Origin of the sequence: Arthrobacter sp. 'calajunan', assembly GCF_046940185.1 — a bacterium.
Taxonomy (GTDB): Bacteria; Actinomycetota; Actinomycetes; order Actinomycetales; family Micrococcaceae; genus Glutamicibacter; species Glutamicibacter soli.
This window is the reverse complement of sequence record NZ_JBKZDY010000001.1, coordinates 457,848-512,725: the sequence shown is the minus strand read 5'-3', so window position 1 is coordinate 512,725 and position 54,878 is coordinate 457,848. Positions and strand designations below refer to the sequence as shown.

Sequence of the window (54,878 nt, the reverse complement as noted above, 5' to 3'; positions counted from 1 at the left end):
CTTCACCTACGAAGCGGCTCGACTGGCCGGACTAGGTGGCTGGACGCATCGAGGCCTTGGCGTGCGGCACGTAGGCCGGCGCATGGGCCACGGCGTATGCACCGACCTCGGCCAGGGCCAGGACCGTGAATGCATTGGCCGCATGCAGCAATCCGACCCATGGAGCGTCGAAGGCCAAGATGCCAATGGCGATCTGGACGGCCACCGCCGCGGCGAGCCACAAAGCCCACTTCAGCCCGGCATGGGCGAACAGGGCAACCACGATCAGCGCCAAAACGATGATCGGGAGAATCCCCTGCCCCAGCATGCCGTGGAAGATGGACGTAACCGGCGCTTCGCCAAGGACGGCGCCGTCCGTAGCCGCCTGGATCATCAGGAACGTTGACATGCCGATAAAGGCCGCTTGGACCACTAACTCAGTTGAAATGAAGTGCGCAAGAACCTTGTATGCGGCAACTTTTCAATAGCTCCAAGGAGGGCGGACGGAGATGATGAGTACCTGAAAGGGCTACGTGCTCGCGGAATTGCCCGTGGAGCGCACCTGAGCGCCGCACGGTGGGCGATCACCAATGAAGATTCGCGATTATAGGCTTGCCCTGAGGCTGGATCCATGATTTTCCGGCAACGACTGCCTAAATTTCCAGGCAATGCCATACATCGATTCCGGAGCCCGGCGCAAGTGGCGGATTCCATGCCAGCCGCCCGGGTCGGTCAACGTGAAGGACACGGATCCGAAGCCCCGGGCGTTCGCAATGGCACTGCTACCGGTCGCCGAAAGTCCGGCTCTTTCGACCCCAGCGACCCGATGCCGGGCTACGCGGCGCTGAGCACCGCGACCAGGAAGTCGCCATTCGGCGCATGCAGCTGCCAGGTGGAATATTCCTGATCCACCGACAGCCCGGCCCGCGCAGCGTCGGCACGGAAATCATCGAACTCGTAGCCGCGTCCGGCGCCGAAGCCTACGACCAGGCGGCCTCCCTCGGCCAGTCGCCCGCGCAGCCGGGTCAGCGCCTGGAGGCGCTCGCCGGCGGCCAGGAAGGTCAGCACGTTGCCGGCGCAGACGATCAGGTCGAACTCGGTCAGCTCCCCCGGGCCCTCGGGGAGCGTGAAGTCGGCCAGGTTGCCCTGCTGCCAGCGCACGAACGGATAGTCTTCGCGGGCCACCTGGATCAGCTGCGCATCCAGGTCCACACCCAGCACCCGGTGGCCGTGTTCGGCCAGCCAGCCGCCGATGCGCCCGGTGCCGCAGCCGGCATCCAGGATGCGCGCACCGCGGTCGGCCATGGCGTCGATCATGCGCGCCTCGCCGTGGATGTCGCGGCCCTGTGCGATGAAGCCGCGCCAGCGTTCAGCGTAGTTCGCCGCGTGGTCGGGGTTGTTGCGGACGGCCGCAAGCCAGAGGTTTTCTTCAGGACCAGTCATGTCCCCCAGTTTCCCACAACCTGCGGTCCGCCCAGGCCAGCGGCTAGATGCGCACCAGCATCTTGCCGGTGTTCTCACCCTGCATCATGGCGATGAACGCGTGGACGGTGTTCTCGATCCCGTCCACGATCGTCTCGTCGTAGGCGATCTGTCCGTCGGCGAACCACTGGCCCATGCGCTCGGCGAATTCGCCGGAATGCTGCAGGTAGTTGGCCAGGGTAAAGCCCTGCAGCTTCAGCCCGCGGGTGATCAGGTTCGCCATGTTGCGCGGGCCGGGGGCCGCCTCGGTGGTGTTGTAGCTGGAGATCGCTCCGCACAGCGCGGCGCGACCGCCGTCGTTGAAGTTCTCCAGTGCGGCTTCTAGGTGCTCGCCGCCGACGTTGTCGAAGAACACGTCGATACCCTCGGGCGCCAGGGATGCCAGCTGCCCGGCGACGTCCCCGTCCTTGTAGTTGAAGGCCGCGTCGTAGCCGTACTTTTCGGTCAGCAGCGCGACCTTCTCGGCGCTGCCGGCGGAGCCGATGACGCGCTTGGCGCCCAGCAGCCGGGCGATCTGCCCGGCGGCGGTGCCCACCGCGCCGGCGGCTCCGGAGATGAAGACGGTGTCGCCCTCCTTCATCCCGGCGATCACCGTGAGGCCGACCCAGGCGGTCAGGCCGGTCATGCCCATCATGTGCAGCCGCAGCGAGCTGGGCACGCCGGGGATTTCCGGGACCGCGGTGAATCGCTCGGCGGTATCCTGGACGGTGTCGGACCAGCCGTGCTGGTGGGTGACCAAGGTGCCGACGGGCAGCGTGTCGGACATCGATTCGGTGACCCGGCCGACGGCGCCGCCGGTGATCTGCTCGCCGATCTGGTACGGGGCGACATAGGAGCGTGTATCATTCATGCGCCCGCGCATGTAGGGGTCCACGGAGATGAACTCGTTGCGCACGCGCACCTGCCCCGGCGCCAGCTCGGGCAGTTCGGAGGTGCGGAACTGGAAGTTCTGCTCGGTAGGCCAGCCGGTCGGGCGGGAGGCGAGCAGGATCTGGGTGCTGGTGGTGTTGGACATGGGTGGATGTTCCCTTTCTGTTGTCAGGTGATCCGGAGATTGCCCGGATCGGCAAGTTGATCGGTGCGCTAGAGGACCACTCCGAGGGCCAAGGCGATGAGTCCCAGCAGCGGCAAGGTGCCCTGCTTCAGGGCTGCGGCTGACTTCTCCGGGCTGGAGATGGCCAGCACGAGGGCCGCGAGCAGCATGGAGCCAAGGCCCGTGAACACCAGGGCCGAGCCCACGGCCAGCTGCCCGGCGAGCTGGAAGGCCAGCCCGGTGACTACGGCGAGAGCCAGGAACAGGTTGTAGAAACCCTGATTGAAGGCCAAGGCCTTGGTGGCGCGGGCTTCTTCGGCGCTGGTGCCGAAGACCTTGCGGGCGGCGGGCCGCTCCCACCACAGCGACTCCATCAGGAAGATGTAGACGTGGAGCAGCGCGGCCACCAGCGCAAGGACCTGCGAAACGATGATCATGGGTGCGCCTTCCCTCGGCGGCGGATGCCGCGGACCTTTATCTGTAACGACCATTTCAACATATACTGAAATGGTCGTTACGAAAAGGGAAAGGACTGTGATGGCTCGAACACTGGCCTTCGACCGCGCCGAGGCGGTGCGCCGGGCGCGCTCCGTATTTTGGTCCCGCGGCTACGAATCGGCATCCGTCCCGGAGCTGGAAGCGGCCACCGGGCTGAGCCGTTCGAGCATCTACAACTCCTTCGGTTCCAAACGCGGCCTGTTCGACGCGGCGGTCGACAGCTATCTGGAGGAGGTGGTTCGGCCGCGGCTTGAACCATTTACAAGAGAGGAGATTGCCGCAGATTCCCTGCAAAACTATCTAACTTCGCTTGCCTCAAAACTGGAAAATACCAATTCGGAGCGATTGGCGATCGGTTGCATGCTGGTCAATAGCGCAAATTCAACTATCGCCAATGACAAGGCCGTTGCAGGTAAAGTCTCTAGCTATCGTCAAGAGCTGCATGACGCGTTTGGCCGGGGGCTTAGGGCGGCCCGCCCAGACTTAAACTTCGAGCGTCATTCTTTATTGACGGATACCATTACGGGCTTGGTCATTGGCGCCTTTTCACTGGTCCGAGTGAGTCCAGTTGAAGCGTCCCGACTTGTGAAATGCGCGGTTGAATTGTCCCTAGCGTGAGCAAGACTTTTATTTGATTTCCGTTTCGACAGGTTCCAACAAGAACAAGCACGTCCTCGGTTCATATCTGACAACCTTTGCAGTTACACGCACGTTGTCACCGATTCCGATAGTGTTTGGAATATCAGAATTCGAATAATTCAGGTCAGAAGTAGTATTCACATCACGAAACTGGAACGATGGGCCTGGCTGCGAATTGGGGTCGAAGTCGTCGAAGCCGATCAGAATGTCGTATCTCGTGGTGTAATTACCGTGGTTATTGAGCGCTCCGACGTTTCCGTCGAAACGTATGGTTCGACCTTCGAAGTCATCTGCGAAATCTGCAATTTCGGAACTGCAAGAATCTCCATCTGACATTACGGCAGCGAGTTTCGTATTGTTCTCAACTGTTAAAATCTGGGAGTCAATGGATTCGGCTACTTCACTAGCGGATGGCTCCACGGGCACCGAAATACCATCAACGCTCGAATCAGAAGTCGGTTCTACCGTCGGAGTAGTAGTTACATCAGCTTCAGCCGGATCTGACACATCGCCACTTTCAAAGATAGCAGCGACAGCCAAAGCCACAATGGCTACTGCTCCCGCTGCCCCAATCAAGATTTTTGTATTCTTTGGCATCTGCTTTTTTACGCGGCGAAAACCAATCGACGTACGTAGAATTCCCGAAGGCTCCTGCGACACCAGTTCCCACCCAGATTCTTCCATGCCTGATATTGTCTTGGCTTCACGCCCCTTGAGTACCTTTACTGTTTCGTACTCATACTGCACGTCCATAGACATTTATGACACCAAATTTCCCGAGGAGATTAACCGCAAACGAGATAAATGTACATTCTTTCGATTTGTTGTACCAAGTTCACGAAATCCAATGATGTCCATTGCCTAGATTCAGAAACCTGACAGAATTTCTTCGTCCAGCGCTTCGCCACAAGGTACAAAATGACTGTTCCGGTGACCATATGAGCCAAATTGACGCAGTCTGATTCAAGCAGCGACAAGAACTATTCGAAAATTACATGGAACAAAGACCGAGGCAGATAGCTCACATCTGGTCAGCGGTCACCCGTGCTCGAGGAATACTGGCACGCGCTGACCCTTCCAACTGGCTTGGCCCCGTCCAGGTGTCCGGGGCCCAGACCAGCGGCCACCTCGGCGCTCCCACCGGTGGAGATCGTGTAGCTGCGGCCATTCACGATGTCCTTCGAGGAATAAACCAGATTTTCGGTCGGCTTGCTGGCGACGAAGGTGGCGAGGAGCTTTCCGGCGGAGTCAGCGATCTGGATTACCGTGCCTGCGGGAACTGAGGAACCCAGCGGGACCTGCAGCCCGCCCTGGGTGGATGAGCTGCTGGGCCCCTGGGCCATGGAGCCGCTGCCGGCCGCCGCCAGCACGCCGCCGGTGATCGTCATCTCCCCGTTCGCGTCGATGGCCCCGTTGCCGGCGCTGGTCGGTCCATTGACCACAATCTGCCCGCCGGATATGGCGATGCCGCCGTTGGAGTCCAGACCGTCGCCCTGAGCATTAACCGTTACGGTGCCGCCGGAGATCTCCAGGTGGAAGTCTCCCGCCTGCTGCGCGCCTCCCCCGGCGCCCGAGGCATTCAGCCCGTCGTCGTCGGCCGTGGCGATGACCGTGCCGCCGGAGATATCGATGATGGCCGCTTCCAGCGCTTCGGTCGAGTCGCTGACCACGGCGGTTCCGCCGCTGATCCTCAATGCCGTCTGTGCCTTCAGGCCGTCGTCCCCCACGGAGACGGTGAGCTGCCCGGCGTACTGGTGCAGCCAGCCGAGGTCCTCGCTTGCGTCGTTGGTGGACTTGATGCCATCCCCGGCGGCGGTCACGGTGTAGTTGCCGCCGAGCACCAGCACGTAGTCCCTGCCTTTCACCCCGTCATCAGCGGCGGCCACCGTGACCTGCCCGGAATCCAGGACCAGCCCGTCAGCGCTCGCGATGCCGTCTTGGTGGTTGCCCTCCACGGACAACTCGCCGCGCCCGGCGATGGTCAGGTCCGCCATCGAGTAGATCGCGGCGTTCGGCGCGTCCGCGGGGGTGTCCGCATAACTCGGGGCGTCGCTGGCGGAGTTTCCGGTCCCCTCCTCCAGGTACAGCAGCACCTCGTTCGCCTGCGCGGCCAGGATGGCGGGGCCGGTGGACGAGGTGATGTGCGCGCCGTCCAGGATGATCCGCACCAAGGCATCCTTGGGGGCATCCACCACCAGCTGGCCGTCGCCGAGCGTCCCGGAGACGCGGTAGGTGCCCGCGGCATTGATGCTCACGGTGCCGCCGGACACGGAGACCTCCTTCGCGTTCTCCCCCGCGGCCGTCGATCCAGAGTCTGCCAGCACAAGCGTGGTTTCCGCGGAGGCGTCCCAGTGCAGGTCATCGGCGTCGAAATGGGTGTCCTCGATGACGTCCTTGGCCGAGGCGGTGCTGGTGTCGGGCGAGGCGCTGGGCACTGCGGCGCTTTGGAAGGTGCTGTTGCCGGTCACCTCGGACACGGTTTTCATCGACCCTGCGGAGCATCCGGCCAGGGCCAAGGCCAGACACAGGGCCGCAGCCGATGCCAGGGCCTTGGTTCGGAACGGGAACTTCATGGGGTCAACCTCGGGGAAATTGAAGGGGCAGTACCCATTGTTTTCCGCCAGTCTGTGACAGCTCTGTTCAGCGCAAAAGCCGCACGTATGAATCCAGCCGGCGGCGCTCGCCGGGAATACGCAAAAGCCGGCCGGGCCGGGGAAAATTCCCCTGCCCGGCCGGCTTTAGGCGCCAGAAGACCTAGTGGGTGTCTTCTGCTTCGATCTCCGAGCGGTCCCCGCTCCACAGGGTGTGGAAGGTGCCGTCCTTGTCGGTGCGGCGGTAGGTGTGCGCACCGAAGAAGTCGCGCAGTCCCTGGGTCAGGGCCGCCGGCAGGCGGTCGCGGCGCAGGCCGTCGTAGTAGGCCAGCGAAGAGGAGAACACCGGTGCCGGGATGCCCAGCTGCACCGCCACTGCCACCACGCGGCGCCAGGCCGGAACCGCCTTGGCGATGGCCTCGGAGAAAGCCGGGGTGAACAGCAGGTTGGCGGGCTTCGCGTCACCCTTGTAAGCGGCCATGATGTCCTTGAGCAGGGCGGCGCGGATGATGCAGCCCTCGCGCCACAGGCCGGCGATCTCGTCCAGCTTCAGTTCCCAGTTGTACTCGTCGGCAGCCGAGGTGAGCATGTCGATGCCCTGGGCGTAGGAAACCAGCTTCGAGGCGAACAGCGCCTGGCGCACGTCCTCCACGAAGTTCTCCGGCAGCGCGACCTCGGTAGTCTCGCCGGCCAGCACGCTCTGGCCCACGGCGCGGATCTCGCGCTGCGAGGACAGGGAGCGGGCGAACACGGATTCGGCGATCGCGGAGACCGGGGAGCCCAGGTCCAGGCCGGACTGCACGGTCCAGCGGCCGGTGCCCTTCTGGCCTGCGGAGTCCTGGATGACATCGATCAGCGGCTTGCCGGTGGCGGCGTCGGTGTGGCCCAAGACCTCGGCGGTGATTTCAATCAGGAAGCTGGACAGGTCGCCCTGGTTCCAGTCGGCGAAGATCTTTGCCTGCTCGGCCGGCTCGATGCCGGCGGCGCTGCGCAGCAGGTCGTAGGCTTCGCCGATGACCTGCATGTCGGCGTACTCGATGCCGTTGTGGACCATCTTCACGAAGTGGCCGGCGCCGTCGGTGGAGATCCAGGCGCAGCACGGGGCGCCGTCATCGGCCTTGGCGGAGATCTTCTCCAGCATCGGGCCCAGGGCCTTGTAGGACTGGGCCGAGCCGCCGGGCATGATCGATGGGCCGAGCAGCGCGCCCTCTTCGCCGCCGGAGACGCCGACGCCGACGAAGTGCAGGCCCTTTGCGGCCAGCGAAGCCTCGCGGCGGCGGGTGTCGGTGTAGTGCGAGTTGCCGCCGTCGATGATGATGTCACCCGTATCCAGCAGCGGAACCAGCTGGTCGATCACGGAATCGACCGGGCCGCCGGCCTTGACCATGATCATCACCCGTCGCGGGGACTCGAGGTTCGCGACAAGCTCTTCCAGGGATTCGGTGCGGATGAAGTCGCCTTCATCGCCGTGGGCCTCAAGCAGCGCGTCGGTCTTGGCGACCGAGCGGTTGTGCAGGGCGACGGTGTATCCGTTGCGGGCGAAGTTGCGAGCGAGGTTCGCACCCATCACGGCCAGACCTGTGACACCAATCTGTGCAGGCATAAAAATAAGTCTCCATCAATTACCGGGAGGTGGGCCGGGAGCAGAGACCGGAACAGTCACGGTCTCAGATCACGACCACGTGACCCTCCCATCTTACAAGGGTTCGACAGGCGTTTCCCAGAGCACGCACGCACTTAAAACATATTTGTTTACGCGTGCCGGGGCCCGCGATAGCCAATGCCGCCTGCTCATTGGCTAAACTGGCGTCATGGCAACTAGTCTGCACGCTCATGTGGTTGAGCACCTCGGCTCCCGCATCGTCAGCGGACAAATTCCCCGCGGCTCCATCATCCTGGCCGCCGATCTTGAGCAGAAACTCCAGGTCTCCCGTTCGGTGATCCGCGAGGCGGTGCGCGTCCTGGCCCAGTGCGGCCTGGTCAACAGCACCAAACGCGTCGGAATCCGGGTGCTCAGCGCCGAGCACTGGAACCCGTACGACGACCACGTGATCCGCTGGCGGCTGGCCAGCGACCAGAAGGGCGCGCAGCTGCGCTCGCTGACCGAACTGCGCATCTCCGTCGAACCGATGGCCGCCGAGCTGGCCGCCGAGGTCGCCCCGGAGGACATGCGCAAGGAACTGATGCTCATCTCGGCGCAGATGAACCACTATGGACGCCAGGGCGATTTGCGCCGCTTCCTCGAACTCGACATCCGCTTCCATGCGCTGGTGCTCGCCGCCAGCGGCAACGAGATGTTCGCGAACCTGTCCACCCCGATCGGCGCGATCCTGCGCGGGCGCACCGAGCTGGGCCTGATGCCCGAACGCCCCCACGAGGAGGCGCTGCTGTGGCACCAGTCGGTGGCGGACGCGATCTCCAACTCCGACCCGGCCGCGGCCCGGCGCAATATGGAAAGCATCATGCGCCGCACGCACAACGAGATCTCCAGCCTGTGGGAGAACGAGCCGCGCTTGTTCGTGGACCCGGCCAAGACCAGCTGATCCCCCGGCGCAAAATCAAAGGATCCCGCTGCGTGCACCTTGCATGGTGCGCACAGCGGGATCGTGTGGTTATGCGGTCCGGGCCCGGCTAGGCGAGCACGGTGGCGATGCCGTAGAGCACCATCACGAAGACGAAGCCGACAACCGAGACCAGCGCCTGGCCCACGGTCCACACGCGCAAGGTGGTCGGCACGTCCATCTGCATGAAGCGCGAGACCAGCCAGAAGCCCGAGTCGTTGACGTGGCCGGCGAACACCGAGCCCGCGGCCAAAGCGAGCACCATGGTGGCGACCTGGAAGGCGCTCAGCGAGGCATCGGCCAGCACCGCCGGCTGCACGATGGCTGCCGCAGTGGTCAGCGCCACGGTGGCCGAACCCTGCGCCAGGCGCACGATCGCGGCGATGAGGAAGCCGGCAATGATCAGCGGCAGGCCTACGGATTCCAGCGAGTCGGCGATGGCTGTGCCGATGCCGCTGGCGCGCAGCACGCCGCCGAACATGCCGCCGGCGCCGGTGATCAGGATGATCGAGCACACCGGGCCCAGCGCCGAGTCGACCACGGTTTCGATCAGGGTCTTGGCCTTGCCGGTGCGGAAGCCCAGCAGGTAGATCGCCAGCATCACGGTGACCAGCAGCGCCACCGGGGTCTCGCCGAACAGGCGCAGCCACTGCACCCAGTCGGCCTTGGGGTCGACCACGCCGGCGGTGCCGAGCATGTTCAGGCCGGTGTTCATGAAGATCAGCAGCAGCGGGAGCAGCAGCAGGCTGAACACGGTGCCCACCGAGGGGGAAGACTTGAACGGATCGGCTTCGCCCGGCTTGGCGCCGCCCAGTGCGGCATCCAGGATGTTCGGCACGGAGATGTCGAACTTCTTGCCCACGAACTTGCCGAACAGGTGGCCGGCGAAGAACCAGGTGGGGACGGCGACCAGCAAGCCAAGCAGCAGCACCAGGCCGACGTTGGCTTCCAGCAGGCCGGAGGCGGCCACCGGACCCGGGTGCGGCGGCACGAACACGTGCATCACGGAGAAGGCGGTCGCGGCCGGGATCGCGTAGGTGAGCAGCGAGCCGCCCAGCCGGCGTGCGACGGTGAAGATGATCGGCAGCATGACCACCAGGCCGGCGTCGAAGAAGATCGGGAAGCCGAAGAGCAGCGAGGCCACCGACAGCGCCAGCGGAGCGCGCTTTTCGCCGAACTTGCCGATGAGCCAGTTGGTCAGCACGTCGGCGCCTCCGCTGGTTTCCAGCATGCGGCCGAGCATCGCGCCCAGGCCGACCAACAGGGCGACGCTGGCCAGCGTGCTGCCGAAGCCGCCGGTCATCGTGGAGATGATGGAGCCGGCCGGGATGCCTGCGGCGATCGCCGTCAGCAGGCTGGTGATCACCAGCGCCAGGAAGGCGTGGACGCGGAAGCGGATGATCAGCACCAGCAGCACGGCGATGGCCGCGGCCGCCAGGGCCAGGAGCGCGGGGGTGCCCAGCGTCCAGTTGAGTTCGAGCTCAGTTGTCATTGTCGTCCTTGATCAAGTCGAGCGTGAGGGATGGGTGTCCAGGCCACGCGGCCTAAGCGGTCGGTGCGGGAAGGGCCGCGAGCAGTGCGTCGACGATCTGCGCGGGGGTTTGCGTGATGTCGGCGGTGAGCACCCGCTCGTCGCTGCCGGGTTCTTCCAGCGTGGCCAGCTGGCTTGCCAGCAGCGAGGCGGGCATGAATTCGTGGTCGCGGGCCGACATGCGTTCCCCGATGAGGGATTTGCCGCCGGACAGATGCACGAACAGGGTGGAGGGCTCATGGGCCCGAATCAGGTCCCGGTAGGAACGCTTGAGCGCGGAGCAGGCCAGCACGATCGGGCTTCCGGCGTGGTTGGTCTCGGCCAGCTTCAGGCCGATGATTTCAAGCCATGGTGCGCGGTCCGCGTCGTCCAAGGCATGGCCGGCGGCCATCTTGTCCCTGTTGGACTGAGGGTGCAGCGAATCCCCGTCGATGAAGGCCCGCTCCAGCCGGCGGGCCAGCAAGTCGCCGATGGTCGACTTGCCGCTGCCGGAAACACCCATCACCACGATGGGAGGGATCATTTCAGTCATGTGTCACTCCATTGTGCATGAACCCTGTAATCAGACTTTAGTGATCCAGTGATTCATAAAATCATATTTATACAGACTAAAAGTCAGCCCCTGTGATGTCAAGCAAGTTCTCCTGGCTGGCCTCCCGCCCTTGGATCCGCGCAGGTCAGCTGTCTGCGGCGTAAATTCCAAGGGCTGCCTCAAGCTGTTGGAGTCCAATTCCTTGGGGAATTCTGAGAAATTCGCACCGCCTGCAGACCAGCTCATTTATCGAGGGGTATTCTCACGATCAAGCCGGTCAACCCGGACTGCTAGGACCAAAGAGCATTGGAGTAAACAATGGGATTCTTAGGCTTCATTCTTCTAGGACTGATTGCCGGTGCCATCGCAAAGGCCATCATGCCCGGAAAGCAGGGAGGCGGCTGGATCGCGACCCTGCTGTTGGGAGTCGTCGGCGCCGTACTCGGCGGATGGCTCGGCAGCGTAATTTTCAACAAAGGCCTCGAAGAATTCTGGGACCTGTCAACGTGGCTGCTGGCGATCGCCGGCGCCTTGGTGGTCCTGTTCATCTGGGGACTGGTCACCAAGCGCACGGCGCACTGACTGAACGAATGACCCGCAGGGACGGCAGTATTCGCCGACCTGCGGGTCATTGCGTGCCCGGCTACGAAACCGGGACGAGCTCAGTTATATGCGCCAGCGCAAACGGCTTTCGCTCTTCGAGGACTTGCAGGTGTAGGTTTTGCCAGCCTTCGACTTGCCCTTCTTGCCCTTGTCAGCGCTCTTGCAGAACGCTCCGGGCGAAACCAAGCCCTTCACCGTGCCCGGCGCCTTGGGCTTGGAGGTTGTGCTCGGCTTCGAGGAACCGGCAGGCTTGATCGGGGTGACCTTGGCGGCCTTCTGGTTCTTGCAGGAGTTCAAGACCTTGCTCATGGCCTTCTTTTCGGACGAGGTCACCGAGAGCGCGTATTTCTTCTTCACGCTGATCTGGGTAGCCACGTACTGGCAGCGGAATGACTTGTTTTTCGGCAGCCATTCGGCGGCATTCTTGTCCCCCTTCTGGCGGTTGGCCGAGGCATCGGCCGCGATCAGGTTCAGCGGATCGTTGGCCAAGGCCTGGCGCTGGGCCTGCGAAAGCTTCTGGCCGCCCGAAATCCACGCATTCTTCAATGCCACCACGTGATCGATGTCGACGGAGCCCGACTTGACCTTCCAGTTGATCTTCTTGCCGGTGTAGAGGTCGTTCAAGGTTCCCGAAGCCACCGTGCACTTCTTCTTGTCCTTGAACTTCACCTTGGACATGTCCCGCGACAGGGCCGCCTGGCGCTCATCGCATTTGTCCTTGTCGAAGTCCTTCCAGCCGTTGCCGAATTCGGCATTGCGGTTGTACCCCGTCGCCGGCGCCTTGCCCTTCACCGGCAGCGTATTCAGGACTGTCAGCGCCTTGGGGCCGTTGAGCTTGGCGCCGGGCTTGACCGCCTTCGATTTCGTTGAAACCAGTTCCGCTTCAAGCGGTTGCACCGCGGATATTGCGGATTCCCCGACGGCCTGCGCCGAGGTGCGCGTGTCCGCCCCGGGAGCAGAACATCCGACGAGCACCAATGCGCTCACTGATACTGTGGCCAAAAGGCGGCGCAGCATATTTCCCCATTCTGAAAATTTGAGTGATGGTGCCCCGAGCGGGCACAGCCATAACTCATTCGCCCTTGCAGATGGACGAAGAATTCCCCAGCCACGAGAGAGTTTAGCCAATGACGCCGACATCCGGGGAACGTTGATGAAATCTGCAAGTTCTTAGTCTTCATACTTCATTCACCGCGTCCCGCCGCAGCGGAATTCCGTTGGGCACAGCACGTTGCCAGAGAGGTGCCGTAGACTGCAAGCAGTTGGGCGCTACGCCCGAAGGACCAAAGGATTCGCATGACTTCGCCTACGCTGTCAGCTGCCAAGCAGCCGAAACGCCCACTTCGACAACTGGCAGTCCAGGGCACCGAGAGGACTCGCTGGCGGGGATTAATCCACGCGTGGTCGACGCCGGGCATCATCATCATGGGTCTGCTGCTCATCGTGCTGGCGGACGGACACCTGGCTGAATGGACTACCGCCGTCTTCGCCCTGAGCTCGATCACCCTATTCGGCACCTCCGCGCTATATCATCGCGGCAATTGGACGGATAAGATCATGGGCTTGTTCCGCCGAGCGGACCACGCGAACATCTTCTTGTTGATTGCCGGTACCTATACTCCCGTCGCCTCGTTGACGCTTCCGCCCAAGCAGGCGATCATCGTGCTTTCGATCATCTGGACCGGGGCCCTGTCTGGAATTGCCGTCAAGTCGTTCTGGCCGTGGGCTCCACGCTGGGTCGGCGTCAGCCTCTACATCCTGCTGGGATGGGGCGCCGTCATGTATCTCCCGGCGTTCTGGGCGGCAAATCCTGCGGTCATGATCCTGATCGTTGCAGGCGGGCTCGCCTACACCGTTGGCGCTGTCTTCTACGCCACCAAACGCCCCAACCCCCTGCCGAAAATCTTTGGCTTCCACGAGCTGTTCCATGCCTGCACCATTCTCGCTTTCCTCTGCCACTGGACAGCAGTGCTCTTGGTAGCCCTGTAGGATCCGCTCCGCGAAGTCCACGGTCACCAGACAACGCACGGCGCCGACCAGCTCCCCGAGGGGGCGGGTCGGCGCCGTGCGTTGGACTTTGGCCATGCCGCTGCAGCCGAAAACGCCCCGAACACTTCATCAGTGTCCGGGGCGTTCGAGGTTTAGTCGCCAGTCGCAGGCTTACTTCGTGAAGTCGTCCTTGATGTTCTTGGCTGCGTCCTTGACGTGTTCTCCAGCTTGCTTGGTCTTGGCAGCTGCCTGGTCGGCGAGGCCTTCGGCCTGCAGGTCTTCATTGTTGGTAGCGTCGCCGACCTTCTCCTTGACCTTGCCGCTGGCTTCCTGTGCCTTGTTCTTGATCTTGTCCCCGAAACTCATGTGCGTTTTCCTCACTGTCGCTGGAACTTCGTACTATCTCACGCTAGCAATTTAGCTTCCGGATCAGGTGGGTAGCTGCTGAATAGAAACCCGAAAAACCAGCACATGCTTGCGACGCATGGAACAGGCGGATATCCTCAAGGCCGCTGTCGCGGGCAACCAGGTTATCTAAACAAGCTTCACTTTCACGGGCCGATGGATGGCAATCTTCTGCCCGCCGAATCATGAGGTTGGAATCCGAGTCAACAACATCATTATTGGCCAATGTTCTACGTAGACTTCAGCAGCTCTTTCCATCGGGACGCGGAAAACCCCACCAATTTCTTGGTGGGGTTCTCTTGCGAGTGAAGGTATTCGTGGCTATCCCCATATCCACGCAAACCGTATGCCGCTCCGGACTACGCCCCCCGGTTTGTCCGGATCCTGCGACTATCACTGTTGCTAGACTACAGCCGCCTGCCGACAATCGGAGTAAAGCGCTCCAATTGTTTCAATATGGCCAAGTAATACTTCGTCACGGAGCAGAAATTCGCTTCTTGCCTCAGGAAAGTCAATAAAACCGACTTTCTCACGCACAGCAATTTGCACCGACGCGTGGGAGTCTAGGTGCTTGAAAATGCTCATTCAGGTCTAGCCGCCATGCTTCCACGCTTTTGACCAGACGGGCCGACCGGCATGGCAGTCTTGGCCTGGATTCCTGCGAGGAAAGTAGAACCTCAGACGACATCTAATTCACTCTGGGGCCGCCACCGACCTAAGGCTTCTGGAAAGAGGAAACCCGCGCAAGTGATCGTGAAGATCGCTTGAGCGGGTTTCATATTTGGTGGGCCCTACCGGGATCGAACCGATGACATTCACGGTGTAAACGTGATGCTCTACCAGCTGAGCTAAAGGCCCTTGGCATTGCCAGCCGAGGATATTTCCCCGCGCCAACAGGGAATAACTTTACGGGGAACCCTGCATCCACGCAAGTCAGGACTCCGTGACATACATCTCTAGGACGGTGGCTCGGTTTGCGCGTCCCGCTTGGGGATCACTATTTCACGCACGACGATCAGGATCGAGGCGGTGATGGGGATGGCAAGCAAGGCTCCGAACAGGCCCATCAGCGCGGCGCCGGTCATGGCGGCGATAATGACCAAGACGCCGGGGACATTTACCGCCTTGCCCATGATTCGAGGCGTAACTTGATATGCCTCCAATTGGACATAGATGAAATAGGCAATCAGGAATACCAGCGCCGCCGATGGGCTGATGAGCAATGCGCCCAAAGTGCCAATGATAAGAAACAGAACCGAACCGATCATCGGAATCAGGGTAATCAAGAACGCCATCAAGGCGAATAAGACTGCTACTTGTGAGCCGAGCAGCAGGAAAATCACCAGAACCACTGCGGCGTTGATGGCCGACAGCGTGACGGCCCCAGCAACCGCCTTGCCGACGGCGAAAACGATCGAATTCAGCGTCGTCGAAAACTTCTCGCGCCGATAGGCCGGCACCAGACGCGCGACGGCCAGCTTCATCGGATCCAACGTGGAGACGAAATACAGGGTCAAGACGATCACCAGGAAAGCTGACGAGATCCCATTGACGATGCCCATGCCGACATGCAGCACGCCCCCGGACAGTGCCAGCAGGTTTTCTGCGGTGAAGTACGTTTCGAAGGCCGCCAGTAGCTGCTCACTCGCGTTGAACCCCATGGACTCGGAAAGCTCCGTGTACCACTGGCTGGCTTGGATCGCGTCGATTTCCTGCGGGATGCTTGCGAGGAACTCAGTGAATTGGCGGACGATCGCGGGAACAACGAGCGCCGCAATACCGATCATGAGGAGGACAAATGCCACGATAACGGTCAACACGCTCCAGCCATGGGGCATGCCGCGTCCCTTGAGCGCGTTGACGGCCGGCGTCATACCCAAGGCGAGGAAGAGCGCAAGTGTGATGGACATGAGCACCGACGACATCGAGACTACGACCATGGCCAAGCCGACCGCGAGCAATGCTCCCGCGGCCATGATGAATCCAGTGGCGAACGGTTGTCCTGGTACCACGGCCAGGCTCTTGGGAAAACTGCTCAGGGTGAAGGTGCGCCGCCCGCGGTGATCCGGCACTTTCGAATCCATGCTCATGGCAGTACCCTACCGTCCAGACTGCCGGCTGGATACAGTCGACGGCCTAATATGTCCTAGTCGATGCCCAAGTCGAGGGCTACCATGTGCTGGTTGTTTCCAGGCAAGGCGTCCTTCACTCCCAGCCCATCCTCCAGGGCAATCGACCGGAAAACCATTGGCAGGCCTTGAGCTACCAGCGGCGAAACACGGTCCATCAGCTGGGCGTGGACGTGCGGCTGGCCAACGAGGGAAGTCTGGACGCGGCCGAAACGCTGGAACGAATCCTCGGAGAATAATTCCCTAAAGTCACGGAGCGCGGAAACGTAAAAACCCAGGTTCTCGATAGTAAATCGAGAACCTGGGTTCCAATTGGTGGGCCCTACCGGGATCGAACCGATGACATTCACGGTGTAAACGTGACGCTCTACCAGCTGAGCTAAAGGCCCTAACCACATCAGCTTTTGCAAGCCGACGAGGAATTACTTTACAGAGCTTTCCAGCTCTGCGCAAATCGGGGCGCTTCCCGAACGCGCCGCAATGCTTCTACGCTTTGTCGATGGCGCTCCGATAGTCCTCCAGGCTGCGCGGCTGGGTCATTTCACTGGTGAAAGTTCGACGCACTATCCCGTCTTCAAGATAAATCGACAGCCGTGTCGCTACGCCCTGCCGCTCGTCGAACGCGCCGGCTAGCCGCGCCACTCGACCATGAGGCCAGAAATCGGCCAGCAGGTCGAACTGGATCCCAAACGCCTCGGCATAATTTCGCAACGCGAACTTGTGATCCACCGAAATCGCGACAACCCGCACCGAACGGTTGGCGAAGTACTCGAGATGCTCCTGGAGCTGCGCCAATTCCGAGCCGCAGACGCGGGAAAATGCCCACGGATAGAAGACAACCAGCACCCGGCCGTCGGACAGCCCGGTGCTGGTGATCATTTCGCCGTACTGATTTTCCAGCGAGAAGTCGAACAGGCGTGAACCCGTTTCGATCATTTAGTTCTTCTTGCGCGGTGCCAAACGAATGGCCGACCAGTCGGCCGAGACACCCTCAGTAGTAGTCACGTGCAGCCCGGCGCTCGGAGCTTCCTGCTGGATCAGCGATGGGGACACATGTCCCTCGCGACCCTGCTTCGGGGTCAGCAGCCATACGATGCCACCCTCCCCGAGGTTGCTCAGCGAGTCCATCAGCGCGTCGACAAGGTCTCCGTCGCCATCGCGCCACCAGTAAATCACTGCATCAACGACGTCGTGATCCTCTTCGGTGAGCAGCTCTGAACCAATAGTGTCCTCGATCGCGTCGCGAAGATCGTAGTCCACGTCATCGTCGTAACCCAGTTCCTGGATAAGGTCTTCATTCTTGAAGCCCAGTTTTTTAACGGACTCCAGGTTTGCCGATACGGCGTCGCTCACTTCATTCCTCCTGATGGTGCAAAGCGTTACTACCAACGAAACACCGTTTCGTCGCTCCATTCAAGCGCTACGGCAATAACACGCCGAACGAATATCGCCCGCCAGAAAGTGATGCAGGCCAATTTGACAGGGTCAATCTAGCGTTGACTCCTGCACACTGTTGCACAAGTCACCTAAAATAGCCTATTTAATGCTATTTTGCCCAAAAATCTCGTCGATTTTTCGGCTTTCGATTCATTAGAGTAGGCAGTGAACCGAGCAGGACACACCACTCCAGTGTTACTGCACCCGATGTCCCATCCCGCTGCACGGCAGAAAAATGTCTGCACCGCAGCGGAGCCGCAATTTCAATCAAGGAGCTTCAGTGGCTGTAGAGGAACACATCTCCCAGATCCGTAGTGGTTTGACTTACCAGCTATCCGATCGGGATCCCGAGGAAACCCAGGAATGGTTGGACTCGTTCGACGCACTCGTCGAAACCCAGGGCACCGAGCGCGCCCAGTTCATCATCCGCTCGCTCCTGCAGCGTGCCGGCGCCAAGTCCGTTGGCGTGCCGATGGTGACCACCACCGACTACGTGAACACCATCCCCGTCGACCAGGAGCCCGAGTTCCCCGGCGACGAGCAGATCGAACGCCGCTTCCGCGCGTTCATGCGCTGGAACGCTGCCATCATGGTGCACCGCGCCCAGGAGCCTTCCATCGGCGTCGGCGGCCACATCTCCACCTACGCAGGCGCCGCGACCCTGTACGAAGTGGGCTTCAACCACTTCTTCCGTGGCAAGAACCACCCGGGTGGCGGCGACCAGGTCTTCTTCCAGGGCCACGCCTCGCCGGGCATGTACGCCCGCGCATTCCTCGAAGGCCGCCTGTCCGAAGAGGACATGAACGGCTTCCGCCAGGAGAAGTCGAAGGAAGGCAACGCGCTTCCTTCCTACCCGCACCCGCGTTCGCTGCCGGACTTCTGGGAATTCCCGACCGTGTCGATGGGCATCGGCCCGGCCAACGCGATCTACCAGGCCCAGCTGAACCGCTACCTGCACAACCGCGGCATCAAGGACACCTCCGAGCAGCACGTCTGGGCCTTCCTGGGCGACGGCGAAATGGACGAGCCGGAGTCGCGCGGCTTCCTGCAGCTGGCGGCCAACGAGAAGCTGGACAACCTCACCTTCGTGGTGAACTGCAACCTGCAGCGCCTTGACGGCCCGGTGCGCGGCAACGGCAAGATCATCCAGGAACTGGAAGCCTTCTTCCGCGGCGCCGGCTGGAACGTCATCAAGGTCGTCTGGGGCCGCGAGTGGGATGCCCTGCTCGAAGCCGACAAGACCAACGCCCTGGTCGACGTCATGAACCAGACCCCGGACGGCGACTACCAGACCTACAAGGCGGAGTCCGGCGCGTTCGTGCGCGAGCACTTCTTCGGACAGCGCCCGGAGACCAAGGAACTGGTCGCGGACTACACCGACGATGAGATCTGGAACCTCAAGCGCGGCGGCCACGACTACCACAAGGTGTACGCGGCCTACAAGGCAGCCACCGAGTTCAAGGGCAAGCCGACCGTGATCCTGACCAAGACGGTCAAGGGCTACGGCCTGGGCTCGCACTTCGAGGCCCGCAACGCCACGCACCAGATGAAGAAGCTGACCCTCGAGGACCTCAAGGGCTTCCGCGACCACCTGCGCATCCCGATCACCGACGAGCAGCTCGAGGCCGATCCGTACCTGCCTCCGTACTACCGCCCGTCCGAGGATTCGGCCGAGTACAAGTACATGATGGAGCACCGTGCCAAGCTCGGCGGCTCCGTGCCGTCGCGCCGCCAGGAATCCGACGTCAAGCTGACCCTGCCGGGCGAGAAGGCCTACGCCATCGCCAAGCGCGGTTCGGGCAAGCAGCAGGCGGCCACCACCATGGCCTTCGTGCGCCTGCTCAAGGACCTCATGCGCGACAAGGAATTCGGCCACCGCATCGTGCCGATCGTGCCCGACGAGTCCCGCACCTTCGGCATGGACGCGTTCTTCCCGACTGCCAAGATCTACAACCCGGGCGGCCAGAACTACCTGTCCGTGGACCGCGACCTGGTGCTGGCCTACAAGGAATCCCCGCAGGGCCAGCTGATCCACCCGGGCATCAACGAGGCCGGCGCCGTCGGCGCGTTCACCGCGGCGGGCACCAGCTACTCGACCCACAACGAGCCGCTGATCCCGATCTACGTGTTCTACTCGATGTTCGGCTTCCAGCGCACCGGCGACCAGTTCTGGGCCGCCGGCGACCAGATGGCCCGCGGCTTCATCATCGGCGCCACCGCCGGCCGCACCACCCTGACCGGTGAGGGCCTGCAGCACGCCGACGGCCACTCGCCGGTGCTGACCAGCACCAACCCGGCGGTTATCACCTACGATCCGGCCTACGGCTACGAGATCGGCCACATCATGCGTTCCGGCCTGGAGCGCATGTACGGCGGAACCCACGAGGATCCGAACGTGATGTACTACCTGACCGTGTACAACGAGCCGATCCATCAGCCGGCCGAGCCGGAGAACGTGGACGTCGAGGGCATCGAGAAGGGCATCTACCTGCTCAAGGAAGCCACCACCGACGGCCCGCGCGCGCAGCTGCTGGCTTCGGGCGTGGCAGTGCCGTGGGCCCTGGAAGCCCAGAAGATCCTGGCCGACGAATGGGGCGTGTCCGCAGACGTCTGGTCCGTGACCTCGTGGAACGAGCTGACCCGCGACGGCCTGCACGCCGACGAGCAGGTCCTGGTTGATCCGTCCAAGGCCCGCCGCGTGCCGTACGTGACCCAGAAGCTGTCCTCGGCCACCGGTCCGTTCATCGCGACCACGGACTACATGCGTGCGGTGCCGGAGCAGATCCGTCCGTACGTCCCGGGCGAGTACCACACCCTGGGCGCCGACGGCTTCGGCTTCTCGGACACCCGCTCGGCGGCGCGCCGCTTCTTCAAGATCGACGCGCACTCGCTGGTGGTGCAGACCCTGCACTCGCTGGTTGAGCGCGGCGAGATCGCGGCCGACTCGGCCATCAAGGCGCACGCCAAGTACGATCTGAACAACCCGAACGCCGGCAAGTCCGGCAACGCCGGCGGCGACGCCTAAGCGCGGGATCGTCCACCTCGAACGCGAATGAGCTGCCCTGCCCGAACAAGTTTCGGGCAGGGCAGCTTGCCGTTAACCGCTGGCTCGGACACCGCTGGATCTGAGGCGAAGGCGCAACGCTAAACTTGAAGGCATGGCCCCAGAAACCGAATCGATCGCCGCCGCGCGGGCCCGGGCAGCCCGCCCTGCGCCGAGCGCCGAAACCGTCAAGCGGCTCAAGAACCACATCGGCGTGCTGTCCACGACCGCGCTGAAATACCTGGACCAGCAGCTGCCCTGGTACCGCTCGCTGGAGCCGAACGAGCGCGCGGCCCTGGGCCTGATCGCGCAGAAGGGCATCTCCACCTTCGTCACCTGGTACGAGGACCCCTCCTCCACCCCGTCCTGGGTGGTCACCGACGTGTTCGGCGCCGCCCCGACCGAGCTGACCCGTTCGATCTCGCTGCAGAAAGCGCTGGGCCTGCTGCGCACCATCGTGGAGGTCGTCGAATCCCAAGTCCCGGACATCGCCCCGGAGAAGGAACAGGCGGCCCTGCGCGAAGCGGTGCTGCGCTATTCCCGCGAGGTCGCCTTCGCCGCCGCCGACGTCTACGCCCGCGCGGCCGAAACCCGCGGCGCCTGGGACTCCCGGCTGGAGGCCCACGTGGTGGATGCGGTGCTCCACGGCGAGGGCCACGATTCGCTCTCCTCCCGGCTGGCCGCCATCGGCTGGAAGTCGCAGAGCAACATCCGGATCCTGGTCGGCGCCACCCCGGGCTCGAACTCGGTCAGCTTCGTCTCCGCCATCCGGCGCCTGGCCACCCGATACGCTCGCGACTCGCTGGTCAGCGTGCTGGGCGACCGCTCGGTGCTGATGCTCTCGGACACCAAGTTCGAGGAGGCAGACCTGGGCCGGCTCGCCCGCTTCTTCGGGCCCGGCCCGCTGGTCTACTCCCCCTTGGCCGCCACGGTCACCGACATGCCGCAGGCCGCGCAGGCAGCCATCGCGGGCTACGCCGCCGCCTGCGCCTGGCCCCAGGCGCCGAACCCGGTGGGGGCCGATGACCTGTGGCCTGAACGCGCCTTCAACGGCGACGAGCTGGCGCGCACCGCGCTGCTCGAACGCGTCTACCGGCCGCTGCAGCAGGCCTCCAACGGGTTGCTGGAAACGCTGTCCAGCTACCTGGCCCTGGGCCATTCGCTCGAAGGCACCGCGCGCGGGCTGTTCGTGCACGCCAACACCGTGCGCTACCGGCTCAAGCGCGTCTCCGAGGTGACCGGCTGGGATCCGCTGTCCCCGCGCGACGCCTTCGTGCTGCAAAGCGCGCTGGTGGTGGGGCGCCTGGCTGACTCGGGCCAGTAGCACTTTTGGCGGTTCCGCACAGTTGCCGGAGCGTCATGCAGCGGCGTTACATGGGTTTTTGCCTCCTCCATGCGCTAGGCTTTTGTAGGAAACCTACAATCCGTGACCGCGAGCTTGGTGCGTGACCACGCGCCACGAGGCCGCAATCTTTGGAAAGCTGTAAGAGTGTTAGCAATCGTATGCCCGGGACAGGGCTCCCAGACCCCAGGTTTTCTTTCCGAGTGGCTCGACGTCGACGGCGTGCGTGAGCATCTTGCCTCGCTGAGCGAAATCACCGGCCGCGACCTGATCGAGCACGGCACCGTCTCCGACGAGGAGACCATCAAGGACACCGCAGTGGCGCAGCCGCTGATCGTGGCCGCCGGATTGATCACCGCCCGCGCGCTCTTCGGCGAGCAGCTTCCGGCCAACTCCGTGCTGGCCGGACACTCCGTCGGCGAAATCACCGCCTCGGCCCTGGCCGGCGCGCTGAGCGAGAACGACGCAATGAACTTCGTGCGCGTGCGCGCCAACGCCATGGCCGAAGCCGCCGCGGCAACCCCGACCGGCATGGCCGCGGTGCTCGGAGGCGACCCGCAGGAGGTCCTTGACCGCCTGGCCGAACTGGATTTGACCCCGGCCAACGCCAACGGCGGCGGGCAGACCGTAGCCGCAGGCACCATGGAGCAGCTGGCGGCGCTGGGCGAGAACCCTCCGGCCAAGGCCCGCGTGATCCCGCTCAAGGTCGCCGGCGCATTCCACACCGCGCACATGGCCCCGGCCGTCGGCGTGCTGCAGGAACTGGCAGACACCCTGGCCCCCGCCGAGCCGGCCACCACCCTACTGTCCAACTACGACGGCCAGGCTGTCGCCTCGGGTGCGGCCAACCTCGAATCCCTGGTGGCCCAGGTATCCCGCCCAGTCCGCTGGGACCTGTGCATGCAGACCCTCGCAGCCCAGGGCGTCACCGGCATCCTGGAGCTGGCTCCGGCCGGCACCCTGGTAGGCCTGGCCCGCCGCGGACTGAAGGGCGTGAAGGGCATGGCCCTGAAGTCCCCCGCGGACCTGGACGCCGCCCGCGAGTTCATCGCCGAGCACACCGCCAACTAGGCGCCGCACCGCGCCAGCTGAAATTTTTCGCCCGCTTGACGCGTCATCGCCCAACCGGCGAGGGCCATCTGGCCTAAGCTTTAAGCGGTGAAACCCTGTCCGTGCCCCGCACGGGACGCGGAAAGGGTTTCGAACAGTCGGATCACGGCCCGTTACCGCGGGCATGAATCCAGAGCAACGACCGGATCCCTCCGGCATCATGAGAAAAGGAGCCATCCATGGCTAGCAACGAAGAAATCCTGGCAGGCCTCGCCGAAATCGTTAACTCGGAGACCGGCCTGGACGAAGCAGACGTGCAGCTGGACAAGTCCTTCACCGAGGACCTGGACATCGACTCGATCTCGATGATGACCATCGTCGTTGAGGCCGAGGAAAAGTTCGAGGTCAAGATTCCGGACGAGGAAGTCAAGAACCTGAAGACCGTGGGCGACGCCGTGAACTTCATCGCCGGCGCCCAGGCCTAGCAGCATTCCGCCAGCGAACTTTTCGCTGGCACACCGTTGTGCGGGCAAGCCGTGCACACCGGCCGGTACGTCAAGCCGGCCCCCACAAATTTTAAACAGCAAAGTTGTACCCCAGTAGAGAGTTTGATGATGGCGCGCAAAGTAGTGATCACCGGTCTCGGAGCCACCACCCCCATCGGTGGGGACGTCCCTACCCTGTGGGAGAACGCCCTGAAGGGTGTTTCCGGCGCCGCAACCATGGAAGACAGCTGGGTCGAGGAATACGACCTGCCGGTGACCTTCGCCGCCCGCGCCTCCGTGCAGCCTTCCGAGGTGCTGACCCGTCCGGAGACCAAGCGCATGGACCCGTCCACGCAGTTCGCCGTCGTGGCGGCCCGCGAGGCCTGGGCCGACTCGGGCCTGTCCAAGGACGACGTCGACCGCAACAAGCTTGCCGTGGCTTTCGCCACCGGCATCGGCGGCGTCTGGACGCTGCTGAACGCCTGGGACACCCTGAAGGAAAAGGGCCCGCGCCGCGTGCTGCCGATGACCGTGCCGATGCTGATGCCCAACGGCCCGGCAGCCGCGGTGTCGCTGGACCTGGGAGCCGCTGGCGGCGCCCACACCCCCGTCTCCGCCTGCGCATCGGGCACCGAGGCCATGCACGTGGGCATGGAGCTGATCCGCGCCGGCAAGGCCGACGTGGTCATGGTCGGCGGCGCGGAAGCCGCCATCCACCCGATGCCGATTGCAGCGTTCTCCTCCATGCACGCCCTCTCGCGCCGCAACGACGATCCGGCCAAGGCTTCGCGCCCGTACGACGTGGACCGCGACGGCTTCGTGATGGGCGAAGGCGCCGGCGCACTGGTGCTGGAGTCCGAGGAGCACGCGCTGGCCCGCGGCGCCCGCATCTACGCCGAGCTGGCAGGCTCGTCGGTCACCGCCGATGCCTACCACATCACCGCGCCGGACCCGGAGGGCCTGGGCGCCACCCGCGCGCTGAAGGCCGCCATGTACGACGGCCGCATCCAGCCGGAGGACGTGGTGCACGTGAACGCGCACGCCACCTCCACCCCGGTAGGCGACAAGCCCGAGTACACCGCGCTGAAGGCCGCCCTGGGCGACCAGCTGGACAATGTCCTGGTCTCCGCCACCAAGTCGCAGATGGGCCACCTGCTTGGCGCATCCGGCGCCGTGGAGTCCGTGCTGACCACCCTGGCGATCTACCACCGCAAGGCCCCGGTCACCATCAACCTGGACAACCAGGATCCGGAGATCCCGCTGAACGTCGTCACCGGCGCTCCGGCCGACCTGCCGGCCGAGGGCTCGATCGTCGCGCTGAACAACTCCTTCGGCTTCGGCGGCCACAACGCCGTCGTCGCGATCCGCAGCATCTAGCAGCAGCTGTGCCCCCGCGGGCCGGAACCGAGCATTCGGTTCCGGCCCGCGGCGCGTTAACTGCACTTCCCTATTGTCGCCGGGCGCCGGGCGTTGCTACGCTCGATCTCGACAGGCCACCGATCATTTTCCACCTTTTAGGAGCCGCATCATGCGCACCTTGATCGCCACCGCATTCATCTCGCTGGACGGGGTCATGGAGGCGCCCGGCGGCGAACCCGGCTACCGCAACTCCGGCTGGACCATGAGCTCGGTGGACTTCGACCCGGCCGCCTACGAGATGAAGGGCACCGAACAGGGCGAGGCCACGGCTCTGCTGCTGGGGCGCCGCAGCTACCAGGCCTTCTCCCCCGTCTGGCCGGCGATGACCGAGGAATTCCCCGGCTACAACGCGATGCCCAAGTACGTGGTCTCCACGACGCTCAAGGACAAGGACCTGGTGGACAACTGGGGCGAGTCCACGATCCTGCGTTCGGCCTCCGACGTGGCCCGGCTGCGCGCCAGCGACGGCGGACCGATCAGCATCCACGGCTCCGCGACGCTGGTCCACTCGCTGCAGGAGCACCACCTGATCGACCGCTACCACCTGCTGGTTTTCCCGGTGCTGCTCGGCGCCGGCAAGCGCCTGTTCAGCGGCGCCGACCTGGACGCGCAGAAGCTCAAGCTCGTCGACTCCGCCGTCTATTCCAACGGCATCCAGAAGAACGTGTTCGACGTGCTGCGCTGATCTGCGCTCCTGCGCTACAGATAGGGCCGGGTGATCAGCTCGAGGTAGTGGCCCGACGGGTCCAGCAGGTAGACGCCCCGGCCGCCGTGCTCGCGGTTGATCTGCCCGGCCAGCTGGCGCTGCGGATCGGCCCAGTGCTCGATCCCGCGCGCGCCGATCAGCGCGTAGGCCCGATCGAAGTGCGCATCATCGAGCAGATATGCGTAGTGCTGCGGCGGGAACTGCATTGGCGGCGTGGCGAATTGCAGCAGCACGCCGCCGCCGATGCCGATGTTTTGGAACGGCCCCCAAGAGGGCTGCCGCTCGGCCTCCAGCAGCTCGATGTAGAACTCGGCCATCTGGGCCGCGTCGGTCGAGGCGATGATGGTGTGGTTGAAGTGCGCGGTCATGTTTCCCTCTCGTTGTACGGTTTCCGGTGTGCTTGGAAGGTGCATACGCAGGGAGGAGCGCGGATCAGGGAACGACCAGATGGCCGTTCCGGGAGCGGCCTGTGGTGGCCTGACTGGTCTTCATCACGATCGATCCTAGCACCAGCGGGTCGTCAGAAGGCAGATGCACAAAATGCGATCCCTCGCAGGGGGATCGCATTTTGTTTTTGGTAACAACCCCGCACCACCGGGGCTGGATCCGGGCCGGCTCGCGCAGACTCGGAGACTAGTTAACCAGTGGCTAAACCACCTGGTTGAGCCATCGAACAGAGGAGTTCTCCCCTGCATGTCGGAAGGGTTCGAGCTCCTCATCCCAAGCCTCGCCCAGGGCAATGGACATTTCCTGGTAGAAGATCGAGGGATTGCCGTCGCCCTTTTCATAGGCCCAGCGGATGCGCTCTTCGCTGATCATGACGTTGCCGGCCGTGTCGATGGTGGCGTGGAAGATCCCCAGATCCGGGGTCACCGACCAGCGGCTGCCGTCGACGCCCGGGCTCGGGTCCTCGGTGATTTCGAATCGCAGATGCTGCCACCCGTGGATTGCGCTGGTCAGCAACGCGCCAGTGCCTTGGGATCCTACCCACTCAATTTCGGCACGACGAAAGCCGGGTGCAGCGTGCTGTTCGGTCCATTCCATCTTGACCGGTTTTCCGAGCACGGACCCGATTGCCCATTCCAGATGTGGGCATAGCGCAGCAGTGGCGGAATGAATATAAATTACGCCCCTGGTCATCGGTGCAGACATGCCATCCTCCGTACGGTGTTGATCGTCTTCCCCTACGTCAACATCGTGGTGGTGCAGCTACCGCCGATAGTTCCATTTTGCCCGATGAACAGCACTTTTCGCTACTCGGGAGGGTAATTAGGAGGGAATTGGTAGATTCCCTCAGGCGCGCGGGTGCGCCTGCCGGTAGCTTTGGCGCAGCCGGTCCACCGAAACATGGGTGTAGAGCTGGGTCGTGGCCAGCGACGCGTGGCCGAGGAACTCCTGGACTGCGCGCAGATCCGCTCCACCATCGAGCAAATGGGTGGCCACCGTATGGCGCAGGGCATGCGGCCCGCTGGCGGCGGTATCCCCCAGCGATTTCAGCGCCTGCGAAATTACGTCGCGGGCCTGGCGCACATTCAACCTGCCGCCGCGCACGCCGACCAGCAGGGCGCCCTGGGCCTTTTCCTCGTCGACCAGAACGGCCCGATGGGTCAGCAGCCAGGAGGTCAGCACCCGCTGGGCGGGATTGCCGAACGGCACCATCCGTTCCTTGTTGCCCTTGCCGACAACCTTCAGCGTGCGGCGGCTGAAATCCAGATCCTTCACGTCCAAGGAGACCAGTTCGCTGATGCGCAGCCCCGAGGCGTAGAGCAGCTCGGCGATCACGCGGTCGCGGGCGTGGACCGCCAGCTGCTGCGGGCTCTGCGGCGCCTCATCGTCCGCCGCGCCGTCCTGTCCGGTGTGCTCGCCGGTATCCGCGAGCAGCCGGTCGATCTGCCCGGGTTGCAGCACATGCGGCAGGCGGCGCTCCTTCTTCGGCGCGGCCAGGCGCAGGGCCGGATCCTCGGCCACCAGCTGGTGCTTCAGCGCCCAGGCGAAGAAGTTCTTCACCGAGGAGATGCGCCGCGCGATAGTGGTGCGCGAGATCTGCGCTTCGTGCATGCTGGCCAGCCACTCGCGCAGCATCTCCACGTCGACATGGTGCGGTGCGCTGACCTGCCGGGTGGAGTACAGGAACGTGCCCATGGTGCGCAGGTCGACCTCGTAGGCGCGCAGCGTGTTCTCGCTGCGCCCGCGCTGCAAGCGCAGGTAATCCAGATAGTCGGCGACCGGTTCGGCGAACGAGGCCGGCAGCTGCGGGGTCTTGGTGGCGTTGGTGTCCTGCTTCATCCCTTCGAGGATACCGCGACGCACCTGCGGGTTAGGTGCGCGCCAGCTTCCACCCCGCGTCGTTGCGAACCGCCAAGCCGCGGCCCTGCAAGGTGGACAGCCCGCGCAGCGTCTGCAGGATCGTGACGCCGCTGCGCGCTGAGATCTCATCCGGGCTCATCGGCCTGGTGAAGGACAAGACGTCGTAGAGCATGCCGACCTCCGCGGGCAGCCCGTCCACCGGACGCTGACGCGGGTCGTCCGGTTCACTGGCGGCAACGCCGGCGGGTGCGTCTGGCCCGAGGCCCAGCAGCTCGGCCGCCTCGGCGGGGCTGGAGATCAGTTCGGCGGCTCCGGAGCGGATCAGCCGGTGGGTGCCCGCCGAGTTCGGCGAGAACACGCTGCCGGGCACCGCCGCGACATCCCTGCCCAGCTCCACGGCATGGCTTGCCGTGTTCAGCGCCCCGGAGCGGTGCCGCGCCTCGGTGATGATGGTCAACCTGCTGAAGGCGGCAATCAACCGGTTGCGGTTCAGGAACCTGAAACGCGTCGGTGTGGTGCCCGGCGGCACCTCTGAGTACAGCGCGCCGCGGGTGATGACCTGCTCGAGCAGGTTGTGGTTTCCGGCCGGGTAGAGCCGGTCTGCTCCGCCAGCGAGGAACGTGGCGGTCGGCGGGTTCGGGAACTCCCAGCCGTCGTGGGACAGCGCGGCGCGGTGGGCGGACGCGTCGATCCCGTAGGCGCCGCCGGAAACGATCGTGAAGCCCTGCAGCCCCAGCGCCCGGGCCAGCTCGAAGGTGACCTGGTTGCCGTAGTCGCTGGCGTCGCGCGAGCCGACGATGGACACCGTGCGCTCGCGGTCCCCGCCGAGGTTCCCCGGGTCGGCCGCCCGCCACCACAGGCACAGCGGCCGGCTCAGGCCCAGGTCGTCCAGCTGGGCTGGCCAGCCGGGGTCCTGGCTGGTGAGCAGTCCCCCGCCGAGGCGCTGCATGGCCTGCAGGGCGGCATGCTCGTTGGCGTAGGGCAGCCGCTTGCGCCAGCGGGTGAGCGCGACGCGCAGGTCCTGGGCGGAATTCGGGGCCGGCTGCCGGCCGGTGGCCTCGGCCAGCTTCAGCCCCAGGTCCAGCGGCACGTGGTCCTCACGGCGGATCAGGGCCAGCAGCTCGGCCGGGGTCATCAGCTCCAGCAGGGCCGCGGCGGTGACGTCGTTCGGTTCGACCAGCTGGTTCAGCGCGGCCAGGCACAGTGTGTGCGGAAGGTGGCCGACGGCGTCCTGCCGCGGGGCGGGGGTCTGCGGTGCGGTGCTCATGGTGGTGCTCCTTGTCCCGGGGCTAGGTGCAGTACAGCTAGGGGGTGTGCAGGTTCTGGCGCAGGTGGGCGGCGATCTGGACGTCGTCCGGCGCCGGGTGCTGGTGGCCCTGGGTGTCGGCGACGGTCCAGGCCAGACGCAGCAGGCGGTCGGTGGCGCGGGCCGAGAGGCCGCCGCATTCGGCGGCGGCTTCCACGGCGCGGCGCGTGGCCATCGGGTAGTCCAGCTCATGGCGCAGGATCCGGGTGGGGATCTGCGCATTGCAGCCGACGCCGTAGCCCTGCAAGCGGGCGGCGGCTCGGGCGCGGGCCTCCAGCACTCGGTCGCGCACCACGGCGCTTGACTCGTTGGCCTGCTGCCCGACCAGCTGTCCGCCGGGCACCGGGTTCAGCCGCACCTGCAGGTCGGTGCGGTCCAGGATCGGTCCCGAAAGCCGGCCGAAATAGCGGCGGCGGGCCATCGGTGTGCAGGTGCAGCCGGTGCCCGCGGCGTAGTTCCTCCCGCAGGGGCAGGGATTTGAAGCCATGACCAGCTGGAAGCGGGCCGGCAGCCGGGCGTGGCCGCGTGTGCGGTCCAGGGTGATGCAGCCCTCCTCGATGGGCTGGCGCAGCGCGTCGAGCACGCCGGTGTTGAAATGCGCCACCTCGTCCAGGAACAGCACCCCGTGGTGCGCGCGGGTGATCGCGCCGGGCACCATGCGCCGGGTGCCGCCGCCGATCAGCGCGGTGAGCGAGGCGGTGTGGTGCGGGGCGATGAATGCCGGGGTGCGGCGCAGCGCGGCGATGGGAGATTCGGAGCCGTGGGTGATCGAGTGCACCGCGGTGGCTTCCAGCGCCTGCAGATCATCCAGCGGCGGCAGGATTCCGGGCAGGGCGCTGGCCAGCAGGGTCTTGCCCGCGCCGGCCGGCCCGACCATGATCAGGTGGTGCCCGCCGGCCGCGGCGAGCTCCAAGGCCAGGCGCGCCTCCCCCTGCCCGTTGACCAGCGACAGGTCGGTGGGCTCCGGGGGCGCGGGCGCGTCAGGCTGCCGGCCCGCGGCTGCATGGCGCAGGTTGATGCTCAGCCCCGCTGCGTCGGCCCCGCAGTGGATGAGGACCTGGCCCAGGTGGTCGGCGGCGAATACGCGGGCTCCGGGCACCAACCGGGCCTCGGCCTCGTTGCCGCGGGCGACCACCAGGTTCGGCAGGCGAAGTGCCACGGCAAGCTGAGCGGCGGGAAGCACCCCGGGCACCGGACGCAGCATGCCGTCCAGCCCCAGCTCAGCCAGGTAGACGGTGTTCGGAGGCGGGGAGATCTGCCGGTCCGCGGACAGCGCGGCGACCAGGATGGCCAGGTCGAAGCCGGAGCCGAATTTGGGCAGCGTGGCCGGCGAGAGGTTGACGGTGAGCTTGCGGTTGGCGATCGGGATGCCGGTGTTGCGCGCGGCGGCCTTGATCCGCTCGCGCGCCTCGTTCAGCGACGCGTCGGGCAGGCCGAGGATCACGAAGCCGGGGATCCCGTTGCCCAGGTCGGCCTCCACCTCGATTAGCGCCGCCTGCACCCCCTGGAAGGCGATCGCGTGGGTGCGGGCGGTGCTCATGAGCGCACGTCCGGCAGGTGCCGGCAGGCCAGGGCGCCGCCGGGTGCGGGATAGACCTCGACGACGTCCACCCGCAGCTGCGGGCAGTAGGCGCCGTGGACCTTGCACCAGGCGATCAGCAGCCGGTGCAGCCGGGCGAACTTCGCGGGATTCACCGCGTCGAACGCGGTGCCGAACCCCTGGGAGGAGCGGGTCTTGACCTCCACCGCGGCCAGGGCGCCGGCCGGGTCGCGGACCACCAGGTCAAGCTCGCCGCTGCGGCACCGCCAGTTGCGGTCCAGGATCCGGTAGCCGCCGGCTTCGAGGTGCTCGGCGGCCGCCCGCTCGCCCCGGGCTCCGAGTTCCTGCTGCTGAGTGGTCATCGCCGCCTCCTTGAATCGGTCTGTGCGTGTTCAGACCAGTTTCAGGGGCTGCGGGGCGGGGCCGGTGCGGCGGGGTGCGGATTGTGGAGAACGCGGTTAGCTCTCCAGCCCCTCCTTGGGGATCTGCAGCTCGTCGCGGTTCAGCTCCTCGACGTTGACGTCCTTGAAGGTGAGCACCTTCACTGCCTTCACGAAGCGGCCCTGGCGGTAGATGTCCCAGACCCAGGCGTCGGTCAGCGTGAGCTCGAAGTAGACCTCGCCGGCGTTGGACAGCGTCTTCACGTCGACCTGGTTGGCCAGGTAGAAGCGGCGTTCGGTTTCCACCACGTAGTTGAACAGCCCGACCACGGTCTTGTACTCGCGGTACAGCTGCAGCTCCATGTCGGACTCGTAGTTTTCCAGTTCGTCGCCAGCCATCACTTTGCCTTCAATCCTGTGGGTTTACCTTCGTCCTTGCCCGGGCTGGAAGTCAAGTTCCAGCTCTTGCGGTGGTAGTCGCAGGGGCCCAGGGCGACGATCGCCTCGCGGTGCGCGGCGGTGGCATAGCCCTTGTTGACCTCCCAGCCGAACGCGGGATGCGCCGGAGCCAGCTGCGCCATGATCCCGTCGCGCTCCACCTTGGCCAGGATCGACGCGCCGGCGATCGCCTGGCAGGTCATGTCCCCCTTGACGATGGTGCGCACCGGAACGTGCAGGCCCACCGGTTCGCGGTCCGCGGCCAGCAGGTCGAAGAGATCCTGCTCGGGGGCGCTTAGCCAGTCGTAGCTGCCGTCCAGCAGCACCGCCTCGGGGGCCACCGCGCAGGCGGCCACCGCGCGGGTGCCGGCCAGGCGCAGCGCCCCGGTGACCCCGAGCTGATCGATCTCCGCGGCTGAGGCATGCCCCACGCCGTAGCCGGCCGCCCACGCGCGCACCGGCTGAACCAGTTCCTCGCGCTTGGCGGCGGTGAGCAGCTTGGAGTCGCGCAGCTGCGGGAATTCGGTCACGGCCTGGATGTCGATTACGGTGACGCCCACGCTGATCGGTCCGGCCAGGGCGCCGCGGCCTACCTCGTCGGCGGCGCCGATGAAGCGCACGCCGTGGGCGGCGGCCAGGGCGCGCTCGTGCTCCAGCGTGGTGGCCTTGGAGGACTTGGAAGTTCTGGGCGCGGTGGCGGGCATGCTAGTTCCCCGGGGTCGGGACGGCGGCGAAGACTTCCTCGTGGGAGTCGATGGTGCCCCAGCGCGACAGCGGCCAGGAGATGACCGAGGCCTTGCCCTGCACCGAGTCGACGTCCACGAACCCGCCCTGGACATCCGGGTGGAAGCGGGAGTCGGCGCTCTCGGCGCGGTGGTCGCCCATCACCCAGAGCTTGCCCTCCGGCACGGTGACCTTGAAGGCCATGTCGCTGGGGGTGTTCCCGGGGTAGATGTAGGGTTCGTCGATCGGGGTGCCGTTGATGCTCAGCCTGCCGTCGACGGTGCAGCACTCCACGGTGTCCCCCGCGGTGCCGATGATGCGCTTGACCAGGTACTGCTCGCCGGCGGCCGGCAGGATGCCGACGAAGGACAGCGCCGATTCCACCGCGGTGGGCTGGGCTTCAAGCGGCGGCAGCCAGTCAAGGTCATCGCGGAACACCACCACGTCCCCGCGCTCCAGCTCGAATGGGCCCGGGACCATGAGGTTCGCGAAGATCCGGTCGTTAATCTGCAAGGTGTTCTCCATGGAGCCCGACGGGATGTAGTAGGCGCGGAAGAAGAAGGTCTTGATGACGAAGGACAGCACCAGGGCGATCGCGACGATGATCACGATCTCCCGGATGAAGCGCCAGAGTTTGTAGAGCGGTCCGCCCTGCTGCGGACTTTCGGCTGATTTGGCGCTCACGGCTGGGTGCGTCCCTTTCGCTTGTGGTCAATACCCTCCATCTTACGTACGCAGCCGCGCGGCGGCGCCACGTGGCACGCTGCACGCACGAATTGCCCAGATAATTGCCACTCCGGCCGCGGCCACCGGGCGCGAACGCCGGCAGGCTGCGCTAGCTCGACGGGGTGCCGACGCTGGCCGGGGCCGGGGAGGCCGGGCCGCTGCTGTCGGTGAAGTCCAACGGGATCGCGCCGGCCGGCTTGTCCTTGGCCAGCGCGTCCTGCACGGCCTGGCGCTGGGAGGCGTCCACCGCCAGGGTCAGGCCCCCGGTGCGCGGGTTCAGCGTGTAGGCATGGATCGCCGAGCGCAGCCGCGGCTCCTGCTTCGCCTGCCAGGCCATGATTTGCGAGATGCCCTCGCGCAGCTGGGCGTTGCTGTACTCCACCAGGTGCCCGACCGCGCCGGCCTGCTCGATGGCCTTCACTGCGGTATCGTTGGTCGCGGCGACGTGCAGCTTGCCGTCCTGTATCCAGCCCTGGACGAATTCGTCGCCCAGTTCCCCGGACAGGCGCTCGTTCAGTGACAATAGGGCAGTTTGGTCCACATCTGCTCCCTTCGTCGGGGCCGGTGCCGGCGACGTGCCTGGCGGCAAGATTTGGGTGCCTGAAGGCTGTGCTGACCGTGATTGCGGCGCTTCCTGCTGCTGGCCACACCCGGTGAGCACCAGGCCCAGGGCGGCGGCCGAGGCGGCCAAGGCCGCCGGGAATCGTACTGCGGCGTACCTGCTTCTCATGGTGCTCCCTCGTCTTCTGGCGACCTGAACCGCGGCCTGGGTCGTGTGGTCACCGGAGGATACCCCATCCAGTGCAATGCTTCCCCGGCCGCGGCAGGTTCCCCCTAGCTGTGGCGGCGGGAGCCGCGGCGCAGCAGCAGCGCGCAGCCGACCAGCGCCAGGATGCCGCCGGCAACTACCAGCGGCATGCTGCTCGTGCCGGTATCTGCCAGCGATCCCTCGGGGGCAGGCTCCACGATGGATTCGACGCTGCCTTGGGTGGCATTCGACGCCGTCGGGGAAGCGGACTCGGCCGGTTCATTCGTTTCCCCGGGATCCTGCGAAGCCGACGGCGCGGCGGAGTCCTGTGTGGGCTCGACGGGCGTCGGGCTCGGCTCTGGAGCCACCACCTCAACGCTGGCGCGGGTCTCCTCGGAGATGTTTAGCCCGTTGACCGCCTGAAGGGTGAAGGCGAATTCGCCTTCCTCCCGCGGCGCGGTGAAGGTGAATACTCCCTCGAAGTCCACGTCTACGGTGTCGATCACCTTCCCGTCGACGATGATGTTGATCTCGGTGCCGCTGGACGCATCTTGCACGGTTCCGGTGATCTCCGCGCCGGGGGCGACATCCGGCTTGCTGTCCGCCGCGTCCAATTCCGGCGCGTTGATGAAGAACTTCACCTGGTACCCCTGGATATAACCCTTGGCCTGCACGTCGGCCAGCGAGGTGTAGAACGCGAGGTCATCGTCATCGGTGTCGCTCAGGCCAGCGCTATACGCCGAGGCAATGCCCACCGCACTGGAACCTGCCAGTGCCGGTCCGCCGGAGTCGCCGTCTTTCACCACGCTCAAACCCGGGTTGGCCGCTCCGTAGCCCCACACTGGGCGCTGGTCATTGGCATAACCGGCGACGAAAAACAGGCCTTCGCCGAAGATTTTCGAGCAGCTCCAGCCGGTAGTGCGCCCCGAGGCGCAGACCTCGGACCCGGCAACGGCCTTGGAAACTCCAGTCACGGTCATGGCGTCTTCACCAGGACCGCCCGCCGACCACGTGGTCACCGCTGGTGGCAGATTGAGCTCGCGGTCGATGCCCTCGATCACCGCTATGTCGGTACCAGGTTCGGTGTTCTCCTTGAGATGGTCCTGCTCCTGCGGGGTTAGCTGGTCCAACTGCCCGTGGGAAATCCCGGAATTGTTGATTCCACCGAACTGGCTGAATCCGAAGCTGCCAACAGGAGGCGCAAAACCTTCTAAAGTATCGGGAGCACTCTGCACCATAGTCCCGAAGATCTTTCCCGCACCGTCCAGGGCGCAGTGTCCGGCGGTCAGCATCGCGTCCTCGCCGGACGGTGACCACGCGTTAAAGCCCGTCGAGCAAATTACCATGTTTGGCGACGGCATGCCCGAGGGATCGACAAAGTACCCGGTGCCGCCGTAGAAATCGTCGCCTGCGGAAGTCTTGGCCGGGCCTGACCCTTCCACGAGCGCGACACCATCGGCTTCCTCGACGAATTCCTCCAGCGTCAGCGACATCAGTCCCGTCGGATCCTGGGTCGCGGGACTTTCCTGCTTTTCCGCTCCGGCAGAGCCGTCGGCGATGATCTGCAGGCCGCTGCTGGTGTTCATGATCGCTGTCAGGCGCGTCAGCTCGGTTGGTTTCACGTTCTTGAGAACTTCTGCGTAGACGTCATTGACGTCAGTAATCGTCCCGACTTCTGCGGTGACAGTGGCAGAGGTCGCAGCGGTAGACTCGACAATTTCCTTCGCCCTGTCTTCGTCCGCCTCGCCAACGGTGATCTGGGCTTTGCCGTCCTCGACGGTCGCGGTTGCCTTAATGCCTTCGACGCCCAATTTCTCCCGGATTTCCGCGGCCTGCTTTGAGTGCTTGGCGTCTTCCTTGAACTCGTCGACGGTTTTGCCCAGATCGCGCTGCACCGCTTCGCTGAGTCCTTCGGTCGGCATAGTTGGATCTGTGGACGCGGCAGTCGATGGTGCCGTGGAGGTCGAACTCGGAGTCTCAAGCGGCGTTTGGCTCGCTTCAGGAGCCGCGGCAGCTGGCATGAAACTGCCACCAACCATCAGGGCGGTTGCAGCCATGGTCGCCAGACCACGCGGCGCCGTTTTGCTATTCAGTTTTGGCATTAATGCTTCTCCCAGATGTCAGAGTGCGAGTGTTCCGAGAAGCCACGGCAAAATGGGCACGGCGAACCTCAGAGTGGTACCAAAACGAAACCATATCCGGGAAATTGCGCGGTTTTCAAGCATCTGCGCAACCGAAAATATTTGGGAATTACAGCATAATGTCTAGTCAGATGAGTATCGAACATCAGAACTGGGTCGCTACCGGCTTGAGTGATCAAGATTCGCAGATCCGGCGGCGCATATTTGAGCCAAGTCAGCGCAGATCTAAGCGCGGCATTGCTCAGAGTAAGATAATCCGTTTCCGCTTATTCGATGCAACCGCAAGATTACGAAGCTTCAACGCAATATCAGTCTTTGAGTTCAGCAAGTCGCCCATGTCGAACCGTGAAATTGAGATTTCAAAATACGAATGAAACCCTCAAGAAACTATTCTTCACCGGGCCTGCCGAATGTACAGTACGGGAGCACGGACGGCAGCAGAACGGGTAGCGAACGCTGGTGGCAACGGACAGTGATGCAATAGCTAACGGATTTCGGTGCGCTGGTCAATCGGCCAGATGATATTTGTTGCGCGTCCAGTGACGCGGTCCAGGCTGATCATGCCGCCGCCGCTGGCTCCGAGCAACGATCGGGAATCCTGCGACACGGAACGGTGGTCCCCCATGACCCAAACGCGGCCAGCAGGAACTTCGACTGAGAACTTCATGTCGCTTGGCGCATCGCCATTGAAGAGGTAGGGCTCGTCGATCGGTTCGCCGTTGACGGTGACGCGGCCGTCGGCCGAACAGCATTCAACGGTATCCCCGCCCACCCCGATCACGCGCTTGACATAGGAATGGGAGCTGCCCGAAAGCTTGAAGGCGCCCACGAGGTCGTCAACCACCGAGGATCGGGCATAGGGCAAGAACGATCCCCGACCGTCGAATACGATGACGTCCCCGCGCTGGGGCTCGGCGTCGTCGTAGGCGCGTCGGTCCACGGAGATGGCCTGGCCCGGGTTCAGCGTTGACTGCATCGAATCCGAGCGGATGCTGAAGACATCGACGAAGAATGCACGGATGATAATCACGGCGACCAACCCGCAAATGACAGCGAGAACAGCGAAGCGCCAGACCCAGTAAAAGGCCCGGCGCTTCGTGATTGCCGCTTCAGGGCGAGCAATCTGCTTCATGGAAGAACGCAGATTACTTCTTGCCGCCGAAATCGCGCTTCTCGCGGATGCGAGCAGCCTTGCCGTGACGATCGCGCATGTAGTACAGCTTTGCACGACGCACGTCGCCCTTGGACACAACCTCAATCTTTTCGATGATTGGGGAGTGAACCGGGAAGGTACGCTCGATACCGGTGCCGAAGGAAACCTTGCGGACGGTGAAGGTCTCGCCTACGCCGCGGCCCTGACGGCCCAGTACGTAGCCCTGGAAGACCTGAACACGGGAGTTCTTGCCTTCGATGATGTTGACGTGCACCTTGAGGGTGTCGCCAGGACCGAAAGCAGGAACGTCGGAACGCAGGCTAGCTGCATCCAAAGAGTCAAGAATATGCATTGTGCATCTCCTAGGATCAATGCCGCAGGTCACCGAATCCTCGTAGCGGGGCTCTTCGAGCGCCTGAAACGGCGCCGAACTCCCCGGAACGTTTACCACCGGCTGGCTTTAGCAACCGATGCGGCGGTTCTTGAAGTCCGGGATCCCCCTGCGGCAGGATTCGGACAAAACACACCAAGAGTCAATTTTGCCATATAAATATCCCTGAGGTGAACACCGCGGCGGAGCAATCCGCCGTGATGTTGGCCTCGCGAGGAGTTTATTCGGATTCGGTTCCTGCGCCGGTAGCCCAATCGAGCTGGGACTTGGGCAGAATCTCGCCTTCAACCACGGCAAAACCGTTATGCCACAGGGCATCTCGGTCCCGGCGGTTCAGGCTTTCCACGTCGAGCTGGGTGATCAGGTCCGGCCGGCGGTCGGCCGTGCGCTTGATCTGCTCGTCGCGGCGGTGGCGGGCTACTCGGTGGTGGTTGCCGCCCAGCAGCACCTCGGGAACCTCGCGGCCGCGCCAGGACGCAGGCTTGGTGTAGACGGGGTACTCCAGCAGCACATCCGAGTGCGATTCCTCGACGAGCGACTCGGGGTTGCCGATGACACCGGGAATCAGGCGCCCGATGGCCTCGACCATCACCATGACCGCGACTTCTCCCCCGTTGAGGACATAGTCGCCGATGGAGACGGGAATAACGGTGAAGTTCTCGTGCGCGTACTCGATGACGCGCTCGTCGATGCCTTCGTAGCGGCCGCAGGCGAAGACCAAGTGCTCTTCTTCGGCGAGGTCGTAGGCCATCTGCTGGTTGAAGACCGCCCCTGCGGGCGAAGGCACGATCAGCACCGGCTTCTTGTCGGCCGGAGCCTTGGCGCGGACAGCGTCCAGCGCCTGGCCCCACGGCTCGGGCATCATGACCATGCCGGCGCCGCCGCCGTACGGGGTGTCGTCCACCTTGCGGTGCTTGTCGGTGGTGAAGTCGCGCAGATTGGTGACGTTCAGGTCCAGGATGCCGTCTTCCGCGGCGCGGCCGATGAGCGAAAGCTGCAGCGGGTTCAGGTATTCGGGGAAGATCGAGATCACGTCCAGGCGCATTACTTGGATTCCCCCTCGGGCTGCTCCGAATCCTCGGAGTTCAGCTCCAGCAGGCCCGGAGGCGGGGTGATGGTCAGCGTACCGGCCTCGGTATCGATCTCCGGGACGAATTCGTCCACGAACGGCAGGTAGATTTCCTCGCCGTCGGCGTTCTCGAAGACCAGCAGATCCTGGGCGGGGTTGGTGCGCAGCGCCGTGACAACGCCGACCTCGACGCCGTCGTGCATGACCTTCAGGTCCTGCAGCTCGTGCTCGTACCACTCGTCCGAGTCGTCCTCCGGCTCCTCGCCGACCTCGATCTCCAGGCGGGCGCCGCGCAGCGTCTCAGCGGCGTTGCGGTCCGCGATCTCCTGGAAGGAAAGCAACAGGATTGCCTTGTTCCAACGCGCGTTCTTGATGGTCAGCGACTCAACCGGGCCGTCGGTGACATGCAGGACTTCGCCGGCGACAAAGCGCTCTTCGGGTGCGTCGGTGAGGACCTGGGCCGTGACTTCGCCGCGGATGCCGTGGGGCTTGCCGATGCGGGCTACCTGCAATCGCATGTTCGCTGAACCTTTTCTTCGGTGGATGGCTTCAGATGGTGAAGGATAAAAATTTTGGGGTGAAACACTAAAGGAGTTCCCGCGTTGTAGAGCGGAAACTCCTTTAGTGGTGAGGCTCGGCCTAGGCCGGGCCTCTAAGTTGTTCAGCCTCGGCGACGATCAGTGTCGATAACATCAACACGGATCGGCTCCTTGGCCAACGCTGCCATCACTGTGCGCAGTGCCCGTGCAGTGCGACCCTGGCGTCCGATCACGCGACCGAGATCATCAGGATTCACACGTACTTCGAGCAGGTCGCCGCGGCGGGTGGACTTCAGGGCAACCTGAACGTCCTCCGGCTCCTCGACAACCCCGCGGACCAAGTGGTCTAGCGCGTCAACGAGCATGATTACTCAGCCTCGGTAGCTTCAGCCTCTGCCTCTTCGGCAGCTGGCTTTTCAGCCTTCTTGGTGATGGCTTCCTTGAGGATAACCGAGCCCTTTTCAGGAGCAACGAATGCTGGCTTAGGCTCGGCAACCTTGTAGGTGCCTTCCTGGCCATCGATGCCCTTGAACTTCTGCCAGTCACCGGTGATCTTCAGCAGTGCGTGTACCTGCTCGGTTGGCTGAGCGCCAACGGACAGCCAGTACTGTGCACGGTCCGAATCGATCTCGATGATCGAAGGGTTCTCGGTCGGGTGGTACTTACCGATCTCCTCGATGGCACGGCCATCGCGCTTGGCGCGCGAGTCCATGACGACAACGCGGTAGAAAGGTGCGCGCATCTTACCGAAGCGCTTCAGACGAATCTTTACGGCCACTTTTGTGGTCTCCTGTTTCTCAACATGGTCGAACCAAGCTTTGTGCACCTGTGGGGCAGGCCTTACTGACCTGGTTCTAAAAGGACAGGATTCGAAACGGAGAGAGGGTCCATAACAAATCGAGTACCCTGCAATTATGCCAGAGACCCGGCGCTCAAACCAATTATTCCCTACACGGTTTGCCGAGCAGGTGCATGAACTTGGTCACGTGGATCATTTGAACGATCTCAAGCCCCTTTAAGCTTAATGCCATGACCGTCACCTCCGCGCTGCTTTCCTTTGCCGTCGTTGCCCTGTTGCTGACATTGGTCCCTGGGGTGGATACTGCATTGATCTTGCGTTCGGCGGTCGCCCGGAACAAAACCGATGCGCTGTTGGCTGCCTTGGGAATCTGCACCGGCGTGCTGGTCTGGGGTGTCGTGGCAGCAGCCGGCGCCTCGGCAATTCTGGCCGCGTCCCAGCTGGCCTACCAGATACTCACCTATGCAGGTGCCGCCTACTTGGTATTCCTCGGCGGGCAGATGATCTACCGTTCGCTGCGTCACAAGGAATCGGCACCCACCAGGATGGAGGTCGCCGCCAATAAATGGCGGGCGTTTGGCACCGGGTTCATCACCAATTTGCTCAACCCGAAGATCGGCGTCTTCTATATTGCGGTGATCCCCCAGTTCACCCCGACTGGCGCCAATGCCCTGCTGATGGGCATGGCACTGGCCGCCGTCCATGTGGTGCTGACCTTGGCGTGGGCCGGTGTGCTGATCCTCGGTGCGTCGCTGGCCGGCAAGTGGCTGAGCACGCCGAAGGCAGTGAGCTGGATGGACCGGATCACCGGCACCGTCTTGATCGGGTTCGGCGTGAAGGTGGCGCTGGCACGGCCCTAGGGATGCGCCAGTGATTCAGCACCTAGTCACTGCAAAGTTCAAGATCTGCAGACGGTTCTAAGCCGGCATCACGCAGGAAAGAAATTGCTGTGGCCATCGTATCGATCTTCGCCTTCAACTCGGCCAAGCCCGGTGCCTTGCGGTCGGAGAACTCGTCCATACGCTCATATTCACGCCGCACCTTGATCTCCGTCTCAACGAGTGTGTTCCAAATTGTTGGGTCAGATTCGATCTTTTGATACTTGCGCAATATTTCCACTGCCAACAGGCGTTCAACGACCTCCGCGGTAGTCGCCGCAGAGGTACTCGAACTGGCAAGGCCATAGGCAATTCCGCCGGTCCCTGCGCCGACCAATGAACCTGCAGTAATCAGGCCGCCAATCATTCCACCTGGTCCAAAACTCGCCAATGCAGTAGTAACCAGAGCCGCGCCGGCAAGGCCAATCGGCGCGACAACGATGGCTACACTCGCAGCGAGTGCAATCAACGCCGCCGTTCCTGCACCAAGTGCGCCCCACTTTTGCCAATTGAATCCACGACGACCTCTAATCGCTTCTTGGGCTTCTTGTGCCGCCTTGAGGACGTCAGAACCGAACTTACCCCCTACCTGCAGTTCAACGCACAGCTCGATGAGAGCCTTTTCTGCTTTGTCTTTGGGTAGTTCAATTTCAAAGGGGCTGACAATGTTCTGCGAACTGATGGCAACAAGGAGAACGACAGCCTGCTCTTTAGTCAACGGGTTTGGGAACGAAGGGATTGGCGCTGACTCGTCCAAATCCGATGCATCAAAGCTGAGTTGTTCCAATTGGTTGGGGAGATGACGGGACATCCCCTGTTCTTCTCGCCATATCCGCATATCCCGGATGGCGTCAGCCTGAACCCTACGCCGGGCCCCGGTGAATCTATCTAACAAATCCGAAGGAGTTTTGGGATCATTCTTAAGTGCTTCTTCTAATAGGTACGCATATCGAAGAGCAAGGAATGTAATTTGCTCCGTCTCCGTCATTGAAACGTCTAGATCGCTGTTTATTTGGACAAGTTCTTTGGATAGCGATCCAAACAGTGCGTAGCCAACAGCTTCGCCAACTTGCCTGTGCGAAAGATATAGCACGGCGGCATGCGCTTTGTGCGTCGGAGTCTTCCCGACGCAGTAGTCCAAGAGCCATGGGAATTGCGAGCTCAAGCCTCGATGCGACGCTACTGGATCCGAAGCATGCCAAAAGTTGACCCACCAGCCAAGATTGTTTGGAGCTTCGTCTAGATTCTTTCGTACCGAGTCGATGTTGAAGCTACCGTGCGCGAGCGGACTGCCTATCGTCACAAAGCCTTCTACGTACACTTCCTTTGGCAATCGAAGCAGGAGATCCGCAGCAATGACAGAGCCCAGACTGTGGCCAATGAGGACTATTTTCCCCGATTGCGGCAATTCCGAGAGGATCTTTTTCAATACTTGGGCCCGAATTTTCTCATTACCCAAGTAGTTGGCAGCCTGCGTGAGGTTGCTGGGAATATGCAGCCCGGCCTCAACGACTACGGGTGCCCCAATCCACCCAGTTCCAAACTGCTGAGGACCCAGCCTATATTCAAGCCCCGCGATCCTTTGTTCAAATTCACGCCGGTGTGCTTGCGCATCCGACTTGCTCAGGCGTTTGTGGGCAATGGGCGGAACGTCGCGATCGTCATCAGATCCCTTGAGGGCATGGGAATATTTGGGGGCTATTACATCCACGTCATCCAAAGATCCGTACCCGGCGGCTTGAAGCGAAGTATTCAGGGCAGTTTTCCATGCGGCTTTCGGGTCCCCGTCACCTACGCCGTGCAGAAATACCAAAATAGGTTTCATGTCGCTCAAAATAATTCTCTTCTTTTCCACGAGTCACTGTTAACTGCTCCATTCGAAGTATATGAATCAAGCCAGAGAAATATGAATTCTCGAACAAACGAACCCGTAAAATTCGATTCAATCTCCTTCCTATCGCCGAGGCTGCCGGACGGACTCAATTGGGAGAACGCTCCTGTGCTCGGCTCTATGCTGCGGCGTGCAACTGATTTCGGCCAGGGGTCTGCGACGGATCAAGGTGTTTCGGGAACAGGATATGGGCCAGCCCATTGATTTTGACCAGGGTCAATAACCCGGCATGGATGGCCAGATGGTAGCGCCGGCATAAGCAGGATGCGTTGGAGCAGCTGGTTGATCCACCTCGGGACCACCAGTCATCGTAGTGGTACTCGATCATTTCCGGCGGTGCCGTGCATCCGGGCACAATGCAGCCCCTGTCCCTAGCGAAGGCCGCCTTCTTGATCGCCTCGGAGAAGAAGCGTTGGGATCTTCCAAGGTCCAGTGGTTGTCCGTCGGCGCCGATGAGCACCCGGCAGATCTCCACTTGGCAGATCAGTTTTCCTGTCACAGCCGCATCGAGCTTGACCCCATGGGCCGTGACTGCTGCCAACTTGTTCGGATCTTGCAAATCCTTGAGCGAATCCAGCTTCAGGTGGACTGCAACCTGCGGGGTGATTGTTTTGCTCGGCTCAGCGTCGGTGCCACCGGAAGTGGTGTGGGCCAGCGCTGCAAGGAAGGCATTCAAGCGGCGCTGCGCCGGGGCCACCTGACCATCACCGGCCAGTCCGTGATCCTCTTTTTGTTCGGAAGACTCTTTGGTTGATCCCTCATCTGAGTCCCTGCCCAGTCCGGCGCGGGCTGGTCGCTGGAGAACGGGTCTTCGCCGCTGCAGCGTGAGTTGTTGGCGCGTGCGTCCTTGCCAGCCTCGGTACGCGGATTGTCGGCCTGGTTGGACATTGAATGCACCATTTCGGCCTGCTCCCCCTCGGCCAGCAGCTCCCAGCACTCTGCGGTGCCGCGTTTTCCGCGGTAGAACAGGCCGGTGGGAGTGGGCTTGGCCGGTTCGTGCTGCTGGCGGTAGTCGTCGATCAACGCGGCCACGCATTTTTTCGCTGGTGGTGCGGTTCGGTTCCTGCAAAGCGTCGACGATGCGGGTTTCCAGAAGGGCGCCATTGGCGTGTGTCGCGGTGGCCGGCAGCGGCAGCCCGTCATGCGCGGTGTCTTTCGGTTCGAACTTCTCAAGGGCCCGGGCTGCGCCCAGGATGCGTCTGGGTTCGATCTCCCCCGGGTGGGCGAAGAGCTCAGCCAGTGCTGCGTGGCGCGGTGTAATTTCCCGGCCGTCGCTGTGCCGACGGACAATCACCAGATGGGCATCGCCGAGCCGGGCCGCGGCCTGATGATAGTTGATGCCCAGCCACGAGGCGGCGAAGTCCGCGGTGTCCTGGTAGTGAGCGCGGCCGGTGATCAGCCGAGCGGCGTGCGACAGGTCCTGCTGGCTACTTGGGTCGGAGCGCCACGTGCGCAGTGAGGCCAACACGACATCTTCCAGCAGGTGGGCACCAGTCGATTCGCACCGGATAATTACATGCAGCTGTTGGCGCTGGGCCAGGCGAGCCAGTTCTTCCACCAAGCGCGCGTGACCGGCTGCTATGCGCGGGTCCTCGCTAGTTCGCAGCTGAACACAAAGATCCGCCAGCAGCGCGCAGCAGGCAGCCATGATGGACAACAGCACGGCGGCGGTGCCGCGCGGGATGCTTCCGGTGATGGCCTCGCGCAGTACCTGCAACGCTGCGGCAAGCTGGTGGATCTTCATGACTCCAGCATGTAGGCAATCGCGTGTCATTGGGCGCCTCGACGCAAAAATGTGGATAAACCTGAATCTAACTCTCTGACAGCTGGTCCCCAGCTGCCCAGTCGTTGTTCCTCGAACGGATCAGCAGCCACGCAGCTACAAGCAGTAGCAGTCCGGAAAGTCCTGTGGACAGGGCCACCACTGTCTCTGTGCCCGGGGTGGTGTCATGCGAGGAATAGAACGTGAGCAGCGGGGCGACGATGTAGCAGGCGAAGATGTACCCGTGGACATTGGTGCCCAGGGTGAAGAAGACCGCGAGGCTGAGTGCCGGACAACGCCTGGCGCACAGCAGGCACAGACCGATCGCCGCAAAGAACCCCAGCGTCAACAGCGTGTCGGCGAGCGCCGTGCGTCCCGACTCGTGGGGCGGTGTCCCGTTGCGGGAGGTGAGCAGGGATTCGTAGCCGATGATCGCGCAACTGGCGGAAAGCAGCAGCCCCAGGATCAGCTGCAGCGGACCGCGCCGGAAGCTTTGCCGCGGTCGCAGGGACAGCAGGCACATGGTCAGCAGCACCACCCCGGCGGCTTGCAGCAGCATTCCGATTCCGAAGGGAAGGCTGGTGCCGGGAATCATCACGAATGGTTCGGAGGCCAGGTAGTAGTCGTACAGGTGGTCTTCCACGGACAGGTCGCTGGGGTCGAGGCCCGCGGGAAATGTGATCCAGCGGGCATGGGCCGCTGACAGCTGGAACCAGCAGGAGGCCAGGAAGAACAGTGCCGCACCCGAGGCGAAGATCACCGCGACCCAGCTCTGTGGCGTAGCGGCGCTGGTTCCGCCTAGCCACCTCGGGGTGGATTTGAGGGCGGTCCAGCTCGATGCACGTAGCTGGCGCAGGTCGGTGGCGAACTCACTCATTGTTCCTGTCCCTTCCACTCAGTCTCTTGCGGATCAACTGCACCGCGGCCAGGAGCGCTGCGGCTCCCGCGGCGACGCTGCTGATCGCCACGATGGTTTCAGTCCCGGGGGTTGCATCGTACGGGGCGTATCCGGTGATCGCCGGAGCAAAGAGCACGGCGATGGCCAGGTAGCCGATCGGGCTGGCGCACTGGGCGAACAGCATCGCGATCCCCACAGCCGGGAGCCGCAGCCAGGCCATGATGCCCAGCGCCAGCAGCGCAGGAGACGTCAGGAAGACGATCGCAACCACCAGCCAGTCGGTGGCGGACGCCTCGCTGATCTGGCCGGTGGCCGCGATGCGCAGCGAATCGGCCCCGATCAAGGCGAATCCGGCGGCGACGGCAGCGCCGAGCAGCAGCTGGGCGTGGAGCACGGCGGCACTGGCCCGCGGGCGCAGCATCAGCACGGCGGCCGTCAGGAAAGTCAAGCCGGCGGCCTGCAGCAGCATGCCGATGCCGAAGGGCAGGTGGGTGCCGGGCAACAGGATCACCGGGTCCGCGGCCAGGTAGTAGTCGAAACGGTTGTCCTCGATGGCGAGTCCCCCACCCCCGCTGCGTGTGTGATCCAGCGGGAGTTGGAGGCAGCCAGCTGGAATCCGGAGGACACCAGCAGAAGCAGTCCGGAAGCCAGCGCGCAGCCGATGGCCGGGAGCGGGACCCAGTGAATGCCGGAGGAGCTCGCCACGTGTTTTCCCGCCGCAGCCAGTAACCGCTGCAGGAGCTTCATCACCGCGCCCACATCCGCCGCCAGCCCGCGGACGCCCCCGGCGAAGTCACCCATGGCGGGCCTGCGCAGCGCAGAGCCCTACGCCGAAGGAGGCGAACAGCATCAGCGCGGCCGCCACAGGGTTGATCGGCAAGCGGATCGCCCTCCGAACGGTGTCCGGGGCCGCCCGGTGTTGCGCCCGTTGCCGCGCGCCGCGGTTCGGTGTGCGCGGCGTAGTTCCCAGTTCACTCATGCGCAGAGATTAGCAAGCCGGAATATGAAGCAGAAAGAGGCGAGAATCACCGCACAAATCGCTGAAACTTCCATCGGGTACCGCTGGGTGGGACCGGAAGAAGCGAAATAAGGAAAATGACAGAAGAAGCTTTGACTTTCTCCGGAGGCTGATGAAAGAAACTGCGGGTCAGCGGGCGGTGCTCGCCTTCTACTTGCTTTCACTGCGCCGGGCATCGCCACGGGGTGCGTCCAAAACGTTGATGACGACAGGTGAAGCGCAGCTGGCGAGCTAATGCGCTTGACGGCATTTCAGGGAAAGCTAATCTGCTCTGATCGTTTTTCGCAGGTAGTTGTTTAGGCTAACCTTAGACTGATCGACCTGTGGCCCGCATCGCAATCGCGGGTTCCGGCGGTCACCCGCGATCGACAAATACCCCTTCGCGGGAGCGCCAAGAAGATGAAGGCAGCACAAGATGATCGGAAACTACCTGATCGGTCTGCGCGAGGGACTGGAAGCGGTCCTGATCGTGGTCCTGCTGATCGCGTACCTGACCAAAACGAACCGCCGGCACCTGCTGCCGCGCATCTACGCCGGCGTGGGCGTCGCGGTCGCGGTGTCGCTGGGCTTCGGCGCGCTGCTGACCTTCGGCCCGAGCGGGCTGACCTTCCAGGCGCAGGAGATCATCGGCGGCACGCTGTCCATCCTGGCCGCGGGCCTGGTGACCTGGATGATCTTCTGGATGGCCAAGACCTCCAAGACGCTGAACAAGGACCTGCAGCAGCAGGTGGACAAGGCGGCCGACGGCCCGGCCTGGGGGCTGGTCATCGTCGGCGCGCTGTCGGTGGGCCGCGAGGGCCTGGAGACGGCGCTGTTCATCTGGGCCGCGGCGCGCACCAGCGACCAGACCTGGGAGCCGCTGCTCGGGGCGGGGCTGGGCATCGCCACCGCGATCCTGCTCGGTGTGCTGCTGCACCGCGGCGTCGTGAAGATCCAGCTGTCCAAGTTCTTCGCCTACACCGGCGTGCTGCTTGTGGCGGTCGCCGCGGGCGTGCTCGCCTACGGCGTGCACGACCTGCAGGAAGCCGCCGTGCTGCCGGGCATCAACAACCTCGCCTTCGACCTCAGCACCCAGCTGCCGCCCTCGGGCGTGGCAGCCACCTTGCTCCAGGGCATCTTCAACTTCACCCCGGCGATGACCGTGCTGCAGGTGGCCGCCTGGGCGCTCTACATCGTGCCGGTGATGTTCTTCTACCTGCGCGCCCTGCGCTCCGGGACCAAGCCCGCGCCGAAGCCGGCGGCGACGCAGTCGTCCGCGCAGTCACCAGCGCAGTCACCAGCGCAGTCTCCGGAAAACGCCTGAGCGGCGCACCGCACCAACCATTCGCACTATCGAGGATCCACCACCCATGACCAAGTTCCTGGCACCCGCCGCCCTGCTCGCGCTCGGCGCCCTGGCCCTGACCGGCTGCACCGACAACAACGCCACCGCCAGCGCGGACGGCTCCATCGCCGTGAGCGCGAGCGACGACGCCTGCACCCTGGCCACCGGCACCGCCGCCGGCGGCACCCTGAAGTTCTCCGTGAAGAACGAGGGCACCAAGGTCAACGAGTTCTACCTGCTGGCCGAGGACGGCCTGCGCATCGTGGGCGAGGTGGAGAACATCGGCCCCGGCGTGACCCGCGACCTGGTGGTCATGGCCCCCGAGGGCAGCTACTTCGCCGCCTGCAAGCCGGGCATGGTCGGCGACGGCATCCGTTCGCCGTTCACCGTGACCGCCGCGGCCGCCGGCCAGGAGGTGTCCGCGGACCGCGCCGCGCTGCAGCAGACCGCCGCGGACCAGTACGCCTCCTACGTCAAGGACCAGTCGCAGCAGCTGCTGGCAGGCACCGAGGACTTCGCCAAGGCCTTCGCCGCCGGCGAGGAAGCCGAGGCCAAACAGCTCTACCCGCAGGTGCGCATGCACTGGGAGCGCATCGAGCCGGTGGCCGAGTCCTTCGGCGACCTGGACCCGATCCTCGACGCCCGCGAGGCGGACCTTGAAGAGGGCCAGGAGTTCACCGGCTGGCACCGCGCGGAGAAGGATTTGTGGGCCCCGAAGGGCTACACCAAGATGAGCCAGGCGCAGCGCCAGCAGATCGCGGATGGGCTCGTAAAGCACACCACCGAGCTGGTCACGCGCGCCCAGGCGCTGGAGTTCACCCCGGACAAGCTGGCCAACGGCGCCAAGGAGCTGCTGGACGAGGTCGCCACCGGCAAGGTCACCGGCGAGGAGGAGGCCTTCTCCCACACCGACCTGTGGGACTTCCAGGCCAACCTGGAGGGCGCGAAGATCGCCTACGAGGACCTGGCCCCGCTGCTGGAGGGCACCGACGACGAGCTGGATGCGCAGCTGAAGGAGAACTTCGAGAAGCTGCAGGCGCAGCTGGACGCCTACCGCGTGGGCGAGGGCTTCAAATACTACGATCAGCTGGGCACCGAGCAGGTGCAGGAGCTGGCCGCCGGGGTGGACGCCCTGTCCGAGCCACTCTCCCGCCTGACCGCCGCGGTGGTCAAGTAGGGCGGGCACCATGGGCGAAGAGAAGAAGGCCGGGATCTCCCGGCGGTTGCTGCTCACCGGCGCGGGCGCCGGCGGGGCGGGCCTTGCCGTGGGCGCGCTGGCCGCCGCGGCCTTCGGCGGGCAGCTGCCCGAGAAGCAGGCAACCGACACCATCGAGTTCTACGGCGAGCACCAGGCGGGCATCACCACCGAGGCCCAGGACCGCATGCACATCGTCGGCTTCGACGTGACCACGCAGGACCGCGGCAAGCTCGTCGCGCTGCTCAGGGACTGGACCGCGGCGATCGAGCAGATGGCCGCCGGGCAGCCGGTGGGCGGCGCCGACACCGGCTCCTACGACGCCCCGCCGGCGGACACCGGGGAGGCCGAGGGCCTGGGCGCCGCGCACCTGACGGTGACCGTGGGCTTCGGCCGCTCGCTGTTCCTCGACGAGCACGGCAAGCCGCGCTTCGGACTGGAGGGCAAGCTGCCCGAGGCGCTGATCGAGCTGCCGCATTTCTCCGGGGACATGGTGGAGGAACAGCGCAGCGGCGGGGACATCGTGGTGCAGGCCTGCGCCAACGACCCGCAGGTGGCGGTGCACGCGATCCGCAACCTCTCGCGGCTGGGCTTCGGCACGGTGCGGGTGCGCTTCAGCCAGATCGGCTTCGGCCGCACGGCCAAGACCACCCAGGCGCAGCAGACCCCGCGCAACCTGTTCGGCTTCAAGGACGGCACCGCCAACATCCTGGCCGAGGACGCCGACGCGCTGGCCAAGCACGTCTGGGTGGGCAAGGATTCGACCGACCAGCCGTGGATGGCCGGGGGCACCTACATGGTGGCCCGGCGCATCCGCATGCAGATCGAGACCTGGGACCGCTCCGCGCTGCGCGAGCAGGAGAACGTGGTGGGCCGCATCAAGTCCACCGGCGCTCCGCTGTCCGGCGGCGAGGAGTTCAGCGAGCCGGACTTCGCGATGGCCGGGTCGGCCGGGCCGATCATCCCGGTGGACTCCCACGTGGCGGTGCTGCATCCCAGCGCGCACAACGGGGCGCGGATGCTGCGCCGCGGCTTCAACTACACCGACGGCTCGGACGGGCTGGGCCGGCTGGACGCCGGCCTGTTCTTCATCGCCTTCGTGATCGACGCGCGCACGCACTTCGTGCCGCTGCAAAAGGCCATGAGCGCCAATGACGCGATGAACGAGTACCTGCGCCACACCTCCTCCGGGCTCTACGCGATCCCGCCGGGCATCCAACCCGGACAGTACCTGGGCCAGCAGCTCTTCGAGGGCTGAAGACCTGAGCAGGCTGCGGGCCCGCGCGATCTTTCCCCATGGGATCGCGCGGGCCCGCTGTTGCCTGCGCCGCGGCGTGCCTAGACTGGGTCGAACATCGGCAGGGCGGAACAGCTGTTTCGAAGCGGAGGGTCCCATGAGCACGGTACTGCAGCAGCACAAGATCACCATCCTGGCCGGGGCGCGCACCGCGGTGGGCAGATTCAACGGCATGTATCGGGAGCTTGACACCGCGCAGCTCGGCGCGGCGGCCGTCCGCGGTGCTCTGGAGCGCAGCGGGCTGGAGCCCGAGGCGGTGGACGAGGTGGTGATGGGCTGCATCGGCCAGGTGGGCCCGGAGTCCTACAACGCCCGGCGGGTGGCGCTGGGCGCCGGCCTGCCGCAGTCGACCACCGCGTTCAATGTGAACCGGTTGTGCGGCAGCGGGCTGCAGGCGGTGTTCAGCGCCGCCCAGTCGCTGGTGGTGGGCGCCAGCGAAGTGGCGGTGGCCGGCGGCAACGAGTCGATGACCACCCTGCCGTACCTCGACTACTCGGCCGGGCAGGCCCGCTCGCTGGCCCCGCGCACGCTGCGCCACGGCACCTTGGCCATGCTGACCGACCCGTTCAGCAACAAGCACATGGGCACCACCGCGGATGCGGTGGCCCGCAAGTACCAGGTGGGCCGGGCGGCGCAGGACGAGTTCGCGCTGCGCTCCCAGCAGCTGGCCGGCAGCCAGATCGCCCGCCAGGCCTTCGCGCAGGAGATCATCGAGCACAGCCTGGTAGGCGGCCAAGGCCGGGATGTCGACGAGCACCCGCGGCAGGGCGTGAGCCTGGATTCCCTGGCCGCGCTGACACCGGCCTTCTCCCCCGAGGGCACGGCCACCGCGGGCAATTCCTCGGGCGTGAACGACGGGGCGGCGGCGCTGGTGCTGGCCAAGGGCGAGTACGTGCGGGCGCACGGGCTGCCGGCGCTGGCCACGGTGGAGCATGTGGTGGTGACCGCCATGGATCCGGCCTACATGGGGTACGCCCCGACCTTCGCGCTGCGCAAGCTGTTCGCCGAGACCAAGCTGGGCCCGAAGGACATCGACGTGTTCGAGCTGAACGAGGCGTTCGCCGCGCAGGCGCTGGCGGTGATCCGCGACGCGCAGCTGGAGCCCTGCAAGGTCAACCCCTATGGCGGGGCCATCGCGCTGGGCCACCCGGTGGGCGCCACCGGCGCGATCCTCGCACTGCGCGCGGCGCTGGACCTGCAGCGCCGGGACCTGGAATACGCGGTGGTGACGCTGTGCATCGGCGGCGGGCAGGGCATCGCGGCGCTGCTGAAGCGGGCCTGAGGGCTACTGCAGGGCGGAGGTGAGCCGGGCCAGCGAGTCCAGGATCTTCTCGCGCCACGGCCGGCGCTTCCAGCGCTGCAGGTCGATGGGCAGGCTGAGCTCCCGGTAGCCGTCCTCGACCTTGCGCATCTCGGCGACGAACTGCGCCCCGCGCACCAGCAGCGAAACCTCCATGTTCAGGCTGAAGGAGCGCATGTCCATGTTGCTGGAGCCGATGACCGCGACCTCGTCGTCGATCGAGAAGTGCTTGGAGTGCAGCACGGTGGGCGAGGGGTACTGGTAGATCTTCACCCCGGCGGCCAGCAGGTCGGTGTAGTAGGAGCGCTGCGCGTGGTAGACCATCGCCTGGTCGGCGACCTCGGAGACGAACAGCTCCACCGCCAGCCCGCGGGAGGCGGCGGTGATGATGGCCTGCAAGGTGGCCTCGTCCGGGACGAAGTACGGGCTGGTGATGCTCACCCGGTGCCGGGCATTGTGGATCAGCGAGACGAAGAGCTTGAGGTTATTGTCGTTCTCGAAGCTCGGGCCGCTGGGGATCACCTGGGCGTCCAGCCCGTGCACGGTGCGCGACTGGTGGGCGCTGGGCGTTTCATGGTGGATGCTCGCCTCGCGCACCCGGTACTTCTCCCCTTCGAGCAGCTCGTCGGTTTCGCTGAACCAGTCGGTGATGAACACCGCGTCCAGCTCGCTGACGATCGGGCCTTCCAGCCGCACCATCAGTTCCTTCCAGTGCAGGCCGCGGCGCAGGTTCCCGGGCTTGAGGTAGGTCGAGTCGATCAGGTTCTGCGACCCGGTGAAGCCCACTTCCCCATCCACGATCAGCAGCTTGCGGTGGTTGCGCAGATCCGGACGCTGCCATTGGCCCTTCAGTGGCTTCAGCGGCAGCATGTGGTGCCATTGGATGCCCAGCCGGTCCAGCTCTTGGATGGTTTCCTTGCGCCGCGGCAGGGTCAGGGTGGCGACGTGGTCGAAGAGCACCCGCACCGCGACCCCGCGGGCGGCGGCGCGGCCCAGCGCGGCGATGAGCTCTCCGGTGGTCTGGTCGCTGACCAGGATGTAGAACTCCACGTGGATGAATGACTGCGCCTTCTCGACCGCGCGGACCATGGAGGCGATGGACTGCTCGTAGCCGCCGATCAGCGTGGCGGAGGTTCCCGAGACCATGCCCAGCGCGCCGAGCTTCTCGTTCATCGCCACGGTCGGACCCAGCCAGTCCGGGGAGTCGAACTGCGCCCGGTGCCCGCTGAGCCCGGAGGCGGCGTGCATCAGCTCGTTGACCTGCCGCTGCTTCTCCCGGCGGTGGCGCGGAAGCCGGCCGAAGCCGATCAGGAAGAAGGCGATGGCGCCCAGGTACGGGATGAAGATGATCGTCATGATCCAGGCGATGGCCGTGGTCGGCTTGCGCCGCGAGGAGATGACGATGGCAGCGGTCAGGCCGATGACCGGGTGCAGGATCAGGAAAACCACGCCAACTTCGTCAGCTGTATTCAATGCGCTGCCTCTCAGTTCCACGATGCGCAACCGGACAGGCCGCGGAAGGCCAACAGCGGCCCCGTACGAAATCCTATGTCTACGTGCGCGCTTTCCCGCAGATTACGCGCAACCGGAGGGTGTTCAACCTCTCAGCCGGTCCCCGGACTTATAAGAGCCCCATGGCTGGCAAATAGATATATTGAAGGCGCAAGTCAATTGGTTAATGCCCGGTGCCCCGATCTTTGCGATCAGGACGCCGGGCAGCGATTTCTTCCGAACCGATTTCCACTCCCGCCGGTGTCCTATTTATCCACCGACCAGAGACAATGCCCAATTCGCCCCTAGGATCAATATCGTCGCGGTACGCCACGATGACAATCAGACTTCAACATCTGTGGGGAGAGGCCATCATTTCCATCACCCGCCGGTTCACGGCCGCTTCGGCCGCCACGGCTCTGGGCCTTGCACTCAGCTCATGGTCCATATCGCCGTCGCAGCCTTCGCCGGACGCCTCGCCTGCAGCTTCCGCCTCGGCCACAACTTCCGCGTCTTCCACGTCTGCCCCGTCTTCCACGCCAACCAATTCCGTATCGGCGAGCGCCACGGCGCAGGCCGCTGGGACAGTGAAGCACAAGGTGGGCAACGGGCATGTCGAACTTGAGGTGCCGGCGGACTGGAGACTTGTGGGGACCGGCGAATATTTCGAAGGCCAGATACACGAAGACCTTAAGTCAACCTACAGCACCCGCAATGCCAAGGGAGCGGAAATGGCGGTGCTGAGCACCGGCATCGAATAATATCCGCATGGCGAGCCGCCCATGACGCAGGTGCACAATGGGATCATCGATTTCAGCGACCAGGCAGTGAATGGCCAGTCGCATGTTTTCGCCACTTCCGAGGGCAGCACAGGGACCTCCATCAGCTTGGCTATGGGGAAGAAGAACCAGCTTGAATTCGCTAACGCCCTCCCATGGGTCTTCGGCCCTTCGCAGTCCAGCGGCGCCACCTTCTACCGGGTGATTGACGACGATGAGCGGCTCACCGGAGTTGACCCAGGCCTGACCGGGGCTGTCCGTGCCAAGGCCTACGCCCAGACCGAGGCGTACAGGGTATTGAAGGCAACCATGCTGTCGCTGAAGGAAACCAAGAAGTTCACGGCTCCGCCTTTGGGCGAAGCAACCTCGTGCGTCGGTGCGAAGTACACCTATGAACTAGGGAATTCCCAGCTCGGCTGCTGCAAGAGCGCCCGAGCACGGGTGGTGTGGAGATCATCGGTTTTGGTGCCTGCATGCTGGCCGTGTTAGAGGGGCCCGGTTTTTGCCTGGTTGATTCGACCGAGGGACGTTTCGAATTCAGGGTGAAATAGCCCGGGCTCCCGCCACCGCCCCCGGGCGAAAATCCGTTCCAGTGGGCGTCGCCATGTCGCGCCGCATAGTCACCTGATCGAAGTCGCCAAGCTGCGAATCAATTCCGGCGAAACATCTTAAGGATTGCCACTGCACATGTTCAGATAGAACGCTTCGATGTATGCAGGGTGACTTGACAGGCGGAACATGAAATCGGCGGCATGGCCGCGGTATGCCTCTAGCACGCAGCGGCATTTGTTGAAGGGGGCGGGCATGCTTGCTTGGTGCCATTTAACGCGGATCCCCCCTATCCCGAATTGCCGCCATGCCTGCGCGAACGAGGGAAGCTGTCGACGAAGATCTGCCCTGCGGATTTTTTCGATTCCGTGGCCAAGCATCTGCTGAAACCACAGGCCATGCCCGCAGCGGCGAAGTCCGTTTCGAAGCCCACGGATTCCCGGGTCGAGTCCAGCATTGGTTGCCTCGTCTCGGACTGTGCAGTATGCAGCGAACACAGCTGGATGGATCCGGAGCGCCGTTCGTGACTGCCGACAACAACCCGCCCTTCAAGCGTGGCTGGTACCTGCCTGAGAATGCACCCGGGCAGCGCTTCGCTGGGAGCGTTGCCCGGGTGGCTCGGATTCAAGCTGCGCGACAGGCTGGTGCCTAGCGCACGGCGACGCGCAGCTGGTTGTTCCACGGATCCTTGAACTGCAGCTCGGATCCGGTGTGGTGGTTCTGCACGCCGGCGAAGTCAAGGCGCTCGGCGATCTTGCCGATCTCGTCCTGGGTCGGGACGT

61 protein-coding genes and 2 tRNA genes (1 of these 63 only partly in view) are annotated in these 54,878 nt (G+C 64.1%); 18 read left to right on the top strand and 45 right to left on the bottom strand.

Annotation, left to right across the window (positions count from 1 at the left end; translation table 11 throughout):
- Positions 1-31: 31 nt before the first annotated feature.
- The 4 genes from RF641_RS02305 to RF641_RS02290 all read right to left on the bottom strand — a co-directional run bounded on the left by RF641_RS02305 (position 32) and on the right by RF641_RS02290 (position 2,931).
- Complete coding sequence (locus RF641_RS02305; protein ID WP_424572397.1) at positions 32-388, bottom strand: hypothetical protein; 357 nt, start codon at positions 386-388, stop codon at positions 32-34.
- Between the two features lie 425 nt (positions 389-813).
- Positions 814-1,422 carry a class I SAM-dependent methyltransferase gene (locus tag RF641_RS02300; RefSeq protein ID WP_424572396.1) on the bottom strand — a complete coding sequence of 203 codons (609 nt, stop codon included), beginning with the start codon at positions 1,420-1,422 and terminating at the stop codon, positions 814-816.
- 43 nt (positions 1,423-1,465) lie between these two features.
- The gene (locus RF641_RS02295; RefSeq protein ID WP_424572395.1) at positions 1,466-2,476 is read right to left on the bottom strand and encodes an NADP-dependent oxidoreductase; all 1,011 of its coding nucleotides are present in this window, start codon (positions 2,474-2,476) and stop codon (positions 1,466-1,468) included.
- 68 nt (positions 2,477-2,544) lie between these two features.
- Positions 2,545-2,931, bottom strand: a complete 387-nt coding sequence (locus tag RF641_RS02290; RefSeq protein WP_424572394.1) for a DUF1304 domain-containing protein — start codon at positions 2,929-2,931, stop codon at positions 2,545-2,547.
- 100 nt (positions 2,932-3,031) lie between these two features.
- On the opposite strand from RF641_RS02290, the gene RF641_RS02285 reads away from it, so the two are divergent.
- Positions 3,032-3,610, top strand: coding sequence for a TetR/AcrR family transcriptional regulator (locus RF641_RS02285; RefSeq protein WP_424572393.1), 579 nt, complete (start codon positions 3,032-3,034; stop codon positions 3,608-3,610).
- A gap of 9 nt (positions 3,611-3,619) precedes the next feature.
- On the opposite strand, the gene RF641_RS02280 is transcribed toward RF641_RS02285, so the two are convergent.
- The 3 genes from RF641_RS02280 to gndA all read right to left on the bottom strand — a co-directional run bounded on the left by RF641_RS02280 (position 3,620) and on the right by gndA (position 7,825).
- Complete coding sequence (locus RF641_RS02280) at positions 3,620-4,390, bottom strand: DUF4839 domain-containing protein (RefSeq protein WP_424572392.1); 771 nt, start codon at positions 4,388-4,390, stop codon at positions 3,620-3,622.
- A 272-nt stretch (positions 4,391-4,662) separates the two neighbouring features.
- Complete coding sequence (locus RF641_RS02275) at positions 4,663-6,204, bottom strand: carbohydrate-binding domain-containing protein (RefSeq protein WP_424572391.1); 1,542 nt, start codon at positions 6,202-6,204, stop codon at positions 4,663-4,665.
- 181 nt (positions 6,205-6,385) lie between these two features.
- Positions 6,386-7,825 carry an NADP-dependent phosphogluconate dehydrogenase gene (gndA, locus tag RF641_RS02270; protein ID WP_424572390.1) on the bottom strand — a complete coding sequence of 480 codons (1,440 nt, stop codon included), beginning with the start codon at positions 7,823-7,825 and terminating at the stop codon, positions 6,386-6,388.
- A gap of 208 nt (positions 7,826-8,033) precedes the next feature.
- Between gndA and RF641_RS02265 the strand changes: the two genes are divergently transcribed.
- Complete coding sequence (locus RF641_RS02265) at positions 8,034-8,765, top strand: FadR/GntR family transcriptional regulator (RefSeq protein WP_047118993.1); 732 nt, start codon at positions 8,034-8,036, stop codon at positions 8,763-8,765.
- An 88-nt stretch (positions 8,766-8,853) separates the two neighbouring features.
- On the opposite strand, the gene RF641_RS02260 is transcribed toward RF641_RS02265, so the two are convergent.
- A complete protein-coding gene (locus RF641_RS02260) occupies positions 8,854-10,275 on the bottom strand; it encodes a GntP family permease (protein WP_047118992.1) in 1,422 nt (473 codons plus the stop codon).
- 52 nt (positions 10,276-10,327) lie between these two features.
- Positions 10,328-10,846: a gluconokinase gene (locus RF641_RS02255; protein ID WP_053798009.1), complete on the bottom strand. Its 519-nt coding sequence runs from the start codon at positions 10,844-10,846 to the stop codon at positions 10,328-10,330.
- A 318-nt stretch (positions 10,847-11,164) separates the two neighbouring features.
- Here RF641_RS02255 and RF641_RS02250 point away from each other — a divergent pair, with 318 nt between their 5' ends.
- Positions 11,165-11,428 (top strand): GlsB/YeaQ/YmgE family stress response membrane protein, encoded by a 264-nt coding sequence (locus RF641_RS02250; protein WP_047118990.1) that lies wholly within the window; start codon positions 11,165-11,167, stop codon positions 11,426-11,428.
- A gap of 84 nt (positions 11,429-11,512) precedes the next feature.
- Here RF641_RS02250 and RF641_RS02245 read toward each other — a convergent pair whose 3' ends face one another.
- Positions 11,513-12,436: an HNH endonuclease family protein gene (locus tag RF641_RS02245; RefSeq protein ID WP_424572389.1), complete on the bottom strand. Its 924-nt coding sequence runs from the start codon at positions 12,434-12,436 to the stop codon at positions 11,513-11,515.
- Between the two features lie 309 nt (positions 12,437-12,745).
- Here RF641_RS02245 and trhA point away from each other — a divergent pair, with 309 nt between their 5' ends.
- Positions 12,746-13,438 carry a PAQR family membrane homeostasis protein TrhA gene (gene trhA / locus RF641_RS02240; protein WP_082123887.1) on the top strand — a complete coding sequence of 231 codons (693 nt, stop codon included), beginning with the start codon at positions 12,746-12,748 and terminating at the stop codon, positions 13,436-13,438.
- Positions 13,439-13,609: 171 nt separating this feature from the next.
- On the opposite strand, the gene RF641_RS02235 is transcribed toward trhA, so the two are convergent.
- From RF641_RS02235 to RF641_RS02195, 9 genes are all read right to left on the bottom strand, one after another.
- Positions 13,610-13,804 carry a CsbD family protein gene (locus RF641_RS02235; RefSeq protein WP_047118988.1) on the bottom strand — a complete coding sequence of 65 codons (195 nt, stop codon included), beginning with the start codon at positions 13,802-13,804 and terminating at the stop codon, positions 13,610-13,612.
- Positions 13,805-13,847: 43 nt separating this feature from the next.
- Positions 13,848-14,069 carry a hypothetical protein gene (locus tag RF641_RS02230; RefSeq protein WP_424572388.1) on the bottom strand — a complete coding sequence of 74 codons (222 nt, stop codon included), beginning with the start codon at positions 14,067-14,069 and terminating at the stop codon, positions 13,848-13,850.
- Positions 14,070-14,245: 176 nt separating this feature from the next.
- Positions 14,246-14,428 (bottom strand): hypothetical protein, encoded by a 183-nt coding sequence (locus tag RF641_RS02225; protein ID WP_146956155.1) that lies wholly within the window; start codon positions 14,426-14,428, stop codon positions 14,246-14,248.
- Between the two features lie 197 nt (positions 14,429-14,625).
- Positions 14,626-14,701: transfer RNA gene (locus RF641_RS02220), tRNA-Val, on the bottom strand.
- A 98-nt stretch (positions 14,702-14,799) separates the two neighbouring features.
- Entirely contained in the window at positions 14,800-15,933 is a 1,134-nt protein-coding gene (locus tag RF641_RS02215; protein WP_424572386.1) for an AI-2E family transporter, read from the bottom strand.
- A 56-nt stretch (positions 15,934-15,989) separates the two neighbouring features.
- Positions 15,990-16,322, bottom strand: a complete 333-nt coding sequence (locus RF641_RS02210) for a hypothetical protein (RefSeq protein ID WP_113607973.1) — start codon at positions 16,320-16,322, stop codon at positions 15,990-15,992.
- Positions 16,286-16,361 (bottom strand) — tRNA-Val (locus tag RF641_RS02205). Before RF641_RS02205 ends, RF641_RS02210 begins: the two co-directional genes overlap by 37 nt.
- A 97-nt stretch (positions 16,362-16,458) precedes the next feature.
- Positions 16,459-16,908, bottom strand: coding sequence for a redoxin domain-containing protein (locus RF641_RS02200; protein ID WP_424572385.1), 450 nt, complete (start codon positions 16,906-16,908; stop codon positions 16,459-16,461).
- Positions 16,909-17,325: a DUF3052 domain-containing protein gene (locus RF641_RS02195; protein ID WP_231735959.1), complete on the bottom strand. Its 417-nt coding sequence runs from the start codon at positions 17,323-17,325 to the stop codon at positions 16,909-16,911. It abuts the gene before it with no gap.
- A gap of 319 nt (positions 17,326-17,644) precedes the next feature.
- On the opposite strand from RF641_RS02195, the gene aceE reads away from it, so the two are divergent.
- The 6 genes from aceE (at position 17,645) to RF641_RS02165 (ending at position 25,433) form a co-directional block, all read left to right on the top strand.
- Positions 17,645-20,434: a pyruvate dehydrogenase (acetyl-transferring), homodimeric type gene (gene aceE / locus RF641_RS02190; protein WP_424572384.1), complete on the top strand. Its 2,790-nt coding sequence runs from the start codon at positions 17,645-17,647 to the stop codon at positions 20,432-20,434.
- A gap of 133 nt (positions 20,435-20,567) precedes the next feature.
- Positions 20,568-21,776 carry a PucR family transcriptional regulator gene (locus tag RF641_RS02185; protein WP_052772348.1) on the top strand — a complete coding sequence of 403 codons (1,209 nt, stop codon included), beginning with the start codon at positions 20,568-20,570 and terminating at the stop codon, positions 21,774-21,776.
- A 165-nt stretch (positions 21,777-21,941) separates the two neighbouring features.
- On the top strand, positions 21,942-22,865 hold the full coding sequence (locus tag RF641_RS02180) for an ACP S-malonyltransferase (protein WP_047118983.1): 924 nt from the start codon (positions 21,942-21,944) through the stop codon (positions 22,863-22,865).
- Between the two features lie 218 nt (positions 22,866-23,083).
- Positions 23,084-23,329 carry an acyl carrier protein gene (locus RF641_RS02175; RefSeq protein ID WP_047118982.1) on the top strand — a complete coding sequence of 82 codons (246 nt, stop codon included), beginning with the start codon at positions 23,084-23,086 and terminating at the stop codon, positions 23,327-23,329.
- Positions 23,330-23,458: 129 nt separating this feature from the next.
- On the top strand, positions 23,459-24,706 hold the full coding sequence (gene fabF, locus RF641_RS02170) for a beta-ketoacyl-ACP synthase II (protein ID WP_047118981.1): 1,248 nt from the start codon (positions 23,459-23,461) through the stop codon (positions 24,704-24,706).
- 151 nt (positions 24,707-24,857) lie between these two features.
- Positions 24,858-25,433: a dihydrofolate reductase family protein gene (locus RF641_RS02165; RefSeq protein WP_424572383.1), complete on the top strand. Its 576-nt coding sequence runs from the start codon at positions 24,858-24,860 to the stop codon at positions 25,431-25,433.
- 14 nt (positions 25,434-25,447) lie between these two features.
- Here the strand turns inward: RF641_RS02165 and RF641_RS02160 are convergent, their stop codons facing one another.
- The 11 genes from RF641_RS02160 to RF641_RS02110 all read right to left on the bottom strand — a co-directional run bounded on the left by RF641_RS02160 (position 25,448) and on the right by RF641_RS02110 (position 35,544).
- On the bottom strand, positions 25,448-25,822 hold the full coding sequence (locus tag RF641_RS02160; RefSeq protein WP_047118979.1) for a VOC family protein: 375 nt from the start codon (positions 25,820-25,822) through the stop codon (positions 25,448-25,450).
- Between the two features lie 280 nt (positions 25,823-26,102).
- Positions 26,103-26,606 (bottom strand): DUF3145 domain-containing protein, encoded by a 504-nt coding sequence (locus RF641_RS02155; protein WP_424572382.1) that lies wholly within the window; start codon positions 26,604-26,606, stop codon positions 26,103-26,105.
- 141 nt (positions 26,607-26,747) lie between these two features.
- Positions 26,748-27,740 carry a tyrosine recombinase XerC gene (locus RF641_RS02150; RefSeq protein WP_047118977.1) on the bottom strand — a complete coding sequence of 331 codons (993 nt, stop codon included), beginning with the start codon at positions 27,738-27,740 and terminating at the stop codon, positions 26,748-26,750.
- A gap of 31 nt (positions 27,741-27,771) precedes the next feature.
- Positions 27,772-29,028, bottom strand: coding sequence for a DNA-processing protein DprA (gene dprA / locus RF641_RS02145; protein ID WP_424572381.1), 1,257 nt, complete (start codon positions 29,026-29,028; stop codon positions 27,772-27,774).
- A gap of 37 nt (positions 29,029-29,065) precedes the next feature.
- A complete protein-coding gene (locus RF641_RS02140) occupies positions 29,066-30,607 on the bottom strand; it encodes a YifB family Mg chelatase-like AAA ATPase (RefSeq protein WP_424572380.1) in 1,542 nt (513 codons plus the stop codon).
- A complete protein-coding gene (locus RF641_RS02135; protein ID WP_047118975.1) occupies positions 30,604-30,969 on the bottom strand; it encodes a YraN family protein in 366 nt (121 codons plus the stop codon). The genes RF641_RS02140 and RF641_RS02135 overlap by 4 nt, the downstream gene beginning before the upstream one ends.
- A gap of 96 nt (positions 30,970-31,065) precedes the next feature.
- On the bottom strand, positions 31,066-31,386 hold the full coding sequence (locus RF641_RS02130) for a DUF2469 domain-containing protein (RefSeq protein ID WP_047118974.1): 321 nt from the start codon (positions 31,384-31,386) through the stop codon (positions 31,066-31,068).
- Complete coding sequence (locus RF641_RS02125) at positions 31,386-32,129, bottom strand: ribonuclease HII (RefSeq protein WP_424572379.1); 744 nt, start codon at positions 32,127-32,129, stop codon at positions 31,386-31,388. The genes RF641_RS02130 and RF641_RS02125 overlap by 1 nt, the downstream gene beginning before the upstream one ends.
- 1 nt (position 32,130) lies before the next feature.
- Positions 32,131-32,832: a signal peptidase I gene (lepB, locus tag RF641_RS02120; RefSeq protein ID WP_424572378.1), complete on the bottom strand. Its 702-nt coding sequence runs from the start codon at positions 32,830-32,832 to the stop codon at positions 32,131-32,133.
- 151 nt (positions 32,833-32,983) lie between these two features.
- The gene (locus tag RF641_RS02115; RefSeq protein WP_424572377.1) at positions 32,984-33,397 is read right to left on the bottom strand and encodes a hypothetical protein; all 414 of its coding nucleotides are present in this window, start codon (positions 33,395-33,397) and stop codon (positions 32,984-32,986) included.
- A 311-nt stretch (positions 33,398-33,708) separates the two neighbouring features.
- Entirely contained in the window at positions 33,709-35,544 is a 1,836-nt protein-coding gene (locus RF641_RS02110) for a S1 family peptidase (RefSeq protein ID WP_424572376.1), read from the bottom strand.
- 350 nt (positions 35,545-35,894) lie between these two features.
- Here RF641_RS02110 and RF641_RS02105 point away from each other — a divergent pair, with 350 nt between their 5' ends.
- A complete protein-coding gene (locus tag RF641_RS02105; protein WP_147407250.1) occupies positions 35,895-36,137 on the top strand; it encodes a hypothetical protein in 243 nt (80 codons plus the stop codon).
- A gap of 110 nt (positions 36,138-36,247) precedes the next feature.
- On the opposite strand, the gene lepB (RF641_RS02100) is transcribed toward RF641_RS02105, so the two are convergent.
- From lepB (RF641_RS02100) to rpsP, 6 genes are all read right to left on the bottom strand, one after another.
- Positions 36,248-36,895 (bottom strand): signal peptidase I, encoded by a 648-nt coding sequence (gene lepB / locus RF641_RS02100; protein ID WP_120990612.1) that lies wholly within the window; start codon positions 36,893-36,895, stop codon positions 36,248-36,250.
- A 13-nt stretch (positions 36,896-36,908) separates the two neighbouring features.
- Positions 36,909-37,268: a 50S ribosomal protein L19 gene (rplS, locus tag RF641_RS02095; protein WP_053798020.1), complete on the bottom strand. Its 360-nt coding sequence runs from the start codon at positions 37,266-37,268 to the stop codon at positions 36,909-36,911.
- A 259-nt stretch (positions 37,269-37,527) separates the two neighbouring features.
- Positions 37,528-38,352 carry a tRNA (guanosine(37)-N1)-methyltransferase TrmD gene (trmD, locus tag RF641_RS02090; protein WP_047118967.1) on the bottom strand — a complete coding sequence of 275 codons (825 nt, stop codon included), beginning with the start codon at positions 38,350-38,352 and terminating at the stop codon, positions 37,528-37,530.
- Complete coding sequence (rimM, locus tag RF641_RS02085; RefSeq protein ID WP_053798022.1) at positions 38,352-38,894, bottom strand: ribosome maturation factor RimM; 543 nt, start codon at positions 38,892-38,894, stop codon at positions 38,352-38,354. The genes trmD and rimM overlap by 1 nt, the downstream gene beginning before the upstream one ends.
- A 143-nt stretch (positions 38,895-39,037) precedes the next feature.
- Positions 39,038-39,280 (bottom strand): RNA-binding protein, encoded by a 243-nt coding sequence (locus RF641_RS02080; protein ID WP_047118965.1) that lies wholly within the window; start codon positions 39,278-39,280, stop codon positions 39,038-39,040.
- A gap of 2 nt (positions 39,281-39,282) precedes the next feature.
- On the bottom strand, positions 39,283-39,693 hold the full coding sequence (rpsP, locus tag RF641_RS02075; RefSeq protein ID WP_047118964.1) for a 30S ribosomal protein S16: 411 nt from the start codon (positions 39,691-39,693) through the stop codon (positions 39,283-39,285).
- 251 nt (positions 39,694-39,944) lie between these two features.
- Here rpsP and RF641_RS02070 point away from each other — a divergent pair, with 251 nt between their 5' ends.
- Entirely contained in the window at positions 39,945-40,574 is a 630-nt protein-coding gene (locus RF641_RS02070; protein WP_424572375.1) for a LysE family translocator, read from the top strand.
- 22 nt (positions 40,575-40,596) lie between these two features.
- On the opposite strand, the gene RF641_RS02065 is transcribed toward RF641_RS02070, so the two are convergent.
- From RF641_RS02065 to RF641_RS02040, 6 genes are all read right to left on the bottom strand, one after another.
- Positions 40,597-42,447, bottom strand: coding sequence for an alpha/beta fold hydrolase (locus RF641_RS02065; protein WP_424572374.1), 1,851 nt, complete (start codon positions 42,445-42,447; stop codon positions 40,597-40,599).
- A 154-nt stretch (positions 42,448-42,601) separates the two neighbouring features.
- On the bottom strand, positions 42,602-44,227 hold the full coding sequence (locus tag RF641_RS02060) for an HNH endonuclease signature motif containing protein (protein ID WP_424572373.1): 1,626 nt from the start codon (positions 44,225-44,227) through the stop codon (positions 42,602-42,604).
- Between the two features lie 67 nt (positions 44,228-44,294).
- Entirely contained in the window at positions 44,295-45,122 is an 828-nt protein-coding gene (locus RF641_RS02055; protein ID WP_424572372.1) for a hypothetical protein, read from the bottom strand.
- The gene (locus tag RF641_RS02050) at positions 45,115-45,654 is read right to left on the bottom strand and encodes a hypothetical protein (RefSeq protein WP_424572371.1); all 540 of its coding nucleotides are present in this window, start codon (positions 45,652-45,654) and stop codon (positions 45,115-45,117) included. The genes RF641_RS02055 and RF641_RS02050 overlap by 8 nt, the downstream gene beginning before the upstream one ends.
- Positions 45,651-45,944 carry a hypothetical protein gene (locus tag RF641_RS02045; protein WP_424572370.1) on the bottom strand — a complete coding sequence of 98 codons (294 nt, stop codon included), beginning with the start codon at positions 45,942-45,944 and terminating at the stop codon, positions 45,651-45,653. The genes RF641_RS02050 and RF641_RS02045 overlap by 4 nt, the downstream gene beginning before the upstream one ends.
- Positions 45,937-46,122 carry a hypothetical protein gene (locus RF641_RS02040; protein WP_424572369.1) on the bottom strand — a complete coding sequence of 62 codons (186 nt, stop codon included), beginning with the start codon at positions 46,120-46,122 and terminating at the stop codon, positions 45,937-45,939. The genes RF641_RS02045 and RF641_RS02040 overlap by 8 nt, the downstream gene beginning before the upstream one ends.
- A 454-nt stretch (positions 46,123-46,576) precedes the next feature.
- Here RF641_RS02040 and efeU point away from each other — a divergent pair, with 454 nt between their 5' ends.
- From efeU to RF641_RS02020, 4 genes are all read left to right on the top strand, one after another.
- Positions 46,577-47,464 carry an iron uptake transporter permease EfeU gene (gene efeU, locus RF641_RS02035; RefSeq protein WP_424572368.1) on the top strand — a complete coding sequence of 296 codons (888 nt, stop codon included), beginning with the start codon at positions 46,577-46,579 and terminating at the stop codon, positions 47,462-47,464.
- Between the two features lie 46 nt (positions 47,465-47,510).
- Complete coding sequence (gene efeO / locus RF641_RS02030) at positions 47,511-48,662, top strand: iron uptake system protein EfeO (protein ID WP_424572367.1); 1,152 nt, start codon at positions 47,511-47,513, stop codon at positions 48,660-48,662.
- 10 nt (positions 48,663-48,672) lie between these two features.
- Entirely contained in the window at positions 48,673-49,938 is a 1,266-nt protein-coding gene (gene efeB / locus RF641_RS02025) for an iron uptake transporter deferrochelatase/peroxidase subunit (protein ID WP_424572366.1), read from the top strand.
- 136 nt (positions 49,939-50,074) lie between these two features.
- On the top strand, positions 50,075-51,259 hold the full coding sequence (locus RF641_RS02020; RefSeq protein WP_424572365.1) for a thiolase family protein: 1,185 nt from the start codon (positions 50,075-50,077) through the stop codon (positions 51,257-51,259).
- A gap of 3 nt (positions 51,260-51,262) precedes the next feature.
- Here RF641_RS02020 and cls read toward each other — a convergent pair whose 3' ends face one another.
- Positions 51,263-52,750, bottom strand: a complete 1,488-nt coding sequence (gene cls / locus RF641_RS02015; protein ID WP_424572364.1) for a cardiolipin synthase — start codon at positions 52,748-52,750, stop codon at positions 51,263-51,265.
- A 367-nt stretch (positions 52,751-53,117) separates the two neighbouring features.
- The gene (locus RF641_RS02010) at positions 53,118-53,336 is read right to left on the bottom strand and encodes a hypothetical protein (protein WP_424572363.1); all 219 of its coding nucleotides are present in this window, start codon (positions 53,334-53,336) and stop codon (positions 53,118-53,120) included.
- Positions 53,337-53,355: 19 nt separating this feature from the next.
- Here RF641_RS02010 and RF641_RS02005 point away from each other — a divergent pair, with 19 nt between their 5' ends.
- Both RF641_RS02005 and RF641_RS02000 read left to right on the top strand, forming a co-directional pair.
- Positions 53,356-53,529, top strand: coding sequence for a hypothetical protein (locus RF641_RS02005; RefSeq protein WP_157359285.1), 174 nt, complete (start codon positions 53,356-53,358; stop codon positions 53,527-53,529).
- A gap of 21 nt (positions 53,530-53,550) precedes the next feature.
- On the top strand, positions 53,551-54,036 hold the full coding sequence (locus RF641_RS02000; RefSeq protein WP_424572362.1) for a hypothetical protein: 486 nt from the start codon (positions 53,551-53,553) through the stop codon (positions 54,034-54,036).
- A gap of 708 nt (positions 54,037-54,744) precedes the next feature.
- Here RF641_RS02000 and RF641_RS01995 read toward each other — a convergent pair.
- Positions 54,745-54,878, bottom strand: partial view of a VOC family protein gene (locus RF641_RS01995; RefSeq protein ID WP_424572361.1) — the 3' portion only. It continues 736 nt past the right edge of the window; 134 of the gene's 870 nt are visible here — the last part of the coding sequence; the start codon falls outside the window, past its right edge; its stop codon occupies positions 54,745-54,747.

Coding starts and splice junctions, on each gene's coding strand:
- RF641_RS02305 (WP_424572397.1), bottom strand. CDS start 388: ATGTCAACGTTCCTGATGATCCAGGCGGCTACGGACGGCGCCGTCCTT.
- RF641_RS02300 (WP_424572396.1), bottom strand. CDS start 1,422: ATGACTGGTCCTGAAGAAAACCTCTGGCTTGCGGCCGTCCGCAACAAC.
- RF641_RS02295 (WP_424572395.1), bottom strand. CDS start 2,476: ATGTCCAACACCACCAGCACCCAGATCCTGCTCGCCTCCCGCCCGACC.
- RF641_RS02290 (WP_424572394.1), bottom strand. CDS start 2,931: ATGATCATCGTTTCGCAGGTCCTTGCGCTGGTGGCCGCGCTGCTCCAC.
- RF641_RS02285 (WP_424572393.1), top strand. CDS start 3,032: ATGGCTCGAACACTGGCCTTCGACCGCGCCGAGGCGGTGCGCCGGGCG.
- RF641_RS02280 (WP_424572392.1), bottom strand. CDS start 4,390: ATGTCTATGGACGTGCAGTATGAGTACGAAACAGTAAAGGTACTCAAG.
- RF641_RS02275 (WP_424572391.1), bottom strand. CDS start 6,204: ATGAAGTTCCCGTTCCGAACCAAGGCCCTGGCATCGGCTGCGGCCCTG.
- gndA (WP_424572390.1), bottom strand. CDS start 7,825: ATGCCTGCACAGATTGGTGTCACAGGTCTGGCCGTGATGGGTGCGAAC.
- RF641_RS02265 (WP_047118993.1), top strand. CDS start 8,034: ATGGCAACTAGTCTGCACGCTCATGTGGTTGAGCACCTCGGCTCCCGC.
- RF641_RS02260 (WP_047118992.1), bottom strand. CDS start 10,275: ATGACAACTGAGCTCGAACTCAACTGGACGCTGGGCACCCCCGCGCTC.
- RF641_RS02255 (WP_053798009.1), bottom strand. CDS start 10,846: ATGACTGAAATGATCCCTCCCATCGTGGTGATGGGTGTTTCCGGCAGC.
- RF641_RS02250 (WP_047118990.1), top strand. CDS start 11,165: ATGGGATTCTTAGGCTTCATTCTTCTAGGACTGATTGCCGGTGCCATC.
- trhA (WP_082123887.1), top strand. CDS start 12,746: ATGACTTCGCCTACGCTGTCAGCTGCCAAGCAGCCGAAACGCCCACTT.
- RF641_RS02235 (WP_047118988.1), bottom strand. CDS start 13,804: ATGAGTTTCGGGGACAAGATCAAGAACAAGGCACAGGAAGCCAGCGGC.
- RF641_RS02225 (WP_146956155.1), bottom strand. CDS start 14,428: ATGAGCATTTTCAAGCACCTAGACTCCCACGCGTCGGTGCAAATTGCT.
- RF641_RS02215 (WP_424572386.1), bottom strand. CDS start 15,933: ATGAGCATGGATTCGAAAGTGCCGGATCACCGCGGGCGGCGCACCTTC.
- RF641_RS02200 (WP_424572385.1), bottom strand. CDS start 16,908: ATGATCGAAACGGGTTCACGCCTGTTCGACTTCTCGCTGGAAAATCAG.
- aceE (WP_424572384.1), top strand. CDS start 17,645: ATGTCTGCACCGCAGCGGAGCCGCAATTTCAATCAAGGAGCTTCAGTG.
- RF641_RS02185 (WP_052772348.1), top strand. CDS start 20,568: ATGGCCCCAGAAACCGAATCGATCGCCGCCGCGCGGGCCCGGGCAGCC.
- RF641_RS02175 (WP_047118982.1), top strand. CDS start 23,084: ATGGCTAGCAACGAAGAAATCCTGGCAGGCCTCGCCGAAATCGTTAAC.
- fabF (WP_047118981.1), top strand. CDS start 23,459: ATGGCGCGCAAAGTAGTGATCACCGGTCTCGGAGCCACCACCCCCATC.
- RF641_RS02165 (WP_424572383.1), top strand. CDS start 24,858: ATGCGCACCTTGATCGCCACCGCATTCATCTCGCTGGACGGGGTCATG.
- RF641_RS02160 (WP_047118979.1), bottom strand. CDS start 25,822: ATGACCGCGCACTTCAACCACACCATCATCGCCTCGACCGACGCGGCC.
- RF641_RS02155 (WP_424572382.1), bottom strand. CDS start 26,606: ATGTCTGCACCGATGACCAGGGGCGTAATTTATATTCATTCCGCCACT.
- RF641_RS02150 (WP_047118977.1), bottom strand. CDS start 27,740: ATGAAGCAGGACACCAACGCCACCAAGACCCCGCAGCTGCCGGCCTCG.
- dprA (WP_424572381.1), bottom strand. CDS start 29,028: ATGAGCACCGCACCGCAGACCCCCGCCCCGCGGCAGGACGCCGTCGGC.
- RF641_RS02140 (WP_424572380.1), bottom strand. CDS start 30,607: ATGAGCACCGCCCGCACCCACGCGATCGCCTTCCAGGGGGTGCAGGCG.
- RF641_RS02135 (WP_047118975.1), bottom strand. CDS start 30,969: ATGACCACTCAGCAGCAGGAACTCGGAGCCCGGGGCGAGCGGGCGGCC.
- RF641_RS02130 (WP_047118974.1), bottom strand. CDS start 31,386: ATGGCTGGCGACGAACTGGAAAACTACGAGTCCGACATGGAGCTGCAG.
- RF641_RS02125 (WP_424572379.1), bottom strand. CDS start 32,129: ATGCCCGCCACCGCGCCCAGAACTTCCAAGTCCTCCAAGGCCACCACG.
- RF641_RS02110 (WP_424572376.1), bottom strand. CDS start 35,544: ATGCCGACCGAAGGACTCAGCGAAGCGGTGCAGCGCGATCTGGGCAAA.
- RF641_RS02105 (WP_147407250.1), top strand. CDS start 35,895: ATGAGTATCGAACATCAGAACTGGGTCGCTACCGGCTTGAGTGATCAA.
- lepB (WP_120990612.1), bottom strand. CDS start 36,895: ATGAAGCAGATTGCTCGCCCTGAAGCGGCAATCACGAAGCGCCGGGCC.
- rplS (WP_053798020.1), bottom strand. CDS start 37,268: ATGCATATTCTTGACTCTTTGGATGCAGCTAGCCTGCGTTCCGACGTT.
- trmD (WP_047118967.1), bottom strand. CDS start 38,352: ATGCGCCTGGACGTGATCTCGATCTTCCCCGAATACCTGAACCCGCTG.
- rimM (WP_053798022.1), bottom strand. CDS start 38,894: ATGCGATTGCAGGTAGCCCGCATCGGCAAGCCCCACGGCATCCGCGGC.
- RF641_RS02080 (WP_047118965.1), bottom strand. CDS start 39,280: ATGCTCGTTGACGCGCTAGACCACTTGGTCCGCGGGGTTGTCGAGGAG.
- RF641_RS02070 (WP_424572375.1), top strand. CDS start 39,945: ATGACCGTCACCTCCGCGCTGCTTTCCTTTGCCGTCGTTGCCCTGTTG.
- RF641_RS02060 (WP_424572373.1), bottom strand. CDS start 44,227: ATGAAGATCCACCAGCTTGCCGCAGCGTTGCAGGTACTGCGCGAGGCC.
- RF641_RS02055 (WP_424572372.1), bottom strand. CDS start 45,122: ATGAGTGAGTTCGCCACCGACCTGCGCCAGCTACGTGCATCGAGCTGG.
- RF641_RS02045 (WP_424572370.1), bottom strand. CDS start 45,944: ATGGGTGACTTCGCCGGGGGCGTCCGCGGGCTGGCGGCGGATGTGGGC.
- RF641_RS02040 (WP_424572369.1), bottom strand. CDS start 46,122: ATGAGTGAACTGGGAACTACGCCGCGCACACCGAACCGCGGCGCGCGG.
- efeU (WP_424572368.1), top strand. CDS start 46,577: ATGATCGGAAACTACCTGATCGGTCTGCGCGAGGGACTGGAAGCGGTC.
- efeO (WP_424572367.1), top strand. CDS start 47,511: ATGACCAAGTTCCTGGCACCCGCCGCCCTGCTCGCGCTCGGCGCCCTG.
- efeB (WP_424572366.1), top strand. CDS start 48,673: ATGGGCGAAGAGAAGAAGGCCGGGATCTCCCGGCGGTTGCTGCTCACC.
- RF641_RS02020 (WP_424572365.1), top strand. CDS start 50,075: ATGAGCACGGTACTGCAGCAGCACAAGATCACCATCCTGGCCGGGGCG.
- RF641_RS02000 (WP_424572362.1), top strand. CDS start 53,551: ATGACGCAGGTGCACAATGGGATCATCGATTTCAGCGACCAGGCAGTG.